The 57671-nt window shown below is 59.3% G+C and carries 52 protein-coding genes (1 of these 52 running past the window's edge); 20 read left to right on the top strand and 32 right to left on the bottom strand.

Going from position 1 to position 57671, the window contains the following annotated elements:
• Both ACTHUY_RS04385 and ACTHUY_RS04380 read right to left on the bottom strand, forming a co-directional pair.
• Positions 1-380, bottom strand: partial view of a hypothetical protein gene (locus ACTHUY_RS04385; RefSeq protein ID WP_126704291.1) — the 5' portion only. It extends 295 nt beyond the left edge of the window; the window shows 380 of its 675 coding nt (coding positions 1-380); it begins with the start codon at positions 378-380; its stop codon lies off the left edge, out of view.
• 7 nt (positions 381-387) lie between these two features.
• On the bottom strand, positions 388-1563 hold the full coding sequence (locus tag ACTHUY_RS04380; protein ID WP_441677810.1) for an NAD(P)-binding domain-containing protein: 1176 nt from the start codon (positions 1561-1563) through the stop codon (positions 388-390).
• Between the two features lie 109 nt (positions 1564-1672).
• On the opposite strand from ACTHUY_RS04380, the gene ACTHUY_RS04375 reads away from it, so the two are divergent.
• Positions 1673-2179, top strand: coding sequence for a SprT-like domain-containing protein (locus tag ACTHUY_RS04375; protein WP_441677808.1), 507 nt, complete (start codon positions 1673-1675; stop codon positions 2177-2179).
• Positions 2180-2329: 150 nt separating this feature from the next.
• Positions 2330-3640, top strand: coding sequence for an ABC transporter substrate-binding protein (locus ACTHUY_RS04370; protein ID WP_441677807.1), 1311 nt, complete (start codon positions 2330-2332; stop codon positions 3638-3640).
• A 6-nt stretch (positions 3641-3646) separates the two neighbouring features.
• Here ACTHUY_RS04370 and ACTHUY_RS04365 read toward each other — a convergent pair whose 3' ends face one another.
• A complete protein-coding gene (locus ACTHUY_RS04365) occupies positions 3647-4204 on the bottom strand; it encodes a low molecular weight protein-tyrosine-phosphatase (RefSeq protein ID WP_441677805.1) in 558 nt (185 codons plus the stop codon).
• Positions 4205-4463: 259 nt separating this feature from the next.
• On the opposite strand from ACTHUY_RS04365, the gene ACTHUY_RS04360 reads away from it, so the two are divergent.
• Positions 4464-5231, top strand: coding sequence for a hypothetical protein (locus ACTHUY_RS04360; protein ID WP_441677803.1), 768 nt, complete (start codon positions 4464-4466; stop codon positions 5229-5231).
• A gap of 121 nt (positions 5232-5352) precedes the next feature.
• Positions 5353-6072 (top strand): hypothetical protein, encoded by a 720-nt coding sequence (locus ACTHUY_RS04355; protein WP_441677802.1) that lies wholly within the window; start codon positions 5353-5355, stop codon positions 6070-6072.
• Positions 6073-6145: 73 nt separating this feature from the next.
• Here ACTHUY_RS04355 and ACTHUY_RS04350 read toward each other — a convergent pair whose 3' ends face one another.
• On the bottom strand, positions 6146-7144 hold the full coding sequence (locus tag ACTHUY_RS04350) for a winged helix DNA-binding domain-containing protein (protein ID WP_441677800.1): 999 nt from the start codon (positions 7142-7144) through the stop codon (positions 6146-6148).
• A gap of 602 nt (positions 7145-7746) precedes the next feature.
• Positions 7747-8721, bottom strand: coding sequence for a class 1b ribonucleoside-diphosphate reductase subunit beta (gene nrdF, locus ACTHUY_RS04345; protein ID WP_126704298.1), 975 nt, complete (start codon positions 8719-8721; stop codon positions 7747-7749).
• A gap of 329 nt (positions 8722-9050) precedes the next feature.
• On the opposite strand from nrdF, the gene ACTHUY_RS04340 reads away from it, so the two are divergent.
• A complete protein-coding gene (locus ACTHUY_RS04340) occupies positions 9051-9512 on the top strand; it encodes an SRPBCC domain-containing protein (RefSeq protein ID WP_126704299.1) in 462 nt (153 codons plus the stop codon).
• Between the two features lie 211 nt (positions 9513-9723).
• Here ACTHUY_RS04340 and ACTHUY_RS04335 read toward each other — a convergent pair whose 3' ends face one another.
• A complete protein-coding gene (locus tag ACTHUY_RS04335) occupies positions 9724-10554 on the bottom strand; it encodes an ABC transporter permease subunit (RefSeq protein WP_126704300.1) in 831 nt (276 codons plus the stop codon).
• Positions 10551-11465 carry an ABC transporter ATP-binding protein gene (locus tag ACTHUY_RS04330; RefSeq protein WP_126704301.1) on the bottom strand — a complete coding sequence of 305 codons (915 nt, stop codon included), beginning with the start codon at positions 11463-11465 and terminating at the stop codon, positions 10551-10553. The genes ACTHUY_RS04335 and ACTHUY_RS04330 overlap by 4 nt, the downstream gene beginning before the upstream one ends.
• Before the next feature lie 191 nt (positions 11466-11656).
• Here ACTHUY_RS04330 and ACTHUY_RS04325 point away from each other — a divergent pair, with 191 nt between their 5' ends.
• The gene (locus tag ACTHUY_RS04325) at positions 11657-12844 is read left to right on the top strand and encodes a heparan-alpha-glucosaminide N-acetyltransferase domain-containing protein (RefSeq protein WP_441677798.1); all 1188 of its coding nucleotides are present in this window, start codon (positions 11657-11659) and stop codon (positions 12842-12844) included.
• Here the strand turns inward: ACTHUY_RS04325 and ACTHUY_RS04320 are convergent.
• Both ACTHUY_RS04320 and ACTHUY_RS04315 read right to left on the bottom strand, forming a co-directional pair.
• Positions 12795-13037, bottom strand: a complete 243-nt coding sequence (locus tag ACTHUY_RS04320; RefSeq protein WP_441677796.1) for a DapH/DapD/GlmU-related protein — start codon at positions 13035-13037, stop codon at positions 12795-12797. The genes ACTHUY_RS04325 and ACTHUY_RS04320 overlap by 50 nt on opposite strands.
• A gap of 54 nt (positions 13038-13091) precedes the next feature.
• Positions 13092-13436, bottom strand: a complete 345-nt coding sequence (locus ACTHUY_RS04315) for a maltose acetyltransferase domain-containing protein (protein WP_441677794.1) — start codon at positions 13434-13436, stop codon at positions 13092-13094.
• 28 nt (positions 13437-13464) lie between these two features.
• On the opposite strand from ACTHUY_RS04315, the gene ACTHUY_RS04310 reads away from it, so the two are divergent.
• Positions 13465-13944, top strand: coding sequence for an aminoacyl-tRNA deacylase (locus tag ACTHUY_RS04310; protein WP_441677792.1), 480 nt, complete (start codon positions 13465-13467; stop codon positions 13942-13944).
• Positions 13945-14037: 93 nt separating this feature from the next.
• Here ACTHUY_RS04310 and nrdE read toward each other — a convergent pair whose 3' ends face one another.
• The 4 genes from nrdE to ACTHUY_RS04290 form a co-directional block, all read right to left on the bottom strand.
• Positions 14038-16185 (bottom strand): class 1b ribonucleoside-diphosphate reductase subunit alpha, encoded by a 2148-nt coding sequence (gene nrdE / locus ACTHUY_RS04305; RefSeq protein WP_441677790.1) that lies wholly within the window; start codon positions 16183-16185, stop codon positions 14038-14040.
• Entirely contained in the window at positions 16155-16571 is a 417-nt protein-coding gene (nrdI, locus tag ACTHUY_RS04300) for a class Ib ribonucleoside-diphosphate reductase assembly flavoprotein NrdI (RefSeq protein ID WP_126704305.1), read from the bottom strand. Before nrdI ends, nrdE begins: the two co-directional genes overlap by 31 nt.
• Before the next feature lie 63 nt (positions 16572-16634).
• The gene (nrdH, locus tag ACTHUY_RS04295; RefSeq protein ID WP_441674912.1) at positions 16635-16886 is read right to left on the bottom strand and encodes a glutaredoxin-like protein NrdH; all 252 of its coding nucleotides are present in this window, start codon (positions 16884-16886) and stop codon (positions 16635-16637) included.
• Positions 16887-17330: 444 nt separating this feature from the next.
• A complete protein-coding gene (locus ACTHUY_RS04290; protein WP_441677788.1) occupies positions 17331-17696 on the bottom strand; it encodes an SdpI family protein in 366 nt (121 codons plus the stop codon).
• 159 nt (positions 17697-17855) lie between these two features.
• Between ACTHUY_RS04290 and ACTHUY_RS04285 the strand changes: the two genes are divergently transcribed.
• The 3 genes from ACTHUY_RS04285 to ACTHUY_RS04275 all read left to right on the top strand — a co-directional run bounded on the left by ACTHUY_RS04285 (position 17856) and on the right by ACTHUY_RS04275 (position 23401).
• A complete protein-coding gene (locus ACTHUY_RS04285) occupies positions 17856-19145 on the top strand; it encodes a citrate synthase (protein WP_441677786.1) in 1290 nt (429 codons plus the stop codon).
• A gap of 385 nt (positions 19146-19530) precedes the next feature.
• Positions 19531-21846, top strand: a complete 2316-nt coding sequence (locus ACTHUY_RS04280) for a glycosyltransferase family 2 protein (protein ID WP_441677783.1) — start codon at positions 19531-19533, stop codon at positions 21844-21846.
• Positions 21847-21850: 4 nt separating this feature from the next.
• Entirely contained in the window at positions 21851-23401 is a 1551-nt protein-coding gene (locus ACTHUY_RS04275) for a chitinase (protein WP_441677781.1), read from the top strand.
• Between the two features lie 50 nt (positions 23402-23451).
• On the opposite strand, the gene ACTHUY_RS04270 is transcribed toward ACTHUY_RS04275, so the two are convergent.
• From ACTHUY_RS04270 to ACTHUY_RS04255, 4 genes are all read right to left on the bottom strand, one after another.
• Positions 23452-25794 (bottom strand): EAL domain-containing protein, encoded by a 2343-nt coding sequence (locus ACTHUY_RS04270; protein WP_441677779.1) that lies wholly within the window; start codon positions 25792-25794, stop codon positions 23452-23454.
• Positions 25795-25856: 62 nt separating this feature from the next.
• On the bottom strand, positions 25857-27314 hold the full coding sequence (locus tag ACTHUY_RS04265) for an L-serine ammonia-lyase (protein ID WP_441677777.1): 1458 nt from the start codon (positions 27312-27314) through the stop codon (positions 25857-25859).
• Positions 27315-27319: 5 nt separating this feature from the next.
• Positions 27320-27745 (bottom strand): NUDIX hydrolase, encoded by a 426-nt coding sequence (locus ACTHUY_RS04260; RefSeq protein ID WP_126704313.1) that lies wholly within the window; start codon positions 27743-27745, stop codon positions 27320-27322.
• Positions 27742-28041, bottom strand: coding sequence for an MTH1187 family thiamine-binding protein (locus ACTHUY_RS04255; RefSeq protein ID WP_126704314.1), 300 nt, complete (start codon positions 28039-28041; stop codon positions 27742-27744). The genes ACTHUY_RS04260 and ACTHUY_RS04255 overlap by 4 nt, the downstream gene beginning before the upstream one ends.
• A 118-nt stretch (positions 28042-28159) precedes the next feature.
• Between ACTHUY_RS04255 and ACTHUY_RS04250 the strand changes: the two genes are divergently transcribed.
• Positions 28160-28624: an S-ribosylhomocysteine lyase gene (locus ACTHUY_RS04250; RefSeq protein ID WP_441677775.1), complete on the top strand. Its 465-nt coding sequence runs from the start codon at positions 28160-28162 to the stop codon at positions 28622-28624.
• A 2-nt stretch (positions 28625-28626) separates the two neighbouring features.
• Entirely contained in the window at positions 28627-29946 is a 1320-nt protein-coding gene (gene mtnN / locus ACTHUY_RS04245) for a 5'-methylthioadenosine/S-adenosylhomocysteine nucleosidase (protein ID WP_441677773.1), read from the top strand.
• Between the two features lie 139 nt (positions 29947-30085).
• Here mtnN and ACTHUY_RS04240 read toward each other — a convergent pair whose 3' ends face one another.
• The 4 genes from ACTHUY_RS04240 to ACTHUY_RS04225 are packed head-to-tail and all read right to left on the bottom strand — an operon-like array spanning position 30086 to position 35268.
• A complete protein-coding gene (locus tag ACTHUY_RS04240; protein ID WP_441654020.1) occupies positions 30086-31309 on the bottom strand; it encodes a TIGR04053 family radical SAM/SPASM domain-containing protein in 1224 nt (407 codons plus the stop codon).
• A 47-nt stretch (positions 31310-31356) separates the two neighbouring features.
• Positions 31357-32406, bottom strand: a complete 1050-nt coding sequence (locus tag ACTHUY_RS04235; protein WP_441654021.1) for an LLM class flavin-dependent oxidoreductase — start codon at positions 32404-32406, stop codon at positions 31357-31359.
• A gap of 46 nt (positions 32407-32452) precedes the next feature.
• Entirely contained in the window at positions 32453-34540 is a 2088-nt protein-coding gene (locus ACTHUY_RS04230) for a S9 family peptidase (RefSeq protein WP_441677771.1), read from the bottom strand.
• A 32-nt stretch (positions 34541-34572) separates the two neighbouring features.
• Entirely contained in the window at positions 34573-35268 is a 696-nt protein-coding gene (locus ACTHUY_RS04225) for a DUF3152 domain-containing protein (protein ID WP_441654023.1), read from the bottom strand.
• Positions 35269-35452: 184 nt separating this feature from the next.
• On the opposite strand from ACTHUY_RS04225, the gene ACTHUY_RS04220 reads away from it, so the two are divergent.
• On the top strand, positions 35453-36091 hold the full coding sequence (locus ACTHUY_RS04220; RefSeq protein WP_441677769.1) for a DsbA family oxidoreductase: 639 nt from the start codon (positions 35453-35455) through the stop codon (positions 36089-36091).
• Between the two features lie 13 nt (positions 36092-36104).
• On the opposite strand, the gene ACTHUY_RS04215 is transcribed toward ACTHUY_RS04220, so the two are convergent.
• The 9 genes from ACTHUY_RS04215 to ACTHUY_RS04175 form a co-directional block, all read right to left on the bottom strand.
• Positions 36105-37007 (bottom strand): ribonuclease H family protein, encoded by a 903-nt coding sequence (locus ACTHUY_RS04215; RefSeq protein ID WP_441677767.1) that lies wholly within the window; start codon positions 37005-37007, stop codon positions 36105-36107.
• Positions 37008-37088: 81 nt separating this feature from the next.
• A complete protein-coding gene (gene rplI / locus ACTHUY_RS04210; RefSeq protein ID WP_441654026.1) occupies positions 37089-37538 on the bottom strand; it encodes a 50S ribosomal protein L9 in 450 nt (149 codons plus the stop codon).
• Positions 37539-37550: 12 nt separating this feature from the next.
• On the bottom strand, positions 37551-37787 hold the full coding sequence (gene rpsR / locus ACTHUY_RS04205) for a 30S ribosomal protein S18 (protein ID WP_126704322.1): 237 nt from the start codon (positions 37785-37787) through the stop codon (positions 37551-37553).
• Between the two features lie 40 nt (positions 37788-37827).
• A complete protein-coding gene (locus tag ACTHUY_RS04200) occupies positions 37828-38352 on the bottom strand; it encodes a single-stranded DNA-binding protein (RefSeq protein ID WP_441677765.1) in 525 nt (174 codons plus the stop codon).
• 23 nt (positions 38353-38375) lie between these two features.
• Positions 38376-38672, bottom strand: a complete 297-nt coding sequence (gene rpsF, locus ACTHUY_RS04195) for a 30S ribosomal protein S6 (RefSeq protein ID WP_441677763.1) — start codon at positions 38670-38672, stop codon at positions 38376-38378.
• A gap of 84 nt (positions 38673-38756) precedes the next feature.
• Entirely contained in the window at positions 38757-41093 is a 2337-nt protein-coding gene (locus ACTHUY_RS04190) for a transglycosylase domain-containing protein (protein ID WP_441677761.1), read from the bottom strand.
• Between the two features lie 7 nt (positions 41094-41100).
• The gene (locus ACTHUY_RS04185; protein WP_441677759.1) at positions 41101-42450 is read right to left on the bottom strand and encodes an AI-2E family transporter; all 1350 of its coding nucleotides are present in this window, start codon (positions 42448-42450) and stop codon (positions 41101-41103) included.
• Positions 42451-42621: 171 nt separating this feature from the next.
• A complete protein-coding gene (locus ACTHUY_RS04180) occupies positions 42622-43932 on the bottom strand; it encodes an MFS transporter (RefSeq protein ID WP_441654031.1) in 1311 nt (436 codons plus the stop codon).
• Entirely contained in the window at positions 43932-45380 is a 1449-nt protein-coding gene (locus ACTHUY_RS04175) for a CCA tRNA nucleotidyltransferase (RefSeq protein WP_441674921.1), read from the bottom strand. The genes ACTHUY_RS04180 and ACTHUY_RS04175 overlap by 1 nt, the downstream gene beginning before the upstream one ends.
• 119 nt (positions 45381-45499) lie before the next feature.
• On the opposite strand from ACTHUY_RS04175, the gene ACTHUY_RS04170 reads away from it, so the two are divergent.
• Genes ACTHUY_RS04170 through ACTHUY_RS04140 form a run of 7 tightly spaced genes read left to right on the top strand, consistent with a single transcriptional unit; the run spans position 45500 to position 55054 of the window.
• Positions 45500-46036, top strand: a complete 537-nt coding sequence (locus tag ACTHUY_RS04170) for an NUDIX domain-containing protein (protein WP_407644331.1) — start codon at positions 45500-45502, stop codon at positions 46034-46036.
• Complete coding sequence (locus ACTHUY_RS04165; RefSeq protein WP_441677757.1) at positions 46033-48084, top strand: DUF6049 family protein; 2052 nt, start codon at positions 46033-46035, stop codon at positions 48082-48084. Before ACTHUY_RS04170 ends, ACTHUY_RS04165 begins: the two co-directional genes overlap by 4 nt.
• 3 nt (positions 48085-48087) lie before the next feature.
• Positions 48088-51489, top strand: a complete 3402-nt coding sequence (gene murJ / locus ACTHUY_RS04160; protein WP_441677755.1) for a murein biosynthesis integral membrane protein MurJ — start codon at positions 48088-48090, stop codon at positions 51487-51489.
• Positions 51490-51499: 10 nt separating this feature from the next.
• Complete coding sequence (trxB, locus tag ACTHUY_RS04155; RefSeq protein ID WP_441654035.1) at positions 51500-52432, top strand: thioredoxin-disulfide reductase; 933 nt, start codon at positions 51500-51502, stop codon at positions 52430-52432.
• Complete coding sequence (locus ACTHUY_RS04150; RefSeq protein WP_441654036.1) at positions 52422-52721, top strand: thioredoxin family protein; 300 nt, start codon at positions 52422-52424, stop codon at positions 52719-52721. Before trxB ends, ACTHUY_RS04150 begins: the two co-directional genes overlap by 11 nt.
• A 25-nt stretch (positions 52722-52746) precedes the next feature.
• Positions 52747-54081, top strand: a complete 1335-nt coding sequence (locus ACTHUY_RS04145; RefSeq protein ID WP_441677753.1) for an aminotransferase-like domain-containing protein — start codon at positions 52747-52749, stop codon at positions 54079-54081.
• Between the two features lie 13 nt (positions 54082-54094).
• Positions 54095-55054: a D-alanine--D-alanine ligase family protein gene (locus tag ACTHUY_RS04140; protein WP_441654038.1), complete on the top strand. Its 960-nt coding sequence runs from the start codon at positions 54095-54097 to the stop codon at positions 55052-55054.
• On the opposite strand, the gene ACTHUY_RS04135 is transcribed toward ACTHUY_RS04140, so the two are convergent.
• Entirely contained in the window at positions 55051-56145 is a 1095-nt protein-coding gene (locus tag ACTHUY_RS04135; protein ID WP_441654039.1) for a ParB/RepB/Spo0J family partition protein, read from the bottom strand. The genes ACTHUY_RS04140 and ACTHUY_RS04135 overlap by 4 nt on opposite strands.
• Positions 56145-57038, bottom strand: coding sequence for a ParA family protein (locus tag ACTHUY_RS04130; protein ID WP_441654079.1), 894 nt, complete (start codon positions 57036-57038; stop codon positions 56145-56147). Before ACTHUY_RS04130 ends, ACTHUY_RS04135 begins: the two co-directional genes overlap by 1 nt.
• Between the last annotated feature and the right edge of the window lie 633 nt (positions 57039-57671).

Genomic DNA, 57671 nt, shown 5'->3' with positions numbered 1-57671 from the left:
ACGACGGAACGGAAGTCCTCGCCTTCGAGGGGGCGCACCACGACGGGGCAGAGAATGCCGCCGGTACGGACGCTTCTCTCGGCTACCGACTCAGCGGTTCCCAGGACCTTCGCGACAACGGGCACGGATTCATCAACATCCTTACCTTTAGCCAACTTCCACAGCACAAATCCGATGATTGCGATGACAAATGCACCGATGAAAGGTACGGCGTAGCCGAGCAACGTCATATTTTCATCAAAGAACAGGATCGCGATCATCGATCCTATGAAGGAACCGAAAAACAGTCCGGAGAAGATCCTCTGCACGTGGTCCCGCGTGCGGTTAGCGGGGACGAGACCAACAGAGGTAATGCTTTTGACAACGTCAGTAGAGGCCATAATGGCCCTAGCTTATCTTGAGGATGCTCTTCAGTTCCCGCACGGCCTTCCGAGCGCCCCAGCGGGCCCCAATTGTTGAGGCCGTTGGCCCATATCCGATCAGCTGAATCGTGGGTTCACCGGCCACCGCTGTGCCCTTCATCATGATTCCACCATCTGACGTACGGAGCTTCAGGGGTGCAAGGTGGCGGAGCTCCGATCGGAAGCCCGTGGCCCACAGGATGATGTCGGCTTTCCACAGTCTCCCGTTGGCTTGCTGAACACCGTCCGGCTCGACCGCTTTGAACATGGGTTTCCGGTTAAAGACCCCGGCCTCCCGAGCTGCTCGCACCGAGTCGGTCAAGAGAAGGCCGGTCGCGGCAACAACGGAGAGGGGACGCAGGCCAGCCTCAACGCGGGCCCTCACCGCTTCCTCCACCTGCATACCGGTCTTCAGTTTCCCGCCACTATCAATCCAGTTGGGTTCACGCCTCGTGTACCAGGCAGTGGATTTAGCGACCGGGGCAAGTTCGGCAAGATGTTGGGTGGCGGAGATACCGCCGCCGACCACGGCAACGCGGCGCCTCGTGAACTGATTTGGGCCGCGGTAATCCTGCGTGTGGAGCTGGATACCGCGGAAAGACTGCTGCCCCGGATAGTAGGGAACGAAGGGGCGGGTCCACGTTCCCGTGCAATTAATGATTGCTCGGGCCAGCCAGGTGCCACCGGAGGTTTTCACGAGGTACTGACCCTCGTGCCGCTCAACCGAGTAGACGAAGACGGGCCGCATGATGGGGAAGTCAAAGTGTTCTTCATACCTTGTGAAGTATTTGGGGACGACATGGGAAGCCAGATCGGTCGGATTGTGTTCCCCAACTTTCAGTCCGGGCAGGTCCGCAATGTCATTAACCGTTTCCATGGTGAGCGTCGGCCAACGGTGTTGCCAGGCGCCTCCCGGGCGCACTTCAGCATCAATCACGAGATACGTGCCGGTGATATCGACGCCGTCGGCAAAGCCTCGCATTCCTGCGCGGTGAAGCTCGTGGGCGGCAGCGAGGCCAGCCTGTCCCGCACCGATAACAAGGACATCGACCCGATGCTGGATTGTGGAATCTTTCGGGCCGGTGCTGGTGGAAAGCCAGGCGGGTTGCGTGCCCCAGCCGGGCCCGGATGGACTCCAGGCACCCGGAACTAACGCGTTCATCCCTGAATCATTCGAGGTCCGCGCGATCTCACCCATCCATGTCACCCTTTAAAGGTAGTACATATCCCAGCCTCGGACGATCATGCTCAGAACGTGGTGAAATATTGGCATGGAACTTGTGCCCGCGCGCCAACTCGCTCTGGACCTCATGGCTGAGCACGGCCTGTCGTGGAACTTTGGATGGGATAGAGCAAAAAAGCGTGCCGGTCAGACTAACTTCACAACCCGCACCATCACCCTGTCCAAGCACCTCACACAGCTGTGCACGGAGGAACAGGTGAGGCACACAATCCTCCACGAGATCGCACACGCCCTTGTCGGCCATGGCCACGGGCACGGCCCCGTGTGGCAGGCAAAAGCAAAAGAACTTGGCACAAGCCCGAGAAGATGTACCGGACCCGACTTCCCGGTGGCTGACGCCCCCTGGCAGGGCACCTGCTCCGCCGGTCACGTGCACGCCAGATATCGCAGGCCAAAGCGGCCTCTGAGCTGCGGTCGTTGCTCCCGAACCTTCTCCGAAAAACACCTCCTCACCTGGAATTATGTTCCCTTGACGAAGCAGACCAAGAAGCAGGCTGCGGAAGAAACCGAGGTCCCACAAGACACGCTCTTCTAACGTTTTCCGAGCCGTCACAGCATCGCGAACTTTTCTTTTTTCGTTGAGCCCTCAATGAAATAGTGCACTCAACAGGGTTTCGGCTATCGGACATACGGTATTCTTGTGTCAGAGCGGACCGGCTGTCTGCTCACTCAAAGAGGAGGGCCGATGACGCGGAAATTCTTGGCGGCATTCACGGCCGTTGCCCTACTCATGGGTGCCTGCTCCTCAGCGCCAAACGGTGACGAAACAACCGACGCCACAACCGCACCGGACCCCGTTGAGCTGACGTTCCGGATCTGGGACATCGGGGCGGAGGACGCGTACGAAGAGTCTTTCGATGCTTTCACAGCCGAAAACCCGCACATCTCCGTCACCATCGAAACGGTGGATGAAAACCAGTACTGGGACCGGGCCGAATCCGACACTGCGGATGGCACGATGCCGGACGCATACTGGATTGATCCTTCCAACGTGGCCGCTCTTGCCGAAGACGGCACGATTGTTGAGATCACCGCAGACCGCGGCGGATGGGCGCAGTCCCTGGTTCAGATCTTCACTCTTGAAGACCAGCTTTGGGGAGTGCCCCAAATGTGGCGCTCCGTTGCCCTCTACTACAACCGCGACCTGTACGCCGACATTGAAACAAACATCGAGAATCTGACATGGTCACCCGACGAAGACGAGGACACTCTTCTCGAGGTCGCCCGGACCCTCACCGTTGACGAGGACGGCAAGAGCGCGGGCACCGAAGACTTCGACCCGAACTCGATCGCGAGATATGGGTACGCTGTCCAGCCCGACCTGACCCGCACCTTCGTTCCTTTCCTTGTTCAGGCAGGCGGGCAGTTCCAGGACGACGACGGCCATTTTGTTTTTGCGAGCGATGAAGGTGAGCAATCCACTCAGTACCTCACCGACCTCATAAACGAACACGACGTCTCCCCACCGCTGGAAGCAACTACGTCCCACGAGCATGGCGCAGCTGACCTGTTTATTGATGAGGACATCGCCCTCTATCAGGGCGACTCGGACGCCCTCCGACTGATCGCCGAAGGCGCGGACTTCACGTGGGGCGTTGCCCCGATCGTGGGCGGGCCCAACGGCAAGATCTCGGTCGTTGACGGCATAGCAGTTGCTGGCAATACCGCGTCGGAACACCCAGAGGAAACCGCACTGCTCCTCGCTTGGCTCGGTTCAGACCAGGGCCAGGATCCGTTCGCGAGCCACGGACTGGCCTTCCCCGCCTCCATCACCGGTCAAGACACGTACGTGAACTACTGGGCGAAAGAAGGCGTGGACGTCTCAGTTTTTATTGAGAGCTCAACGGATGCCACAACGATCTCGTCCCATTCACTCGATATTCTTCCCGCCCTCGAAGAGATCCAGCCAATTATTTGGGACATCATCAACGGGGAGCTTCCCGTCGACCAGGGCCTGCAGGAAGCCGAAGACACGGGCAACGCGGCGCTGAACTAAACCCGCTCAGTCGAGAGTCGCGACAATCCCTTCGGCACCGCTCTCGACAACAGCAAGGGTGTCGTAGAAGCCTTCTTGTCCGCCGTACCACGGATCGGGAACGTCCCATTCGCCATCGGACAGGTACAGGTTTGAGTGGCCTCGATCCTCAGACTTTTTGGTAGCAAGGTATCCGCCTTCCCCGAACACTCCCCCGGGCGCCACGCCGAGGCTCGAGGACGAATCGTATTCGCGCCACAGGTGAATCTTGTCGGTCGAGATTCCGTGACGTTCCGCGAGCGCACCGAGCTGTTTGGCGTGCCCAACTGTCATGGCCAGCACCAGGTCGGAATCCTCGAGGTCCTGCGAGGTAACCTTACGCGCGCTCCTTCTAGGCACGTCGTATCCGGCTTCACGGAGGACTCGTGCGGCTCGAGTGTCAACGCCCCGTCCATGCTCTTCGGACGATACGCCGACCGAATCGACCTCCGCGGAGATCCCGGCCTGAGCCAACTTCTCTCGCAGAACAATCTCTCCCATGGGAGACCGGCAGATATTACCCGTGCAGACAATAAGGATGCGCATGACACGATCCTATCCGACAGCGTTCCGCACGGCTTGTACCCGCCGGTTCCAGGCCATAACCATGTGAGCTAACCCGGCAGCCGGAGGCTCTCAGCACAGTGGGGACACGTTCCTACAAACCCATCACTCGGCTACTAGCTCCGCTTCGATGATTGGCTCACAGCTTTCCTTGGAGGTTGGTGGGAGTATTCGCGCTCGGAGTGTGATTCACATCCATGTGCACACCTCACGGCCTTGGACCTACCGTAGTCTTGGCACCATGTCCCGCCTTACGTCAGTATCTGCCACGGCCATCGCCGCCCTTATTGTTCTCAGCGCCTGCGGCGATGAGGAAGCTTCGGTTGAAACGGCCTCAACGAACGCATCCACCGAGACGACTGCGTCCACCGATACGGCGGAGCCGACTCAGGATTCCGAGTCGATTGCTCCCGCCAGTTACGAGTGCACCGATCCGTTGGCGGGCAATCCCACAGAGGTATTAACCTACGACCTCCTGGTGTGCACGACGCTGACGCTGGCCGATTCGGAAGGGTATGCAACAACCTCGACCGTGTCCGGCAGCGGAACGAGCACCCTTAGGGTCAACACGGATCCGTTCACCGTGGAGGTCACGTATCCGGATGGTGTCACGATCATCGCGACCGAAACGAACGCTTGGGTGAACGAGGGAGACGGCGTCTGGCAGGAGGGTGATGCCACCTCCGACAACTACCTGGTCGCTCAAGCAACGCAGGTTCTGCCGACCTACCGGAATGCTCACAACCCCGCGATTACAACGGCCCAGATTCCCGAGGGCACGACCTACACGGTTGAAGGAACCGAGGTTATCGATGGCGTTGAGTACACGATCCTCAAGGGCGTGTTTGAGGATTCGGGCTATACCTCCGAGGTAACGATGTGGGTGGGGTCGGACTATCACCAGTTGAAGTCAACAACGACATCCAGCTCCGATGGTGCTGACCCGCTAACCGTGGAGACCGCGTACACCGAATGGGATGTTGCCCAGGACATCGAGATTCCCGAGTAGGAAACACAGCCGGGTCTCTTAGCCGGGACCCCGGCGGTCCATTTGGCGAGGACTCCCCGGCGAATTCCTTCGGGTTGGCTGTTTCGTCATGCCATAGTGGGGATAAATCCAAGGAGCAGTCATGGCCCCCACCAGCACCGAAGGTACGCCGGCTATCTCGAGAAGATTCGTCGCGATAAGCATCTGCGCCGTGATCCTTGTCGTGGCGCTTATTGCGGCCTTCTCACTTATACCCAGTTACCTGGATGATCGGGACGAAAAGGCATATCAGCAGGGCAGGTACGACATTGCTTACGACATGTTGGAGATCGATCTGCGCAGTGCCGAGTCCGAGCTCTTCGAAGCAACGCTCCTTGCCTCCACATGCCGTACGTTTTCCCAGGAAGTCTGGTGCGACATGCTGAACCTGTACCGGGAGTCTCTACAGGAGCACTCACTTCCCAATTACCTGACCGACGCATCGACCGAGGAGTATCGGGCAGCGGCCACCGTGCAAAGCTCAACGCTTCGTCAACTCCACGCCGACCAAGAGCGCACCAACCGCATGATCTTCCGGGTTAAGGAATGGACCGAGAACGACGAAGTCCTCAAACTCATTGACGAAACGGTCGCGATTACGCGGGATATTCGTCAAACGCTTCAGACCGCCGAGAGAGCACTCGACAATGGCGCAACCGTTCTCGAGAAGCCCTACAACGCCCTGCGCGAAGAGTACGACCGATATCTCGGCCCCTCTTACCCGACGTACACAACTGTCGAAGACCTAACCGCAGCCCGGGATCGGCTCGACGAAGCACACCGCGATCTCGAGGAATCAATTGCCGAGAACACCGTGCAGTAGCGCCAAGACCCGGCCCCGAGCGACGCCCGGTCGATGATCCCACGACGTTACAGCCCCGGTTGGGCAACGAACCCTAGGAGCCTCCCGACAGGGGCAGTTTGCGAAGCGCCTTCTGTACTCGCTTGTCGAGAGCGGTAGTGGGCTCGGCAAAGTAGGTGGTCTGAAGCCCGGTTTTCTGCCAGGTTCCGATAACTCGGCCCGCCGACATGATGGTCGGCTTAAACACTCCGTTGCCTCCCGGACAGATCGCCACAGCATGTTCGTCGGCAACGCTTGCCGACCGATCCGAGTAACCGAGAATCATCTCATCAAAACCGGGAAGCACCTGAATGCTTCGACTACTGGCCAGGCTCTCGTCCGGCTTACGCCAGTACCCATCTTTCAAGACAAACCGGCTTCCCTCGAGGGCACGGTCAACGGCGGTCACCGGGATGTTCGCCCACCAGGCAGCATCCTTGCGCGTTGTTGGGGCATGGGAAGTGACATAGCGGGTCACGATGTCGGCAATGGTGTCCTCATATGGTCTCTCGGCGCTCGGTGCAACCCACCGATCAAGGAGAACAAGGAGCTGCTCTTTCCCTCTCATCGGCCCCCAGCCGAGAAGCCCCTCAATGCTCAGATGGAAAATGAGGTGATAGACCTGTCCCGGCTGGTTAACCAGGCCCGCGCTCTCCCACGCCGCGGCAAGCTCCTTCCGCGTGATCCCATCACCTACAACATCGCGCGCAATAGTCCGAGCCTGTTCGAGAACCTGTTCATCGATACCGAGGGCCTCGCGGCGCTTCACTGTCCCAGGGAATGTGCGTTTCCGGGCAACCGCAAGAACATCCCGCACACGGTCACTGCCGACAACATGGAGGGTTCCCCTCTGCGGCCAGGTTCTTACCAGAGCACCCGAGTTGAAAGCATCGATGATATCTTGGCGTGAACGACGTTGAGTCCGAAGGGCGATCGACGTAATTACCCCGGGGAAGTCCTGCCCCTGCATAGCGCCAAAATGGGAGACAACCTCAACCGGAGAACGGCCTTCGACAAGCAACTGCGACGACAGGCGAGCAAGCGCAACGGACATCTTCAGACTCCCATGCTGATCCGATGGTTCATGATAGTCACAGCTGTCAACAACTGGTTCAGGGAGAGGGAGCACCCTGGAGCTATCTAAAGCATCCTTCTGTTCCCGCACCGTCTACCGATCCGTGCCGCAAGAACCCCCCTGACCGCACCCAGGCACCCTACGGGCCCCCTGCCAACCGTCAACTTTGTGAGCCGAGAACGGTTCTGTGGAGGTCACGCACAATTCGGGCACCTCCAGCAAAGCATGCGGGCGCAGATCTCTCTCGATGCTGCTTACGTCGCTGGCCCTCCCACCTGCGTTGCGCAAATACCGGTGAACCCGACGATCAAGCCCGATCAGCCACTGCGCCATGCCGCTACGAAGAAACCAACGACGCCTGGTGGGCATGATGCTCTGGCAGGGTAGCCTCACACCGCCGATTTGAGGCTCATGAGACTCCTCGAACCACAGGCGGATCGTTTCACCAGCATCCGGGCCCCGACTGAGCCCTAAACCTGAAGCCGATCATTGCTCAACCGGAGGCACAAGAAGGCCCCGGACCAGCGATAGCTCGCAGATCCGGGGCGCTACTTAATCTTTACGTGACCGGGGATGGACTTCTAGAAGTCCCAGTCCTCATCTTCCGTCGCCTCGGCGGTACCGATGACGTAGGAGGATCCTGAGCCGGAGAAGAAGTCGTGGTTCTCGTCGGCACCCGGGGACAGCGCCGCAAGAATCGCGGGGTTGACCGCGGTCTGATCAGACGGGAACAGAGCCTCGTAACCAAGGTTCATCAGAGCCTTGTTCGCGTTGTAGCGGAGGAACATCTTGACGTCCTCGGACAGGCCAAGATCATCGTAGAGCGACTCGGTGTAGTCCTCTTCGTTGTCGTACAGGTCCTGCAGCAGGTCGTACGTGTACTCCTTGAGCTCGTCCTGACGCTTTGCGTCTTCCTTCTGGTTGGCAACCTGGAACTTGTAGCCGATGTAGTAGCCGTGCACTGCCTCGTCACGAATAATGAGGCGGATAAGATCGGCCGTGTTCGTGAGCTTGCCGTGAGCAGACCAGTACATCGGGGCATAGAAGCCGGAGTAGAACAGGAACGACTCGAGCATGACCGAGGCGACCTTACGCTTCTGCGGATCATCACCGTGGTAGTAGTCGAGAATGATGCGGGCCTTCTTCTGAAGGTGCTCGTTTTCCTCCGACCAGCGGAAGGTCTCCTCAATCTCCTCGGACGTGTTGAGCGTCGAGAAGATGGACGAGTACGACTTCGCGTGGACCGACTCCATGAACGCGATGTTTGTGTACACGGCCTCTTCGTGCGGGGTCACAGCATCCGGGATCAGCGATACTGCGCCAACCGTTCCCTGGACCGTGTCAAGAAGCGTCAGGCCCGTGAAGACACGGGTCGTCATGAGCTGCTCAGGTCCGGTCAGGGTGTTCCACGACTGGATGTCGTTCGACAGCGGGATTTTCTCGGGTAGCCAGAAGTTAGCGGTAAGCCGATCCCAGACTTCCTCATCCTTTTCGTCGATGATCTTGTTCCAGTTGATCGCCTGAACACTGGTTACGAGAGGCAACTTTTCTGACACGTGAGCTCCTTCGTGCGTGAATTTCGTTCCCGCCCATCTTCCCACGTTCCCGCTCAAACAACGAGGATGTACACCACAGGGGCAACCCTTGCATAGGCCTATCTTCCTATGATTACGCCAGAAAACTCGGCTTTCGACTCGGTCGATATGCGCAGCTTTCCGCTATCCCGCACCACAGCTCCCTTTCCGTCACACACCCCAACCACTTCTTACACCCCTGCCCACAGCCCAATCCCTCGAGTCACTGAATAGTTCCTGGACGCGTTGGGCTCTCTTCCTCTCAGCTAAATACCTTTTATCGGGAAGCCGTTCCACGTGAGGATGAAGCTATGGCACATGACGAGAAGCAGATTACAGTTACTCGAACAATCGACCACTCGGCAAAGGACATTTTCGACACCCTGTCGCTACCGGCACGGCACCCAAACTTTGACGGCTCCGGCATGGTGCGGTCATCGGACAACACCGAACGTATTAGCGCCGTCGGGGACACGTTCCTCATGAACATGGTGGGACGTACCGGCAATGAGTACCAGACAAACAATCACGTCACGGCATTCGATGACGGCAAGATGATCGGCTGGAAGCCCGCTCTTGCCCAGGAGGCCGACAGCCCGGGCGGATGGGAATGGCTCTACACCCTCAAGCCTATTGATGCGGAAACGACCGAGGTCACGCTGACCTACAACTGGTCCGCCGTCGACAACGCAGAAATCCTTGCGCACCTTCCGGCGGTTTCCGCCGAGGAACTTGAGCAGTCCCTCAACGATCTCGCTTCAGCAATCAACTGACGACCCTCCACATACCGCCACTGTCCGGGTAACTAATCCTGTGCAACTTGGCGGCATTCACGGCGAAGTCGATAGTCGGCAAAGCGATGCTCGAAATCGTCAAGGAAACGAGAGGCCCTCCGCGCAGATAAGCGTGCGGAGGGCCTCTCTCTAGCTACAGATGCAGTGTTCGTTGCCCCAGACATGTCGTCTCACGTGGGCTACTTACTAGCTATGCATCTCTCTTCTTGAGGGATAGAGCACCGGCAGCAATGAAGAGCGCCGTGTAGATCGCGAGAACCAGTAGCGCAACATTCGCGTCGAGAGAGTTCTCTGAGACAACGAAGGTTGACAGGATGCCTTCTTCCCTCGGTACCACCGCTGCCGTCATGACGTTGATCGGGAAGTACGGACGAAGGTCATCAATGAAGTCGAGCGGAATGATCTCAAGGACAGGCAGGATCAGCACGAGACCGAACATCAAGGTAATCGTTCCGACCGTCGATCGGAGCAGGGCACCAACTCCTGCGGACATGAGCGCTCCCATGATGAGCACCAGGACGCAGCAGAAGATTGACAGCCAGAAGGCGAGATCACCCATTGGCAATGACACGCCCATACTGCCAATCGTCGCCTGAATGAGAAGGGTGGAGAGCACCATGGTCACGATGACAACCGCACCCCAGAAGAGCGCAAGAACCACGAGCTTTGAGGCGTAGAACGCCATCCGCGAGCGCGATGCTAGGAGGGACGTTTGGATCGTGTTGTGGGAGTACTCATTGGTCATGACGATCGTGCCAAACGAGATTCCGAACAGCAGCATGAACTGGAAAACGCCAGTCACCATGTAGGAGCTGCCGAGCAGTTCGGCTTCTTCGAAGCTCATGTATTCGCTGTACGACTTCATGGACTGGGCAACCATGAATGCGATCAGGAGGTACAAGACCGCCGCCACGATGGTGATGATCCACGTAGACCGCAGGCTCGTGAACTTGCGGAACTCGGACTTGAGAAGCCTGCCGAAGGTGGGACGGTAGGTCTGGGGATCCATGATGACGCTCATCGGTTTCCTCCTGCCCGGAACTCGACCGATTCACCGGTAAGTTCCATAAACACGTCCTCAAGAGAGGAGTGGATTGTGGTGAGTTCGTGGATTTCGAGCCCCGCCTGGTGCAGGGCGTGGCCCACCTGGGAGGCGGGAACACCGGAGACGAGGAGAACGTCGCGATCGTCAATGCGGTCGTGACGCGGCTGCATTTGTGCCAGGGACTCACCGATAGCTGCAAGATCGGGCCCCGCGACGCGAACGGTGGAATGACCGGCGGATTCCGTGAACTGCTTGATCGGACCGGATGCGATGAGGCGGCCGTTGCCGATAACAACAAGGTTCGTTGCCGTCATCGCCATCTCCGACATGAGGTGAGAGGAGATGAGAACCGTGCCACCGATCTGGGCATGGTTCTTCACGAGATCACGGACCCAGCGCACACCGTCCGGGTCAAGCCCGTTAACCGGTTCATCAAGGAGCAGGTATTCGGGGCTGCCAAGCAGTGCGGTGGCAATGCCGAGGCGCTGGCCCATACCGAGGGAAAAGCCCTTAACCTTCTTGTTTGCGACCTCAGCGATTCCTGTCATCTCAAGAAGCTCGTCAACTCGCTTCTTACCGAATCCGTGGGTGGCTGCCACGACGTTGAGGTGCTGGCGCGCTGTACGGGCGGGGTGGAACGCTTTCGCATCAAGCAATGCACCCACCGCCGTCATGGGACTGCGTAGCTGAGAGTACGGAACACCCTTGATAAGCGCGTGTCCTTCGGTTGGGTTGTCGAGTCCAACAATGCATCGCATAGTTGTGGACTTTCCGGAACCGTTGGGCCCGAGGAATCCGGTGACTTGGCCGGAAGGGACCGTGAACGACAGGTGGTCTGTCGCCGTTTTCTTCCCATACCTCTTCGTGAGGTTTTCTATCGTAATCATTCTTGGCCTTTCGCCGATACGCCAATACTGTAGGCGCCACTGACGGCACAGCACTACTGTACGGGCAGGGCTTGGGGGAAAGATCGGGGAAACCCCTGAGGTGGCCGCTCGGGGAGCAGTCCCCACTACTCTTCGTCCACCGCTTAACTTCCAAACATCATTCGGAGCCTTCCCCCACCTAAGGTTGATGCGTGACCCAACATCCCTCACTTCGGTACTCTGGCCGCATCGCCGCTTTCGACATTGCTCGGGGCCTCGCTGTCCTCGGCATGATCGCCGCCCACGTCGGCCCCGAACGCGAGGGCATCATGGGCTGGCTCATGGCGGTACCGGATGGTCGGTCATCCATTCTCTTTGCCATGCTTGCTGGGGTCTCACTCGCCATCATCACGGGCAGGAACGTCCCGTACACGGGCGTGGAGTTCCTGCAGGCAAAGATCCGGATCTTCACAAGGGCCGCACTCCTCCTCGTCATCTCGGGCGTCCTCGCCCTCATGAACGACATCGTGGCCCTGATCCTCGCCTACTATGCGGTGTGGTTTATTCTCGCGATCCCATTCCTGCGGTGGCGGCCGAGCCGACTCTTTATCGCCGCGGGACTCAGTTGGGTAATCGGCCCACTTATCGCCATCTACCTACCGGTCTTCTTCCAAAAGGCCGGTATGGACACCATGGGCGATGCGTCGGATTTCATTCTCGACACGATGCTGACCGGAACATATGTCGGTGTTATCTATATGGGTTTTGTCCTTGCCGGGCTTGGGATCGGGCGTCTCGACATCACGCGACGTTCTGTACCGATGACGCTCACTCCGATCGGGCTGTCGCTTGCGATCGTCGGATATGGCATGGCCTTCCTGCTGTCCGACAGCACGGAAGAGTCTTGGAAGTACATTGACGACGGCGGCTATACGGGGGCCTGGACCGATGGTTGGCAAACTGATGGCATGGGGCCCGACTGGTATCCCGACGTCACGTTCCCGCAAGTCACCGACTACCTCCATGCCGAACCTCATTCGGGAACGATCCTCGAGGCCATTGGTTCGGGAGGGACCGCCATCGCCATCATCGGAATCCTTCTACTCGGCGGCCCGTTCCTCGGGAAGCTGCTCTACCCAATTGGCGCGGTTGGTGCCATGTCGCTGACCGCCTACTCCACCCACATCGTTGCCGTCTGGGCCATCCCGGCTCTCGTGTTCCCAGAGTCAATGGCGCCGCTACTCTGGCACCTGCTGGCAACAATGATCGTGTGCAGTCTGTGGAAGTTCTTCATCGGCAGGGGCCCGCTCGAATGGCTGCTATACCGCGTCTCGCAGAAGTCCGCTCGGATCATCCCCGAGCCTTCCGGTAATCCTCAACTTTCTCCTCCCAGGCTTTGACCTCAGCGGGCTCAATCGTCCGGATAACCCGGCAGGGGTTACCGGCCGCAACCACGCCCGCGGTAATGTCCTTCGTGACCACGGAAGAGGAGCCAATGACCGCGTTGTCGCCGATCGTGACACCCGGGTTGACGACAACCTGGGCGCCAAGCCAAACGTTGTTGCCGATCGTTATCGACTTCCCATATTCCAAACCTTCGGTACGCGGGCCGGGGGCAATGGGGTGACTGGCGGTCGCCAGCGTAACTCACGATCCGAAGAAGCAGTTGCCCCCAATGGTCACAGGGACAACATCAAGAACGATGAGCCCCATGTTGGCATAGAAGTTCTCACCCACAAACGTGTTCCAGCCGTAATCGAAGCCAATTGTCGGCATCATCGTGCACGACTCTCCGCGGCTCCCAAGGAGCTCTGTGAGGATCTCATCGCTCCACCCCGGGTCTGCACAGGCATTGAATTCCCGGACCAGATCCTGGGCTTTGCCCTGGAGCGCTTCATTGTGTTCATCGAAGATATAGAGCTCTCCGTCGAGCATTCTGCGGACATTGAACGATCCCGTGTGCGATTCCATTTCCGCCTTTGCGCTCGACATTGCATCTGGTTGCGTGGACCATTGTTGCATGACCACATCAGCGATCTCGTTCCTGCAAGCATCCGGAAAGCCGTTCCGCCAGTACGAAACCGAGGTCGACGGGGTCGACTTCTCCTCCATTGATATCGGCACCTACTTCGCCGAACAAATAGGAATGCCGGGGGAACGCGTCTACAAGTCCCTCATGGCTTCTGCCCAGGGAACCCTGGTCATGGGACTGATCCCGGTCACGAGGAAGATCTCTCTCAAGAACCTTGCGAATGCCATCGATAAGAAGAAAGCAACAATGGTTCCCCCTGACCAGGCCGAAGAGTTCTCGGGTTCCGTGATTGGCGGCATTTCCCCGTTTGGCCTCAAGACTCCCATGCCGGTTGTGATCGACAAGGGCGCTTTCGCTCATGCCACCATTGCCATCTCGGGCGGTAGTCGCGAGCTCAAGGTTGAGGTGACGCCAACGGATGCCGTTGAGCTTCTTGGTGCCATCGTTGCCGACATCGCAACTGACTAGTAGTCCAAGTATTTCTCGTAGAGCAAGGCTCGGGGCCCAATCCGTTACGGACGGGCCCCGAGCCTTGCTTTGGCTATCTATCCGATTACCGGTCTAGAGCATGCAGGAGACGCAGCCCTCAACCTCGGTGCCCTCGAGGGCAGCCTGGCGGATTCGCATGTAGTAGAGGGTTTTGATGCCCTTCCTCCATGCGTAGATGTAGTTCTTGTTAACGTCACGGGTGGTTACGGTGTCCGGGTAGAACAGGGTCAACGACAGGCCCTGGTCGACGTGTTGCGTGGCGACCGCGTAGGTGTCGATGATCTTCTCGGGTCCGATCTCGTACGCGTCCTTGTAGTACTCAAGGTTGTCGTTCGTCATGTACGGAGCCGGGTAGTAGACGCGGCCGATCTTCCCTTCCTTGCGGATCTCGATCTTGGAGACGATCGGGTGGATCGACGAGGTCGCGTGGTTGATGTAGGAGATCGAACCGGTCGGGGGAACCGCCTGGAGGTTCTGGTTGTAGATACCGTGCTCCATGACGGAGGCCTTCAGAGCCTTCCAATCCTCCTGCGTGGGGATGTGGATATTACTGAAAAGCTCCTTGACCCGGTCGGTTTCCGGCACCCATTCCTTTTCGATGTACTTGTCGAAGAACTTGCCCGAAGCGTAGTCCGACTTCTCGAAGTTGTAGAACGCTTCACCGTTCTCGATTGCGAGCTTGTTCGACTCCGTGAGCGCGTGGAACAGCACCGTGTAGAAGTACATGTTCGTGAAGTCGAGGGCTTCTTCCGAACCGTAGTGGATCCGCTCACGGCCCAGGTAGCCGTGGAGGTTCATCTGGCCGAGGCCGATCGCGCGGGACAGGCGGTTACCCTTCTCGATCGACGGAACCGAGCGAATATCCGACGTCTCGGAAACCGCGGTCAGTGCACGGATCGCAGTGCCGATGGTCTTGCCAAAGTCCGGGGAGTCCATGGTCTTCGCGATGTTGAGCGAGCCGAGGTTGCAGGAAATATCCTTGCCGATCTCGTCGTAGGAGAGATCAGCGTTGTAGGTTGAGGGCTCGGAAACCTGGAGAATCTCCGAGCAGAGGTTCGACATGGAGATGCGTCCGTCAATCGGGTTCGCCTTGTTCACCGTGTCTTCGAAGACAATGTAGGGGTAGCCAGACTCGAACTGAATCTCGGCGATCGTCTGGAAGAACTGGCGGGCGTTGATCTTCGTCTTGCGGATGCGTCCGTCGTTAACCATTTCCTCGTACTTCTCCGTGACGGAGATGTCGGAGAACGGCTTGCCGTAAATGCGCTCCACGTCGTACGGGGAGAACAGGTACATCGACTCGTTTCGCTTGGCGAGCTCAAAGGTGATGTCGGGAATGACAACGCCGAGCGACAGGGTCTTGATCCTGATCTTCTCATCGGCGTTCTCGCGCTTCGTGTCGAGGAAACGCATGATGTCGGGATGGTGGGCGTTGAGGTAGACAGCGCCTGCACCCTGGCGCGCTCCGAGCTGGTTCGCGTAGGAGAAGGAGTCTTCCAGCAGCTTCATAACCGGGATAACGCCGGAGGACTGGTTCTGGATCTTCTTGATCGGGGCGCCCTGCTCGCGGAGGTTCGTGAGATTGAGTGCCACGCCGCCGCCACGCTTGGACAGCTGAAGCGAGGAGTTGATCGCGCGGGAGATCGACTCCATGTTGTCCTCGATGCGCAGGAGGAAGCAGGAGACCAGCTCGCCGCGCTGCGCCTTACCGGCATTGAGGAAGGTCGGGGTGGCCGGCTGGAAGCGGCCCGAGACGATCTCGTCGATGATCGAGTAGACGGCCCCTTCCTTGCCACGCGCGAGGAGAAGCGCAACCATGACGACGCGGTCCTCGAAGCGCTCGAGGTAACGCTTACCGTCGAAGGTCTTCAGCGTGTACGAGGTGTAGTACTTGTATGCGCCGAGGAAGGTTGAGAAGCGGAACTTCGCCGCGTAGGCGCGCTTGAAAGCGGACTTAATGAACTCGAAGTTGTACTGATCAAGCACATCCTTCTCGTAGTAACCCTCTTCGACGAGATAGTCGAGCTTTTCCTTCAGCGAATGGAAGAACACCGTGTTCTGGTTGACGTGCTGGAGGAAATACTGTCGCGCTGCCTGACGGTCAGCGTCAAACTGAATGTTGCCGTCAGCGTCGTAAAGGTTGAGCTGCGCGTTGAGCGAATGGTAATCGACCTTCGGCGAGAGCGTCTCTAGGCCCGTATCTGTGAGAGTTGTTCCCAAAACTCTTCCAATCCTTGCTTCACCTTGGCAACGTCATCAGTCGTGCCGAGGAGTTCGAACTTGTACATGTGGGGGACCTTGCACTTAGCCGAGATGATTTCCCCGGCTAGGCAGTATGCCTTCCCGAAGTTGGTGTTCCCCGCGGACACCACTCCTCTGATGAGGCTTCGGTTGTGCTCGTTGTTAAGAAACTTGATGACCTGCTTGGGGACGGCGCCGCGGTTATTACCGCCACCGTACGTCGGCACAATCAGGACGTACTCGTCATCGACGATGAGGTCCGGATCTGTCCGACGAAGCGGGATCCGCTCCGCCTCCATCCCCAACTTCTTGACGAAGCGGGCGGTGTTGTTGGTGACCGATGAGAAATAGACGATCTTTGCCACTGCTTCCTCCCCTCGATACCGCGGAGAGCGGACGGCAAAGCCGCCCGCTGCGTCCTGGTTTGGTTAGGCCGTTACCGTTGCGTCAACATTGGCAGCTGCGAGCGCCTTGATCTTGTCGGGACGGAAGCCGGCCCAGTGGTCGCCTCCTGCCATCACCACGGGGGCCTGCTGGTAACCCAGGGCCTTGACCGCCTCGAGCGCCTCCGCGTCCTCCGTAAGGTCAACGGTGTCGTAGGCCAGACCAGCCTTATTCAGAGCTCGCGTGGTCGCATTGCACTGCACGCAGGCTGGCTTCGTGTAGACGGTGATGGTCATGGTGCTCTCCCCTTTTCCCGGTAATTCGTTGTTTCAGAGCGTCCCGGCATCGACCCGGTCAAAGATCGATTCGGCGCCGTAACGCGCTTCGAACTTCGACACTACACCTTGTGCCGATTCTTTCCAGCACCACTAGATGGTGTGTTTTGTGGGAAACTTCCGGACGATTTTGTGGACGCATCGGTGGAAACCCTGTGGATCCCTGGGAACGGGCGGTGGATAACTCCACCGCGACCATTCCGGAACTGTTCATTATTTCCACCGAGAGCAAAGTCTCCGTCAGTTCGCTCCCTTGAATTCTCGCGCTCAGCCCGGACAGAAATTGATCCATTCTTCATCCACAGCCCTTATCCACAGGCGTGTGGACAAGTTTCCCCAGCCTTTATCCACAGCTGTGGATAAGTTGGCAACCCTGCCAGGATTTACGTTGTTTACATCACATTCTTACGGCGTGTTTTTGCCGTCGGCGTGTTCTGCTGCGGAGGTGGCACGGGCCACCTGAAAACCGGCAATAACGAGAATGAGTGTGACGACTGCGCCGATGGTAAACATGGCAAATGGAGAGTCCGGCGAGTAAAGAACAAATCCGATGAGCCCGCCGACAATGCAGAGGGTTCCTTGCATGTAGGAGTAGGGAGAGGCCGCAACATTCCCGGCAATCCAGGCGAGGTCGGATGCTGTTGTTGCCCTAGTCTTCGTCCCGAAGATCGAGTTTCTCGGGACCTTTCCATTACGCTGAAAATATCCGATAGCAAACAGGCCGAAACCGGTCGGCACGAGAAGGATGCATAGGATCTCGGTCCAGGTCATTTTTCCTCCGTGGTTGGTACCGTAAGTCAAACGTTACCTCAGGGATGTGGGTGAGCCGAGGCACACTTGCTATTCTGATCGTGGAGATTCCACAACTACGATCATCCGCGCCTGCGTAACCACTGGCGGTACAGCAGGAACAATTTATAAGGAGAGTTCATGAGCGAGACTGCAAAGCTCATTCTCGACGGCAAGGAATACGACCTTCCAGTCATTACCGGATCGATGGGCGAAAAGGGCATTGACATCAGCTCCCTGCGATCCACCACCGGGCACATCACCCTCGACGACGGCTACGGAAACACCGGTTCCTGCCAGTCGGACGTTACCTTTATCGATGGCGAGCAGGGCATCCTCCGCTATCGCGGATACCCGATCGAGCAGATCGCCGAGAATTCCAGCTTCATCGAAGCCGCCTATCTCGTGATCTTCGGCAAGTTGCCCAAGCAGGACGAGCGTGACAACTACGCCCAAGCACTCGCCGACAATGCTCCCTTGCACCAGTCGATGATGAAGCACTTCGACGGCTACGGCTCCAACGGCCAGCCGATGGCGGTCCTCTCCGCCATGGTGAACTCGCTGACCGCATACGACCCGCACGTCATGCACCCGGCCGATGAGAGCGACGTCTTTAACGCTGCCGCCACTCTCATGTCGAAGGTCCGCACGATTGCCGCCGCGTCGTACAAGACAACTGTTGGCGAACCGATCGTTTACCCGCGCCCCGACCTCAAGTACGTCGAGAACTTCCTCCACATGATGTTCTCCACTCCCTACCACGACTACGAGCCCACCCCCGAGGTGGTTCGTGCGCTCAACATGTTCCTGGTGCTCCACGCAGACCACGAGCAGAACTGCTCAACCTCCACGGTCCGCATGGTTGCGTCCTCGAAGGCAAACCTGTTCGCTTCGGCTTCCGCCGGCATCTCCGCCCTCTGGGGCCCGCTACACGGCGGCGCAAACGTTGCCGTGATCGAGATGCTCCAGAAAATCTACGACGAGGGTCTCGACCCGGCTGTCTTCATGGACGAGGTCAAGGACAAGGAGACCGGCCGTAAGCTCATGGGCTTCGGTCACCGCGTCTACAAGAACTTCGACCCCCGAGCCACGATCCTCAAGGGTGCCGCCTTCGACATGCTCGAGAAGATGAACATCGACGACCCGCTTCTCGATGTTGCTCTCAAGCTCGAAGAGGTTGCTCTCACGGACGACTACTTCGTGGAGCGCAAGCTCTACCCGAACGTCGACTTCTACTCCGGCATCATCCTGCGCGCCATCGGCATCCCGCTGGACATGTTTACCGTTATGTTTGCCATCGGCCGCATGCCCGGCTGGATTGCGAACTGGAAGGAAGTCCACGAGGATCCCAAGTCCCGTATCTACCGTCCCCGCCAGATCTACACGGGCGACGTCGAGAACACCTGGATCCCGCGCAACGAGCGTTCCTAATTCATACAACCATCCGGAGGCCTCTTCTTGCGAAGGGGCCTCCACTCATTTCCACGACAACTCCCGGGGCCTGCAGAAATGCGACAATCGGCGACCAACAATCTCATGGCGCGCTTATTCATGCCAAAAGGCCCTCATTATTGCAGTGGGTCAAGAGAACGTTCCGGTCGAGCAAGATGAGCCTGTTGGTGGAAACAGGAGAGCAGAATACTCCTCATCTGGCCCGCTGTCAGAAGTTTTTACAATTAGTTGCATGTGGTAAAAATAACCCTCTTCTTCTGGCGTTTACTGTGTTATCTTATCGTTGGCTTCCCTGCGGTTGTCTTGGTCACCGCTGGTGAACGGAGCGTCTTCTTTCGTGCAGGGCACTTAGTCAGGTGGAGTTATGGCCGACAAGACAGCAAAGAATCCGAAACGGCAATGGGGCGCCGAACGTGCGACGGCGCCCATGTCAATCAAGCATCCGGTCCCATCCCTGCGGAAGATTGTTGTCGGGCGAATCGCCATTATCGTCACCATTTTTGCCTGGTTCATGTACGTCATCACGACGATTATGAGGGAGTTTATCGAGGGCGATCCCGGGTCGCTCCGCTACGTTCTCGAAGCGGTCTCCTACGTTGCTGTTGTCACCGCACTGACCTTCTCGGCGCTGATGTATCTCCTCGCACGGCAGGGCGCCCTCTATCGCTTTCGGGACCACATCCGGACACCACGCGGCCCCCTAGACCAACATTACGACGGGGCCGACGGCCACGACATCACGGTCCTCATTCCTTCCTACAAGGAGGAACTAGACGTTATTGCCAAGACTGTATGGTCGGCTGCGCTCCAGGAGTTCCCAAGCAAGCGGATTGTTTTACTCATTGACGACCCACCGAATCCCACAAACCCTGACGATATTGCCCAGCTCAACGCGGCCAGGGACCTGCCGGCACGGATCGCAGCCGCACTGGACGAGCCCCGGAGCCGGCTCGAACACACTTCCGCCGTCGTTCACGACGAACTCGAGGGTGCCGAGACCGCACCTCGCGACATTCTGTCCCTGGTTGCCGCGGACTACGGCTACGCCTCCGAATGGCTGGAAACCATGGCGTGTGAGCATCCGCTTGTTGACCACACCGATGCGTTCTTTGTTGAGCGGGTCCTACGCGGGCTCGCTGGCGACCTGAAGCTCACGAAAATCGCGCTGGATGGTGCGCTGGATCAACAGCAGTCTCCCACTCCGACCAGGCTCCTTCAGTTGCACAACCGCCTGGTGCGGATCTTCTCAGCCGAAATCATGGTATTCGAACGGAAGGCCTACGATTCCCTCTCGCACGAGGTGAACAAGGCAATGAACCTCAACTCCTATATCGGGATCATGGGAAAACGGTGGCGGATTGAGAAAACACCTAGCGGTCAGGTCCTTACCGAGGTCGGTGCCCACTCAGAATGCGATCTTGATATTCCGTGGACCAAATACCTGCTGACGCTCGACGCCGACTCCATGCTGCTCCGGGACTACTGCGTGCGTCTCGTTCACGTCCTGGAGGAGCCCGGCAACGAACGCATTGCCGTTATCCAAACCCCGTACTCTTCGTACCGTGGCGCGCCGTCCCGCATTGAGCGCATGGCGGGGGCGACAACAGACTTGCAACACAACCTTCACCAGGGCATGAGCTACTACAACGCCACGTTCTGGGTGGGTGCGAATGCGGTGATCCGACGGGATGCTCTCGAGGACATTGTCGAGAAGCAGACCGTGGGTGGCTTCGAGATCCGCACCTATGTTCAGGACCGCACGGTTATTGAGGACACCGAGTCAAGTATTGACCTCGGCACTCACGGGTGGACTCTGTTGAACTATCCGGAGCGGCTCAGCTACTCGGCGACGCCACCCGATTTCGGTTCCCTTATCGTTCAGCGCAGGCGCTGGGCCAACGGCGGCCTTCTCATCCTCCCCAAGTTTGCACGGCAGTTGCGCGAACGCCGATACCGGCGCGACCGGGTCCTGCACCGAGAGATCTGGCTCCGCATCAACTACATGGCATCGATCGCGTGGGCCAGCGCCGGTCTCGTGTTCCTCCTGGGCTACCCGTACGACAGCAGGTTGCTCAGCCCCTGGGTGATCCTTGCCGCCGCACCCTACTTCCTGTGCATGGCGTCCGACCTGAAGTATTCCGGACACAGACGTACCGACATTTTCCGGATCTACGGCTTCAACCTGGTGCTTCTCGCGGTCAACATCGCCGGTGTCGTGAAATCAATCCAGCAGGCACTGACAAACACGAAGATCCCGTTCGCGCGTACTCCGAAGGTGCAGGACCGCACTGCCGCCCCTGGAATCTATGTTTTCATTCCCTACGTCATCGTCGGCTTCTCCGTCCTCACCTTTATTCGCGACTATCAGGCCGAGAACTGGGGAAACGCAATCTTTGCCGCAACGAACGCGATCCTATGTACATACGCGATCATCGCCTACATTGGCATCCGCGCTTCCCTTGTCGACATGGTTCTCGGTGTCGTGAACTGGCTCTACGTCCCGGACGTTCCCTCCCGCCGGCAGCTGAAGAAGAAGGAAGAAGAGGAGCGGGCGGCCCGCCGCGCCAAAGGCGCTTCAGAGCCCGTCGAGTGGGAACGGATTCTTTACGACGGTGACCGCAGGTTGGGCCCAGACGTGAAGCGTAAGAACGACCTGCGCCGCAGGATCACCCCGAGGTAGGACCATGTCGAAGCGTTTTCCCGGGCGCAAGCTCTCCCTCGCTCGTCTCGCCTTTCTGATTGTCGTCCTCGTTGCCGTCGGGGTTGGCGGCATCACGGGCTTCAACTCCTGGCAGGATTCCCGTACCGCAAGCGATAGCGAACCGTGGTTCGCTACCTACGTTGACGTCACAGCATCGCCGTCCTACGCGTTTGAGCAACCTGTCTCCGACCATGAACAGGATGTCATTCTCAGCTTTATCGTGGCGGCGGATGAGGCGACGTGCGAGGCAAGCTGGGGTGGCTACTACTCGCTCGAAGAAGCCCACAGGTCCCTCGATCTTGATCGCCGCATTGCCCGCCTCCAGCAGGGCGGCGGCTCCATCGTCATCTCACTGGGCGGGGAAGCCAACTCGGAACTTGCCCTTGCCTGCGAGGACACCGACGATCTCGTCGACCAGTACCGGGCCATTATCGACCGTTACGAACCGGCCGCTCTCGATCTGGATATCGAAGGTCCGGCCCTCACCGATACTGTCTCCCGCGAGCGCCGTGTGGAAGCTATCGCCACCCTTCAAGAGGAGTACGGGGAGGAGTGGATGCCGGTATGGCTCACCCTGCCGGTAGGCCCGGAGGGTCTGACCGCCGACGGCGTCGCCGTTGTGAAGGAGTTCCTCCACGCAGGGGTGGATATCGCGGGCGTCAACGCCATGACGATGAACTACTCTTCGGAGCTGTCCGCCCAGGACATGGGCCAGCAGGTCATCGATTCCTTGGAAGCCACCCACCGACAGGTCATGGCAATCTACGCCGACGATGGGCAACCCCTCGGCACTCACACAGCATGGCGGAAGATTGGGGCAACCCCAATGATCGGACAAAACAATGTTGCCTCCGACATTTTCACGCTCGATGATGCTCGCGTGCTTCGCAATTTTGCTGGCGATGTGGGGCTGGGCCGGATGTCGCTGTGGTCAGCGAACCGGGACCGTACGTGCGCCGATGCCTACGCCGATGGTCACATCATGTCCGACTCCTGCAGCGGCATCGACCAGGGCGCCAAGACCTTCGCAGGGATTCTCGGGAATGGCTTCACGGGTTCACCGGCAAGCACAGTTGCGGAGGACACGGATAGCCTGCGTCCCGAAGATATCGTTGACGATCCGGAGACCAGTCCGTACCCGATATGGAGTGCCACGTCCTCCTACCCGGCTGAGTCACGGGTGGTATGGCGGCAGAACGTTTACGTGTCGCAGTGGTGGAACTCGGCGATCCAACCCGACGATCCGGCTCTCAGTGCCGCCGATAATCCATGGCAGCTCATTGGCCCCGTTCTCCCTGGCGAGTCGCCCCTTCCGTTGCTTGAGCTTCCCGAGGGTCATTACGCGACATGGGATCCAGAGCTGGAGTACCGCCGGGGTGACCGCGTCATCTTCGATACTGTCGCCTACGAGGCACAGTGGTGGACTGTCGGGGAGAACCCGGCTTCCGGCCAGGCAGATCCCGGATCCTCACCGTGGCGGGCACTTAGCCAGGACGAAATTGAACAGATCCTCGAGGAAGAATACGAGGAGTAGCAATCAGGCGCCGGCCGGATAGGGCTTTGGGGAGCCGCGGTTGGCCGCGGTCACTTACTGGCTTCACTGACGGGTTCGTCAACCACGGCATCCAGCCCGTGCTTCACGAACCTGTCAACAAGTTCATCAGCCAACAGTGGCTTGGCGAACCTGTACCCCTGCATGAACCGCACCCCGCTACCCCGCAAATACTTGTAGACATCATCGTTCTCCACGCCTTCAAAGATCACCGCGGCACCGGTTGCTTGGCCGAGCTCAACAATCATGTCGATGACGATGTCGCTCTTGTTCGTGCCCAGGTCGGCGGATATTGAGCGATCAATTTTCAGGATATCGAAGGGGAAGTGAATAACGGATTCGAGGGTGCACCCGGACGTTCCAAAGTCGTCTAGTGCGACGTGGAGGAAGGGCGTTTCAATCATGCGTTGCAGCCGGGTTGTCACCCGGTCGTAACGTTTGCCAAGCGAGTTCTCAACGAGTTCCAGCGTGAGTTCAATACCGGCGCCTTCCCATTCGCTCTGGAGTGCCCCAATGAACTCGTCATCGGCAATCTGCTCCACATCGATGTTGATGTGAAGACTATTGAGTTCGGGAACGACCTGCTGGAACCGCCTCATATCGGCCAGGGATGTTCTCAGGAGGTAGATACTGAGTTCGGTTAACTGCCCTTCGAACCGTGCACGTTCGGCAATCTGTTCGGCTGTGCTCCCTGCCAGCTCGGAGACACCCGGGCGAATCAGGGCCTCAAGGCTGACAATCTTTCCCGTTTCAGCATCGATGATCGGCTGGTACGCAAATGGCAGGCTCGCCTGCTTAATCACTTGCCTAATCGCGCCTATTTCCATCAGTTCCGAACGATCATTCCCGTTTCTACGGCCCTTCCTTCCCTCGTACATTCGGTAGTCTGCTTCTTCAATAAGGTGACGGGCTTCCGTGGTTCCTGGAAGGGAGAAAGACAGACCGTAAGAAAGCCTCACCGGGATCCACAGAGATCCAACCTTGACGTGATCTGCGACCGCGGGGAGGATTACTTTCATTCGTTCGTGGCCCGCCTGCTTATCCTTAAGCCGCAGGAGGATGAGGCCGAACTCATCGCCACCGAGCCGCGCAACAAACTCATCTGCTTCTAACTGGTTGCGGAGCCTCTCACCGACCGTCTTGAGGAAGATATTGCCGGCCTCGTGCCCATACCGGTCATTCACTTTCTTGAAGCCATCAAGGTCGATATAGACAACCGCAAAACCCCGTGTTGCTTCCTGCGCGGTTATTTCCAGGCCGTTCATGAATGCTCGATAGTTTGGAAGTTTCGTAATCGTGTCGGTGCGTGCCTGCCGGTACAACTTTTCGTGATCGCTCCGCACGGTCACCATCGTGTCGCCAATATGGGCGATCGAGTCGAGAACCAGCTGATCCGCTTCCAGCAACGGTGCCTGGTTATTGCCGCGGCGGGCAATGAGGTGACCGTTGGCCATGGGAGATGAAATCTCGTTAATGTTCCTGCCAGCTTCGTCACGGAACTCAATCTCGTAGTTGGGCAGTGCCCTTTTCACGTACTGGAGCGCCGAATCCGAAATCGGCCTATCTTCGAACCAGGGCAGGCTGATCGCGGCATCGTGAACACCCGTGAGTTGGTTATTGATAACCCTAATTGTCCACATCGTGGCGAGAACGAAGGCGATAAGGCCCGTGGCGAGCGTGACGTATGTTCCCGCCCAGTAGGGACCGAAGGCATTGCTTCGCTCCGCAATATAAACCTGGAGATAGCGACTGACCACGGCAAGGAGCGGAATACCAAAAATGGTCAGGGCAAGACGAATCGGTATGAGTGCTGCCAGTCCCTGCCGCACGGTAATCGGGGTGACCACGCTCAACCGAACCGTCGAGATTATTAATCGGGTGACAAGGTAGATGACGAGCGCTACCGCCGTGTAGTACTCGCGCCACCCGTACTCACCAGCAAGCCATTCCACGGCCGAAAGAGCGACAAAGGCACTGCCAAGCTGGTAGCACAGATACTCCATAACGTCCCAGATGAGGCGGACCCGCACAAAGAGGGCGGCAACGTTGGCAATTCCCCACAGCGCTATTGCCGTTCCCAGGTCCGTTCCCATGTAGAGCACGATGAGACTGGCAGGAGAGATGCTGAAGATCAGCGTCGCATCGAGCCTAGAAACCGCCCCACCCAGGGTGGCGGACAGGGCTATGCCGGTGACGGTGACAACAATCCACAGCGGGTCCCACCTCATGTCGCCGAAACTCCAGGCGACGCCAATAGTCGCGACGGCGACAATCGTCCAAATGATTCCCCAGATGAGGGTTGCGCGATCGCTTAGCTTCCGCGGAACCGGCGCATGATGCACGTGATTGCCGTGGAAAAAAGACGCAGAAGTCATGGTATTAACGTATCGACTACCCGTCCCAAATCACACGATTTGGGACACAATTACGTCACAAATCAGCACTCGACGACGTTGACCGCGAGACCACCCTCAGATGTTTCCTTATACTTCGAATGCATGTCAGCGCCCGTTTGCCTCATCGTTTCTATAACGGTGTCAAACGAAACGGTGTGCTGACCATCACCCCACAGGGCAAGCCGCGCGGCATTAATTGCTTTCACGGCACCGATGGCGTTGCGTTCAATGCAGGGGATCTGGACAAGCCCTCCCACCGGATCGCACGTGAGCCCCAGGTTGTGCTCCATGGCGATCTCAGCGGCATTCTCCACCTGCTCGGGAGTGCCGCCCAGGGCTTCCGCCAGTCCGGCCGCCGCCATGGCGCTCGCCGACCCAACTTCGCCCTGGCAGCCAACCTCGGCACCGGCAATCGACGCATTGGTTTTGATCAGGGCCCCGATAGCGGTGGCGGCAAGAAAGTAGCGGCGCTGCCCCTCCTCACTCGCATCTTCCACCTCCTGGCAGTAGTACGTGAAAACCGCAGGTACGATCCCTGCCGCACCGTTTGTGGGAGCCGTGACAACCCGATGGCCGGAGGCGTTCTCTTCATTAACCGCGAGCGCCCACAGGTTCACCCAGTCAATTCCCGACATGGAGTCCGCCTTGGTCGTTTCGGACAGCTCCCGATAAAGGCTGGGCGCTCTCCTGCGCACACCGAGCCCGCCCGGTAGCGTGCCTTCGGTGGAGACACCTGCCTTGATGCAGTCCGCCATGGCGGCAGCAATGTCGGAGATGTACTGGAGAACATCGCCCTCCGATCGGGCAGCGATCTCGTTTTCCCAGACAATGTCAGAGATTCTTTTCCCGTTTTCCCTGCATAGGACGAGCAGTTCGTCGGCTGTGGAAAACGTGTGTGGGGCGGGGCGGGAGTGGGCTGCCTGGGATTCACTGGATGCCATGGCCCGAACATCGGGAGAATTCGCGGGATCATCGGACAGGTCCTCCATGATGAACCCGCCACCGATCGAATAGTACGTGCGCGAGTAGCTGTCGCTACCGGCGTGCACGGTAATTTCCAGGGCGTTCACGTGGTAGGGCCGTCGGATCCGCGGGGAGTAGATCATGTCGGCCTCAAGATCGTAGGGAACACTTCCTACTTCCCCGAGCTGAATCCGTCCCGTTTCTGTCACGGTATCCATGATTGCGTCGACCACTTCAATCCCTACGGCATCCGGTCGATATCCGGCAAGGCCCAGGAGGACCGCCCGATCCGTCCAGTGGCCGCGGCCGGTAGCGCCAAGCGAACCGAACAGTTCAACGGTTACGCGCTCAGCAGGCTTGTCTCCCAACCAGTCGCGCGCGACTGTCGCGAAGGCGTGCCCCGCCTTCATGGGTCCCACCGTGTGCGATGAGGAGGGCCCAATTCCGATCCGGAACATGTCGAAGACCGATAGCGGTCTCGTGGCCTGTTCAGCTTTGATCTGGCCGGCAACGATGGCGGCTGGGGACGAACGCATGATTTCTACCCTTCGATATCGATGGTCAATCGTTTTCGTAGTGCGGGAACGACATGCTTGGCGAGGAGTGGTGCCAGGCTTGCCGGGATATTATCCGAGAGGTCCAGCCACTTGAGTTCAGCTATCTCTGCTCGGGCAGTGAGGCCTGCGGCTTCGCGCTCGGTGAGAGGCTCGGCCAAGAATACGGTCGACGATACCCTCCATCCGGGTTCGTTCGCCGCATCTTCGTCGAACTCGCCAAGGAGCTCCAGCTGGTCTTCAGTTCTCATGAGATCAACTTCTTCGAGAATTTCTCGGGAGGCGGCCTGGACCGGGGTTTCTCCCGGCTCCAGCTTTCCGCCAACCAGCATGTACTTACTCGTGTTTTTCTTTCGGACGGTCAGGAGTTTCCCGTCGGACACGAAGCAGACACCGGTGATTGTGAGAATCATGAAAGGAGCTCGTTGACGCGGTCCACCTTGGCGGTGAGCTGGCCCGTGAAACCGGGACGAATATCGGCTTTCATGACGAGCGAAACTCGCGGCGACACTGCTGCCACCGCCTCGGTAGCTCGCTTCACGACTTCCATAACCTCATCCCAGGCACCCTCAATCGTCGTAAACATCGAGGTAGTTTCGTGTGGCAGGCCGGATTCTCGGACTATGCGGATCGCGGAGGCGACAGCCTCGGAGACCGATCCGTCTTCGGTTTGGGCGGTTGTGGGGGCAACAGAGAAGGCAAGTAACATGTTCTCACGGTAGTTCACTAACCTGGGCGAAATCTAAGAAGGAAAGAGCCCTTAACCCTCTCAAAGCAGATCGTTTCCCGCTACAGTGGAATGAAGCCACCAGACGGAGGAAGTACTTATGCCAACTATGAACGTCGAGTCATTTAACCTGGATCACCGCATGGTTGATGCCCCGTACATTCGCGTTGCCGATGTGAAGCACCTCCCTCACGGGGATGTGCTGACGAAATACGATGTGCGGTTCTGCCAGCCGAACGTTGATCACTTGGAAATGGACACCATTCATTCTATTGAGCACACGTTTGCTGAGCTCTCGCGTAACCATTCGGACCACGTCATCGACTTTTCCCCCATGGGGTGCCAGACCGGCTTCTACCTGCTCATGTCGGGTGAGCCCGCCGAAGAGGAGATCCGGAACCTTGTCGCCCGTACCCTCACCGACCTCATTGATGCCGACGAAGTTCCCGCAGCCAACGAAGTTCAGTGCGGATGGGGGGCCAACCACAGCCTCACGGGCGCAAAGCAGGCCGCTAAGGCCATGCTCGATGAGCGCGATTCGTGGGCAAACGTGATGAAAGACTGATCATGCGCACTGCTGCAGCCATTATTCTGACCGCTATGCCCGAAGAGGCAGCCCCCTTCCTTGAGAAGGCAGGCGAGAACCATCGGGTTGGGGAACTCAATACACCCTCAACCTTCAAGGCCTGGTTCCTTGATCTCGCATCCCCCCGTGTCCTCCTCGTCCAGACCGGAATCGGTCAGACCGCTGCCGCCAGTGCCCTCACATGGGCCCTCGGTCAGGTCTCCACCCGGGATGTTTTCATCTCCGGAACCGCCGGCGGCCTCCACACCACCATTAATGTCGGCGACGTCGTCATCGGCTCCGAGTATCGGTACGGCATGGCCGATGCAACCGCATTCGGATACGAGTTCGGCCAGGTCCCAGGCCAGCCACCAGCCTTTGAAGGCTCCTCCCGGGTTGCCGAAGTTCTTGAGACCCTCGAGGTCAACAAGGACCGTATTCGGCAGGGCCTCATGCTGTCCTCCGATAGCTTTGTCACCGCGAAGAACGTCGACGCAGTCCGCGAAGCCTTCCCCGAAGCTCTGTCGACCGACATGGAATCCACGCCCCTCGCGCAGATCTGCCAGGCCTACGGAACCAGCTTCACCGCCGTTCGGGCCATTTCTGACCTGTGCGGCCCGGCTGCCGACCAGGATTTCCACATGGAAGTCGATAAGGCCGCGGCCCTCGCCGCCGAAACAACAACCGCCATCATTTCCCTCCTCCGCGGGGGCAGCAAGCCGGATCGTCGCCGCCGACAGTTCGGTCTCGATGCTCTCTACGCGGCTCTGTACACGATGATTGCCGTCAACAAGGAGCTTGAACCGGCTGATGCCACCGGGCTCGACCTTGACCTGTCCGACCTGTCCCGGGATTTGTACGAGGAGCAGGTGACAGGCTTTGCCGGTCTTGTTGCCGCAGGCAAAGAATATGTTGCCGCACACCCGGACAGCCGGATCACCTCCCAGCGTTACGACGCCCTGAGAGCCGAAATACTGAAGGACCTGAACCTCACGGGTGGCCGGGGCAGGCAGACATGGCCACCGACGTCCCAGACCATCATGAAGCGCTTCGACGGCTACTGGAATAACGCAATGACGGCGATTGGGCTGAAGGGTGCCAGCGGCCGCCGCCGCGGCGGCCTGCGTTACTCGGATGAGGACTACCGCGAAGCAATCCGGCTCTACCACCAGGGGGTTAGCGAGCAGCGGAAACACCCCTCCTACTCCGGATATCAGACGTGGCTCTCAACGCAGGACAAGACATACCCCTCCGGTGCGTCTATCCGACAGCATTTCGGTACCTGGGCCGATGCGATCCTCAGCCTGTACGAGGAAAACTAACCCAGTATCCCAAGCGTCTACGAAAGAATTTGCCAGGCACTTCAAACCATCATTGGGGAGTGCCGGGCAGATCTTTGCCAGTAACTCTCCGCGTTACTGGGAATCCTTGTAAATCTAGATTCTCAATAATTCTCGATTCTCAGCGCTGGTGGGGCGCGTTAGCCCTGAATAGGGCCGACACCTCGTCCGCCAGCGGGAATGTTCCCGGCTCGTAGACGCACAGTGGCTCTTCGGCATAAATGTTGCCGGTCGAATTGTAGGCCCGGGAACGCGAACCGCCGCAAACTGTGTTGTACTCGCAGCGGCCACACTTACCTTCGAGGAAGTCGGGGCGGCGGATCCCGGTGAACAACTCCGAGTTCCGGTAGATATCAACGATCGAGGAGTCGCGAACGTTTCCTGCCGGGACCTCGAGGAACCCGGACGGAGTTACCTGACCGACATGGTTAATGAAAACGAAGCCGTTACCGGAGGATACGTTGATCGGGGGCCTGCGGCGCCTGCCACCATCAAGCAGGCCAAGGGACTCACTCTTCTCGCGCAATGCCTGGTAGAGCGGACCGAGTTTCATTGCTTCGACAGGGTCGATCCCTGCCTCTGCAAGAACGTGACGCTGGATTGACACCCGACGGAAGTGGTGGCCCTCGGTTGTTTTGACCGGAATCGTTTCTCCCATGTCGTAGAAGACGTTCAGAACATCCTCGCATTCCTGGGCATTGAGAGCACCCAGGTCCACGCCGCGGCCGGTGGGCACCAGGAGGAAACCGGACCAGGTCATGACCCCAAGATCCTTGACCAGTTTCGCAATGTCAGGAAGCTCCATGACGTTATGGCGGGCAACAACCGAGTTCAGCTGCACCTTCATGCCGAGCTCCCGGGCCGCCTCCCATCCACCAATCGTGTTCTCGTACGTTCCGGGGATCTGACGGAAGCCGTCATGGCTCTCAATCGTTGCACCATCCAGCGATAGCGAAATGACGTTGACACCCGCGTCCTGAAGGCGCTTCAGCGACTCCCTGTTGAGTTTCTTTGTGCCCGACGGGGACACGGCAACATGGAGTCCCATATCGACTCCGCGCTTCGCGATCTCGAACAGGTCGTCCCGCTCAAAGCAGTCACCACCGGAAATGATGAAAATCGGGGCGGGCTTACCAAAGGAGAGGACCTCCTTCATGAGGTTCGTTGCCTCATCCGTTGTCAGCTCGAAAGGATTACGCCCCGGGGCCGCCTCGGCCCGGCAGTGCCGACAGGCTAGCTGGCATGCCCGTGTTGCCTCCCAGATGACAATCATGGGTTGCATCGCGGGATCGTGTCGGCGGACGCGGACGGGACGCTGGGTTCGCGAAGAGGGTGCAAGGGTCATAAAACCATAATGACCGGAAGAAATCGGAGTAGGAGGGCCGAACGTCCCTAGTTATTCCATTCCTTGGCAAGATCGGTGAGAGCCTTCTCGCGAACCGCGGGGTCAAAGGCGTAGCAGCTCACGATGACCTCATCGAGGGAGAAAGCCTCAACAAACTCATTGATCTTCTGGGCAACCGTGTCGGGAGTGCCAATGATATGGGTGGGGTCAATGCCCGGATTGCTCCAGGTTTCCACCCTGTCCCAGGTTGGCTCCTGGAGTGGGCCCGTGGCACCAAAGCGTAGTTGCTCCTGCATCTTCTTATGCGTCGTTGCCTGATACTGGGCTTCCCGCTCAGTTTCGGCAACCATGATGTTCACTCCCGCCATGACGGTAGGCTTCTCCACCTGGGCGGTGTCTGCACCGGCCTTGAACCGGCTGCGGTAGGTCTGGAGGGCTGCCGACATCTGCTGCGGCGCAAAGTGGGAGGCAAAGGAGAAAGGAAGCCCGAGCTCTGCCGCGACCTGGGCGCCTCCCGTGGACGATCCCAGCATCCACAGTGGCACGTTTGTGCCCTCGCCGGGAATGGCACGAACGGTGCGGTGGAAGCGGGATGGGCTCACGGATAGGCCAAGAACGGTTGCCTGTGCACCGGACACTCCTTCATCAACCCCAACGGAGTCGGAACCGGAGAAGAAGTTCGTAAGTTTAAGGACATCGGCCGCGAAATCGTTGAGATCGGAGCCGCCCCTGCGCAATTCAGCTGCCGTCACCGGGTCCGTTCCCGGGGCTCTGCCCAGGCCAAGGTCGACCCGGTCGCCGTAGATCGTTGCGAGAGTGCCGTAATATTCGGCCACCATAAGCGGAGCATGGTTGGGGAGCATGACTCCACCGGACCCCACCCTGATTGTCGAGGTGTGCTCTGCGGCCCTGCCGAGGAGCAGCGCCGTTGCGGAGGACATGAACGTCGCTGAGCCGTGGTGCTCCGCCATCCAATATCTGTTGTATCCGGACTGCTCCACAGTCTGCGCAAGCCTCAGGGAATCATCGAGAGCCTGCTTCCTTGTACGGCCAGTCGACGTAGGAGCGAGGTCAAGGACATTTAAGGGAACAGTCATAACCCTTACTCTCCTCGGCCCCGCACCTGTCGGCAAGTTCCTGATGCTACTGGCGAACCCCGAGCTGGTCGAGCACGAAGGCTCTGCGCAGGGCCTGGTCCTCCCAAAGGTTGTAGCGCCCCGAACGTCCTCCGTGGCCCGCCACCATCTCAGTCTTGAGGAGGATCGGCCGCTCCTCACCGTTCGTAGCCGTTTCCTGAAGCTTTGCAATCCACTTCGCGGGCTCAACGTAGAAGACCCGGGTGTCGTTCAGCGACGTGGTCGCAAGGATAGCCGGGTACTCCTTCTCCTCGACGTTCTCATACGGGGAATAGCCCTTCATGTACTCGTATACCTGCGCATCGTGGTACGGGTCGCCCCACTCTTCCCATTCGCCCACCGTTAGCGGCAGCGAGGGATCGAGGATTGTTGTCAGCGCATCAACGAATGGGACAACGGCAAGGATGGCACGGAAACGGTCCCCTCCCATGTTCGCCACGGCACCGACGAGGAGGCCACCAGCGCTCCCGCCCTCACCGGCAAGCCGGTCCTTATCGACCCATCCGGAGTCGCGCAGAAAGTCAGCGCAGGCAATGAAGTCCGTGAACGTGTTCTTCTTGTTCAGCATCTTGCCCTCGTCGTACCAGGCCCGCCCCATATCGCCGCCGCCACGAATGTGGGCAATGGCGTAGACAACGCCGCGATCAAGGAGGGAAATAATCGACGGCCCGAACCCAGGGTCGCTCGAGATCTCGTACGATCCGTACCCGTACAACAGGCCGGGGTTCGTTCCATCAGGCTCGACACCCTTCCGGTAGGCAAGGGTCAGGGGAATCCGTGTTCCGTCCTCTGCCCGCGCCCATTCCCTTCTTGTCTCGTACCGGGACCGATCATAGTTCGGAACTTCCTTCTCCTTGAGCAGCGTGGTCGTTCCATCCACCACAGAGTAGGAGTAAACGGAGGGTGGCTGAATGAGAGAGGTCAGGCTGTAGTCGAAGGAATCGGCCTCATACTCCGCGTTATTCGCCAGTTCGATCGTCGACAGCTCAGCACCCGGGAGCACATATGCCCCACTCCATGCGCCGTCGTTGCGGGGAATGATCCGCAACTGGGTTTGCCCACCGGAACGCATCGATACCACCGCATAAGATGCGAAGGCAGAGATGCCTTCGACTCTTTCACCAGGTTCGGCCACAAGGAGAGGCTGCCAGCTTTCGGGCTCGGAAGTCCCGATCGGTGCTGTGGCAACCTCGAAGTCTTGACGGTGCAGGTTGTGGACGATCAGGAGCTCGTCACCAGCAGGTTCAACCGAGTAGTCCAGGCCCTCGCGCCTAGTTGAGACAAGAATCTGTTCGGCACCAGCCTCGGCTTTCATGATCCGCACCTCGGAAGTGAGGCGCGACTGCGAGTGGAGGATCAGCCATTCGCCATCCCGCGAAATTTCGGGGTAGACCGTGTACTTCTCATCCTCTTCCTCAAAAATGAGGACATCGGTGGCCGGGTCCGCCCCGAGCTCATGGGACCACACCTGGTAGGCACGCCAGGCTTCGTCCACTCGGCCGTAGAACAGGTGGGTCGAGTCCTTCGACCACTCCATGCCGTACCCGGCGCCAACAACGCTCTCATCGACAACTTCACCGGTCGCAATATTGGAAATACGGAGGGTGAACCGTTCGTCACCGGAGACATCGATACCAAGGGCAACGTACTGACCATCGGGTGACACCGCATAGCCGGCCGCGGAGAAGAATTCCTTCCCTTCGGCAAGCTCGTTCTGATCAAAGAGGAGCTGTTCGCCGTCGGTTACGTGATCCGGGTTGGGGCGGGTTTCGCTCGCCACGCGGTGATAGGAACTGTAGGCCTTGCCTTCGTAGGTGCGGGCAAAGTACCACCAGCCATCCTTCGCATAGGGAACCGAGGTATCGGTTTCCTTCGTGCGGGACTTGATCTCCGAAACAATGTCTTTCTGGAGTTGCTCGGTGGGTCGGAGGATCGCCTCCGTGTAGGCGTTCTGCGCGTGGAGGTAGTCGAGAACCTCCTGGTCTTCCTTATCCCTCATCCACTCGTAGGGATCCGTGAAAGTATCCCCGTGAAATGTGCGATGTACAGGCACCTTCTTGGGTGCGGGTGGCTGGGCTGCTAGTGGCGTAGTCATACCCCCTAGGTTAAGCGATCGGGGCCCCTTACTTACGCACCAGCGGGCCATCCATTCGGCTCGCACTGACGCAAATCAAGGGTCTGTTGCATCATGACCGGAGCAGTGCCATCAGGGTTACATTCTTCGACGTGCCCGCGGCCAAGAAAATGGCCCACTTCATGGTTAACGAGGTAGGTGCGGTATTCCTCGAGACTACCGCCAGCCTCGAGGAAATCCTCCGTCGCCTCGGCCCAGCGGTCGACGTTCAGAACAACATCCGAGCCGGTGCGGCACGAGGTGTACCCCATCGTGTTCAGCGGGGCGCACAGCTCATCGACAGTATCCGGTGTCGCCAAGCGAATGGTGACCTCCGCATCGTCCGGTTCAACTAGCTCAAAGGCAACAGAACCGTCCGCTCCCCACCCGCGATCGTCGTTGAGGGTGTTGACGACGATTCCGGCAAACAGCTCCGTATCAACGGAAATATCGGACTCGGTAACAACGGCAACGCTCACGGTACGATCCGCCTCGGGGATCTCGTCATCGACTCGATCTCCACTCGCAACCGTGAACTCACCGGAGCCGCTGTCCGGCTGGTCAACCGAGTCCAGCCCGCCGAGGCTCTCGCCGACTTTGGAGGCAGCACCGATCTCGGACTCGGCGCCGAGAGCAACTCCGGGCGCGAGAATGATCCCGGCGGCGAGAACACCCGCCCCGAGTTTTATTACAGTTTGGTAACGGTGCACGGTTCGATACTACCTAGTTGCCATCCCCCTCGGTCAAGGGCTGCGTTCACAAAACCCAGTGTTTACCCAGGGCTGGCGTGAGCCAGCAGTCAAACACATGCCGTATAGTCGCTGCCCCGTCAGCTCCAGAGTGCAACGAAACCCGGACACCGGGGGTCCAAGCCTCGGGTGATATAAGAGCTGTATGAGTTCACGCGTCGTCGTCCACGTCTGGACAACCCTGTCATCGCCCCAGTCACTCCTTGGGCTCCTCAATTTGCGTGAGGCAGCAGCCGGGAAGAATGTGGCCATTGAACATCACGCTTTTATCCCAAAAACACCTGACGAAACCGATCCGGAAGCTATTAAGGCCTTGGAGGAACACGGTCTGACAGTCAGCGGAGCGCCAGTGGACGATACTGGCCACGCCCAAGAAATGGTTTATGCGGCAAAGGAACAGGGCTCCACGCCCGAGGAGGCCGCTGAGCTTGGGTTAGCTATGGCAGAGAGGTTGCACCGGGCCGCCCTTGAGGACGGGAAGGACATTTCCGCCACCGATGTTCTCATCACAATTGCCCAGGAATCTGGGCTCGATCCCGAGAATGTTCGTGCGGGCTTAGATGAGGGTCGCTGGACCAAGCTGGTTGAGAATGACTGCAAGGATGGGGAGCGCATAAGGATGGAGAAAGCTCCGTTCCTCATTGCCGCCGGCATGTTCCTTCTCGAAGGACCCCAGGAGGCTCAGGCGATGTCGTCCGTCCTGAAACGAGCAGGTGCTGAACTGACCGACCGGGTGAAGGCAGCCGCGGAAGAGGCGCAAGAGCTCTTCGGATATCAGGGCTAAGCCCCGGGCCTACCTACTGGTGGTCACGTTCCTTAACAGCGAGGCGGTCCGCTTCTTCATTGCCAGCATCCCCGTCGTGCCCGCGCACCCAGTCGATCCGGGTCTTGGCCTCGCGGGCTTCATAGGCTTCGAGGAGCTTCGCAACAAGTTCCTGGTTGGCGACGGGCTTACCATCGGCCTTCTTCCAGCCCTTCCTCCGCCATCCCGGCGCCCACTTCGTCACGACATTGATGACGTACTGGGAGTCGGCGCGGAGCAGGAGTGTCCTCTTCGGGTCCGCGTGGCGGAGGGCTTCGAGCATAGCGGTGAGCTCCATAATGTTGTTCGTTGTGCGCTTCGCACCACCGGAGCCACTTTCTCCCATGATCTCGTCAACCCACGCCCATCCGCCCGGCCCCGGATTCCCGGAACACGCACCGTCGGTTGCGATAACCTGGTCGAAGCCGTACTTGTCGGCTCCCGGCACGTAGGGTGTTGACGCATGATCCCGGTCTGCACCATTCCCGTGCTTGCCTGCGTCGGGAGTCTGCCCCGGGGCAGGATCTGCCGGTGCAGAGCCTTCGGCTATTCCTCGGACCTGTGCGCGGGCGCGTGCCCGGTCGATAGCGGATACGGGTTCTGCCGCAGAATCGGCCTCGTCTTCGCCGAAGAGCATCTCTGATGGAATCCGAGGTTCGGCCGGAGCTTTTTCCAGGCCGGTTGCAGCTAGCAGGGTGATGACGTCCGGATGCCAGAGGATGCCGCTCGTAGAGTAGTCGTTCGACTCCATAGCGAGGTCGTGCCGCAGTGCCATTTCGGAAGCTTCTGCGCCAACCCCGATAAGGCCCAGCTGGTCAAGGTGTCGGACCACGGTCTGCGGGTCCGTTCCGCACATCATTGCGATATCTGAGGCAGCGAGCCATTCCATCCGTGTCATGTCTTCAAGGCTACCGGGAAAGTCTGCCGCAAAACGCACAGCACCCGCCGGTTGGGCGGGTGCTGATGCGTGATGTTTCGCTTATTCAGAGACGACCGAAACGGGGACGGTGACGGTAACGTCCGAGTGTAGACGGATGTCCACGCGGTAGTCGCCGACCGACTTGATCGGGTTCTGAACGAGGACCTTGCGGCGGTCAATGTTCTCGCCGGTTGCCTCCTGGGCAGCCTGTGCGATGTCTGCAGCGGTGACGGCACCAAAGAGACGGCCGGACTTGCCGGCGCGGACCGTGAGGGTCAGCGAGGTCTCTTCCAGCTTGTCGCGCAGGGTCTGGGCCTCTTCGACGGTAGCGATGTCGCGCTTGCGGCGAGCCTGCTCCATCTGGTCGATCTGCTTCTGAGCGCCCTTGGTCCAACGGGTTGCGTAGCCGCGGGGCAGAAGGTAGTTGCGGGCGTACCCGTCCTTCACCTCGACGACATCGCCCGGAACGCCGAGGCGGTCGACCTCATGGGTCAGAATGAGCTTAGCCATGATGGTGCCTCCTTAGCGGCCGGAGCCGGTGTACGGGAGCAGAGCCATCTCGCGGGCGTTCTTGATGGCCCGAGCGATCTGACGCTGCTGCTGGACGGAAACGCCGGTTACACGACGGGCGCGGATCTTGCCGCGGTCCGAAATGAACTTGCGCAGGGTTGCGGTGTCCTTGTAGTCGATGTTGTCGACCTTCGTCACCTTAACTGGGCCGATCTTCTTTTTCGGCTTGCGAAGGTTTGGCTTCGCCATGATTGATCTCCTCGATTATGCGCTGACGCGCGGAAAGTTGTTAGAACGGAGGGGCGTCGTCGAAGGACGATCCCGACGGGCCGCTTGCCCAGGGGTCGTTCTGCGATCCGCCCGACGGGCCGTCGTACGCGACATTGCCGCCACGGGAGTTGCCTCCACCGTAGCCGCCGCCACCACCGAAGTTACCGCCGCCACCGCCGGAACGCTGGGTCTTCTGGACCTGCGCCGTTGCGTAACGGAGGGACGGGCCGATCTCGTCGACCTGCATCTCGATGGAGGTGCGCCTCTGGCCCTCGTGTTCGTAAGAGCGGACCTGCAGTCGCCCCGTGACGACCACGCGGGTGCCCTTCGTAAGCGAGTTGGCGACGTTTTCGCCGTGCTCACGCCACACCGAGCAGCGTACGAACATGGCTTCGCCATCTTCCCACTGCTGGGTCTGCTTGTTGAGGGTACGCGGGGTTGAAGCCACCGTTAAGCTCGCTACCGGGATACCCGAGCTGACGTATCGCAGCTCCGGATCGGCGGTGAGGTTGCCAACGATGGTGATTATCGGTTCGCCTGCCATGATTTCGCTCCCTTGAAGCTAGCTCAGTGCTCGCCCTTGCGCAGCAGCTTGGTGCGCATAATGGACTCGTTCAGACCCAGCTGACGATCGAGCTCCTGTGCGGTTGCACTGGTTGTGGTCATGTCGATAACGACGTAGACGCCCTCGGTCTTCTTCTGGATCTCGTAGGCAAGACGACGCTTGCCCCAGATATCCACGTTCTCGATTGAGCCGCCGTCGTCAATGACGACCTTGAGCAGCTTTTCCAGTGCGGGCTCAAGGTTGCGCTCGTCAACTTCCGGATCGAGGATGATCATCAGTTCATACTGACGCTTATCCATACCCACCTCCTCTGGTCTCAACGGCCACGGTCTCTCCGTGGCAGGAGGGTATATGTGCCTAGAAGGCACCCAACTACTTTAACGTCAATTGCTTAAAAGCGTTAGGCCTCGTCCGGAACGTACTGTGTGCAGTTCGGCACCTGGCCGGCTGGGGACAACGGCGGCCCCTTCGTTCTGGTCTTCCGGCGGCCCGGGGTTGGCCGGGGGTCCCGGATTGTCCGGAGGACCTGGCTCTGTTGGATCAACCGTCGGGTCCGGTGTCGGGTCAACGGTGGGTTCCACCGTCGGTGTCGGATCCTCGGTGGTCGGTTCCTCGGCCGGTGTCGGATCCTCCGTGGTTGGCTCCTCCGTGGGCTCTTCCGTGGTGGGTTCTTCCGTCGTCGGTTCTTCCGTGGTGGGTTCTTCCGTCGTCGGTTCCTCGGTCGTGGGTTCCGGTTCGGGGACAAAGGTGGGGATCGGGGCCCGCGTGGTCGGTTCGCTGGCGGGTTCGGGGAAGTCTTCAACTTCCATGTCCCGCGTCGCTTCCATCATGAAATCAAGCCAGATCTGGGCCGGGAAGTTACCGCCCTGGATTGCCCACTGGCCACCGAATGGGGTCAGGGATTCCTCTTCGCCATTGGGTCCGATCTGGTACATGTCGACGACCGTGGCGAGCTGCGGAACATATCCTGCGAACCATGCTGATACGAGGAAAGAGGATGTGCCGGTCTTGCCTGCAACGGGACGGCCGAGTGCGGAGATCTGGGAGGCGGTGCCCCCGGGGCTGACCACCGATTCCAGCGCGTACGTCAGGTTCGCGATGTCATCGGCTTCGAAGACCCGCTCTCCGGATGTGTCACCCGTGTAGATGACGTCGCCATCGCGGTTGCGAATTTCCCGCACAATGTGCGGGTTCGTGCGAATACCCTGGGCGGCGAAGGTCGAGTAGGCGTTAGCCATTTCCTTAGCCGTGGGAGAAGCCGATCCGAGAACGTTCGAAAGTGTGTCATCAAGGCCGGGGGTGGATTCCGGCAGGCCCGCCCTGACGGCAACGTCCCGTGTCGCCTGGGGACCAACTTCTTCGTTCAGCCTGATGTAGACCGTGTTGACGGAGTTGGCGGTGGCCTCGAGAAGTGTGATGTTTCCAAGTCCGCGGAGCTGGAAGTTCTCAAACTCCTGCCCACCCACTTCGTACGGGGATGAGGAGTTGTAGCGGTCGGTGAGGCTCACGCCCGCTTCGATGCCTGCGAGCAGGCCGAACGGCTTGAAGGTGGAGCCTGCCTGGGCGCGGTCCTGGGTGGCCGTGTTTCGGGCCCTCGTCAGGTAGTCCTCGCCGCCGTACATTGCCATGATTTCGCCGTTCTCGGGATTCATGGAGATAAGACCAACATAGTTGTTATCGGGGCGGTCTTCCGGCAAGTTCTCAACGGCCTGGACCGCATAACCTTGCATGTCTTCATCGATTGTCGTGACGATGTCGAGGCCCATGGTGTCGAGCTCGTCCTCGGTGTAGGCACCGGAGTTCACGAGTTCCCTGCGTACCTCGGCAAGGATGTATCCGTCGGTTCCGGAGTACTGGTTTTGTGCGGCCGGTTCGATGGTGTCGGGGAAGCGGGCCGCTTCGGCTTCTTCCACGGTAATCCACTCGTCCTCCGCCATGCGCCGAAGTACCCTCTCCCACCGGGCCATGGCCTGGTCGGGGTTAACGGCGGGATCCCAGTTCGACGGCGAGGGGATGATGGCAACGAGCAGAGCTGCCTGGTCGAGCGTCAGGTCGGCTGCATCGATACCGAAGTAGGACTCGGCGGCTTCTTGAATGCCGTAAGAGCCGCGACCAAAGTAGATCGTGTTGAGGTAGTTCTCGAGGATCTCGTCTTTCGACTGCGACTGGTCAATTTTGAGAGCAAGAATGGCTTCGCGGAGCTTGCCCGGGATGGACGTCGTTGTCCCCATGTAGTACCGCTCGACATACTGCTGGGTCAGGGTCGAGCCACCCTGGATGGGCTTACCTTGAAGGTTATTGATCGCGGCTCGGATCGTTCCCCGAATGTCGATTCCCGCGTTTTCGTAGAACCGTTGATCCTCGGAGGCCACAACCGCATGCGGCACGTAGTCGGGTAGTGAGTCGAGGGGGACGGAGGTGCGCCGAACGTTAGCGAATGTCCCGATCTTTGTCTCACCGTCGGCGTAGTACACGTCGGTGGACTGGGCGAGCGCGAAGTCGTCAGGCTCGGGGACCTCGGTTGTCATGTAGAGATAGGCAAAAGCGCCGACACCGGTCGCGGCCACCAGCAGGAAGGATCCCACAATGAAGCGCCACGACGGGAGCCAGCGCCGGATACGACCCTTGCCCCGCCGGGGATAGTTCCACAGCGATTTCTTCTTGGTCGGCTTAGCGGACTTCTTGCCCCGCTTCGTCGAGCCTTGACGATTGCTTGCCATGGCCCGATTATTCCCTACGCTTGCGCCTCCTGCGCAACTTCTTGGCCTGTCTCACGCCCTTCGGTCTCTCCGTGGCGGGCCTCCGAAGGCCCTTTGCGGCGCGTGTTGCCACGGTCTGGAAGCCTCCCCAAGCATCCGGTGGCTCGTACGTCACGTCGTACTTACCGGCCCCCTGTTTTCGTTTCGCGTCATGCTCGGACGTCATAAACGCATCAAGCCATCGCGTGGACTTCGACGAGTCGATCAGAACCGCCTTGAAGAACAAGGTGAGGGGCACCGCAAGAAGAGCACCGAGGGGGCCAATAACGATGGCCCAAACCATGAGGGACAGGAACGTGACCGTTGCGGAGAGCCCAACGGCATCGGCCGTAAACTTGGGTTGGAGGAGCGACTGGATGATGAAGTTGATCAGCGAGTAGGCGACAATCACCCACACCATGAGCTGCCATCCGCCCTCGAGCAGACCGAAGAGCGCCGGTGGAACGAGGCCCAGGATAAAGCCGATGTTGGGAATATAGTTCGTAATGAACGAGACGAGCGCCCACGCGAGGGCAAGCGGTATTCCCATTGCCTGAAGAGCCACCCAGTCGAGGACTGCGACAATCGCACCGAAGATTGATGAGACGAGCCAGTACTGGCGGACCCTGCCTTCGAAGCCCGAGAGTGCTTCGTGGAGCTCCGGGTTGGCACGCTCAACGATTTCCGACCGAGTATCCAGCGACAGCGTGTCAATCACGATGAAGAAAATCGACAGGGCGATAACGGCCAAGAGTGCACCCATGGATGACACCTGGTCGATCAGGGCGCGGGCGGCCGTCATGATCGTGTTGAGATCCAGCTGGTTCAGCAGATTGTTGATGCTTGAGACGTCGTAGCCCTGCTCGACAAGGAACTCGCTGTCCTCAAAGGCGGTCGAGATATTGTTGACGATCTCCTGGAAGCTGTCCTGGTAGGACAGGATGACTTCCGGCAAGGGCAGGAAAGCCAGGACCGTCAGGCCAATGATGGAGGAGAGAACAATGACGAGAACCAGGATCGATGCGATAGCCGAAATCCACTTCGGCACGCCCTTCCGAATCATCCATCGGTGAATGGGCCGGATCGTCAAAACAAGCGTGAGCCCGAGGAAGGCGGGGGCGAGGATCGACGCGAAGCGCGACAGTCCCCAGAGCGCTATCGAGGCGAGTGCACCCGCGATAAGGATCCACATCCCCGTCGGGATTGTTTCCCGGGGCCTGCTCTTCCTACCGACTACAACAATGTCTCCAGAATCAACACTTTGATTGTCTGGATAGCTTTCCGGTGTCGTAGAGCTTTCCTCACTCACGGCACTCGGATTCGGTTCGTCTTGTTTCACGGCACCACCTTCCCATCAAAGAGCGTACCGCCCGCGGGCCGCGCCGTCCCTGCCAACAGGAAAAACATCTATCCTCAGTGGGTCAAACGGGGCACCCACCCGAATCGGGTTCTCAGATTGGGCACGGTGTCGGACCAACCCGGCAGTAGCCGGTCTAGCTCCCAGCTCCGGTTACGGCCTTGCCTGCTCGGGAACGGTACGGGGTTCCCCGCCCAGGCTCTTGTTCCGCAATCCGTACCAGGTGGCCAGAAGCAGGTAGAGAACAACGAGTCCGGTAAAGCCAGCTCTCGACCATCCCGTGTCGGGAAGGATTGCTGCCGCGAGCGCGGCAGCACCGACAAAAGCGGCGTTGTACATCATGTCGTAAAGCGCGAAGGCACGTCCGCGATAGGCGTCGATGACGTCGCGTTGCACGATCGTATCGACAGCAATCTTCGCGCCCTGGACGCCGAGGCCCATGAGGACGGCGGCGATCCCGATCCAGGGAAGGGATGGGGTGGCGATAAGGACGAGCTGGGACAGTGTGGAGATTCCCAGGCAGGCAACGATCCACTGCCACGGGCTGAGCTTCTCGTGCGCAATCGGGGTCAGGACAATCGCGGAACCGTTGCCCGCAAGCGAGATCCCGGATAGGAGCGCAAACATGGCAAGCCCAGCATCGGCGTCCGCGGGGTCCGTGAGGAGGTTGCGGGAGATAAGGAGTAGCGCAATGAAGTTCACGCCGTAGAGGAACCGGTGCACCGCCATAACAATCAGGGCGTGTCCGGGGGTTCCGCGCTTCGCGAGGTAGCTGGCGCCAAGCCAGAGATCGTGGAAGACCTCCGCGATCTGTGACGACAGCGGCACCTTCATCTGGTTATCCGGACCGAGTTCTCGCTTGCCGATGGTGGAGGCGGCCCACACGGCGCCAACGAGGAGAAGGGCCGCGATCGCGAGGCAGGAGGCATCTCGGATCGGGCCCTCGGGTGTCAGCCGGTTGACGACGAGTCCGATGACGGCACCGACGACGGTGGCGACGGCACCCAGGGTGGGAACGAGGGAGTTCGCCATGATGAGCTGCCTGCGGGGCACGACGTGCGGTAGTCCAGCGGAGAGCGCCGATAGAAGGAATCTATTAATGCCGAGGGTGATAAGAGCAAGAACGGAGATGATGCCGAGGCCGGCACCCAGGTACATGAGCACTGCCAACAGCAGACACAGGATGGCGCGGACAGTGTTGCCCCAAAAGAGCACACCCTGCCTGCTCCATCTGTCGAGGAGCGGGCCCACGAATGGACCGATGATCGTGAAGGGCAGGAGGAGCACGGTGAATGCTGCGGCCACGCCCGCCGCGGTCGTCATGTTTGTTGGGTTAAAGAAGTAGAGGGTAGCGAGGCCGACCTGGAACATTCCGTCTCCGCATTGGGAGATAAGGCGTACGCGGAAGAGTCGTTTGAAACCGTCGTGAACGAGGAGGGTCTTGAGGTCGGCGAGAACTGCCACTAGAGATTCTCCTTAGCCCAGGCTCTGAGCTTTTCGACAGCCGTCTCCTGATCGAGCGGTCCGTGTTCCATTCGTAGGTCAAGAAGATACTTGCGTGCCCTACCAACCGTGGGGCCGGGTTCGATTCCGAGGATCTCCATAATTTGGCTTCCGTCGAGGTCGGGGCGGACCGCGGCGAGCTCTTCTTGTTCGGCGAGCTCGTCGATCCGCTTCTCCAGATCATCGTACGCAGCCTGGAGTCTCATGGCCTTCTTCCGGTTCCTCGTCGTGCAGTCCGCGCGAGTCAGACGGTGGAGCCGCTCCAGGAGCGGCCCAGCATCCGTGACATAGCGGCGGACGGCCGAATCGGACCAGACGGCTTCGCCGTATCCGTGGAACCGCTGGTGCAACTCGACAAGGCGGGACACATCCTTCGTGGTCTGCTTGTCGAACCGTAGCTCCCTCATGCGCTTGCGCGTCATTTTTGCGCCCACGATGTCGTGCTGGTGGAACGTGACCTTCCCGCCTGGCCCAAACTGGCGGGTCGCCGGTTTACCGACGTCGTGCATGAGAGCAGCGAACCGGAGGACAAAGTCCGGGGCGGGCACCGGGCCCTCCTCATCAGTTTCCAGTTCGATTGCCTGGTCAACGACGGTGAGCGTGTGCTCGTAGACATCCTTGTGCCGGCCGTGCTCATCAACCGTCGACTTGAGCGCGGCAACCTCGGGAAGAACGCGTTCGGCCACCCCGGTGTATTCCATAATCTCGATACCGCGGCGCGGATATGGGGAGATCATGAGCCGTTCCAGTTCGGCACGGATCCTTTCGGCAGAAACAATATCGAGGCGCTCGGCAAGTTCGGACATGGCGGACATGGTTCCAAGGTCCACGTCGAAGCCGAGCTGCGCCGTAAAACGGGCTGCACGCATGATCCGCAGCGGGTCATCAGAGAACGAGATGATTGGGTCGATCGGGGTCCGCAGGATCCCATCGACAATGTCGGAGAGCCCGCCGCACGGGTCCACTAGTTCCATGGCGGGTAGTCGCACCGCCATGGCGTTCACCGTGAAGTCACGCCGCGTCAGGTCGCCTTCGAGGGTATCGCCGAACGCCACCTGTGGTTTGCGGGAGGACGGATCGTATTCATCGGACCGGTAGGTCGTCACCTCAACGGTGAGCCCGTGCAGAGAGGCACCGATCGTGCCAAACTCTTTTCCGATGTCCCACGTCGTCTCACCCCAGCGATCTAGGATTTTCTGCGTTTCGTCGGGGCGTGCCGACGTGGTGAAATCCATGTCGTGGGCGGGAATGCCGAGGCAGGCATCGCGCACCGGGCCGCCTACGAGAGCGAACTCGTGCCCGGCCTCGTCGAACAAGGTGGCCAGCTTCATAACCGCTGCTGGGAGCTGCTGGAGCGCAGCCTGCGCAGCGGCGAGATAGCGTGCCTTTACCTGGGAGTCGGGAGCCAACTGTCACGTCCTTCGATGGGGGGTGGGCCACGCCGAGATGACCCTGCTTTAATAGAGCGGGCCACGCCGAAGCGAGCCTGCTGGGATAGACTTGCGCGAACATTATTACAGTTAAGAGTATGCCGATGCCGGGACCGAAACCTCGACCCCGCGGCCCACAGTCGTGGCGCCGTGGCGTTTCAGCGACCCGAATTGGCTCCCGACGCTCCTACCTTCCCGTTGTAAACGAGACCTCCGCCGGCGGCATTATCGTGAAGCCGGTCGACGGAATCGCCTGGGTTGCAGTGATTGCGCGCCGTAACCGCGGTGGCCGTCTCGAATGGTGCCTGCCCAAGGGCCACTTGGAAGGGGAAGAGACTGCCGAGGAGGCGGCGATCCGGGAAGTCTCGGAAGAGACCGGGATCTATGGCCAAATCCTCACTCACCTGGCAACGATCGACTACTGGTTTTCTGGCACGGACCGGCGTGTCCACAAGGTTGTTCACCATTTTCTTCTCGAAGCTCTCTCCGGGGAGCTCACCACCGAAAATGACCCCGATCAGGAGGCCGAGGACGTGGCCTGGATCCGGCTTGATGACGTCCCGGGCCGGCTCGCCTATCCGAACGAGCGGCGGATCGCAACGCTGGCCCGGGACGTGCTGACAGGTAACCGGTGAAGCGGATCTTCGCGGCAGCCACGGCCACTGCCCTGCTCTTTGTCGCCCCGCTCCCGGCCTCTTCCAAGCCGGCGAGCGAGGAAACCGGAATAGAGATCGAGATCACGGAACTCACGCCCGTCCACAGCCCCGGCGAGGCACTGCCCCTCACAATCGAAGTGACGAACCCGGGCCCAGCGATAGCGGAGGCCTCTCTGCACATCACTGCGCAGGCCTCGGTCCCGTCCTTTCGAAACACGATGACGTCGTGGCTTGCCGATACAAATGTCGAAACAACCATGATGACTCTCGAGGCGCAGACCGTCGAGGTTCCTTCCGGAACAACGGAGATCGAGTTTGAGATCCCGGCCGAAATCTTCACGTGGGGCAATACGCTGGCAACGTGGGGGCCGCGCGGTATTGAAGCCTCCCTTGAGTTTGAAGGCGCGCGCACAGTTGACCGCAGCATTCTTGTCACCGAGCCCTCTTACGAGCAGGAGGCCATGCCCTTCACCGCGCTCGTTCCCATCACCGTCGGTGGCGACGACCTCGCCGCAGTTCCCACGACCGCAGAGCGTTACGAAGATTCACTCCTCGCCCTGGAATCGGGCGAACTGGGCGACAACGAGGAACTTCCCGATCCCGTCATCGAAGCGGTGCAGGGCTCAACCGACCGGGTAATCAGCGATATTGAGGCCCTGACCAGCCCCGGCATTACCCTCGCCCTCGACTCGTCCCTTGCCGCCCTCGAGTACGGCACACTCGACCTCACAGAGGAAGCGCTCACCGACTTCGCTGACGCCGACCACCACGAACTCGTCCTGCTTCCTGCCCTCGACACGGATGTGGCCGCGTGGGCGCAAACCGGCTACGACCAATATTTCGCCACCCACGCTGACCAAATGCAGAGGTCCACCGAGGCACTCAATCAACGTGATATTGCGGCCCGTACCGACCTGCTGTTCACGCCAGTATCACCCTCGCTGGCGACAGCCGCTCTTGGCCTCGAAAACGGCGCGGACACGGTTGTTATCGACAGTTCCGCAATCCCGTCGAGCGAGGACCTGTACTGGACCCCGTCCGCCCATACTCGTCTTGAACTCGGCCAAGAATCCGATGTTCTTCTCGTTGACAACGAACTATCGGCACTGTTGCTCAATGCTGAAATGTCGGATGTCGATAAGCGGCAGGCGTTGCTTGCCCTCACCGCCATTCACTATCGCGAGCGCCCCAACGACTCCCGTCCTCTCGTTCTTGCCCTTCCTCGGGCCGACCGGCGGGATGTTGACCTTGCGGACATCAACGAGCTCATTGGCCTGCTCGATGAGACGGCGTGGCTTGACGGGGCCACCGCATCGGATATCGAGGAAACCCCCATTGTTCACGTGGCTCGCGGCGAGCTGACCGCACCCGAAGAAGGCGAAAACTCCGTCACCGCCCGCCACCTTGAGGAACTCACCGAAGCCAGCGAAGCAATCTTCTCCATCGGGGACCTAACAACGAGCCCCTACATTTTCCGGGACGCCGTCGAAGCAACGTATTCGGTCATTGGATCCTGGTCGCTGTCCACCGTGCCCGGTGAGATCGACAGCCGCGTGGAGTCTGTCGAGGACATGCGGGAGGAGCTGGCCGGCTCCGTGAGCGTCCAGGAGTCGTCAACGATTAACCTGATTTCCCAGGCCTCTGAACTGCCCGTGCACGTCACCTCAACCCTGCCATTCCCGATTACCGTCGACATTGACGTGCAGAGCGAGGACCGCAGGCTCCGGTTCACGGAACGAACCGCCCGCCTACAACCCGACACGACAACGACGGTGGGTGTGCCAGTACGCGCCATTGGTTCCGGCGACGTGACCATCACCGTTGAGGTGCAGAGCTCCGAGGGCCACACCATCGGGGCCGGAACAGATATCAAGATCCGCGTGAGGGCCGACTGGGAGAATCTCGGTACGGCCATCATCGCCGGTATCTTTCTCATCATCCTCATCATCGGCATCGTCCGGTCCGCACGTCGCGGCAAACGATCTGCGCCGGTGTCCGAGGCTGACACGATTGATCTGGAGGAATAGGCCGTGGCTGGCGGTATTGCACGCAACTCTGCAGTGATGTTCGCGGGGACCCTAACATCCCGGGTTCTCGGGCTCGTCCGCTCCCCGCTCCTCTTCGGCATTGCCGTCGGACTTAACTATCCGGCAGGCAATGCCTTCGACGTTGCTAACAAGCTCCCCACCCTCATCTACATGCTGGTGGCCGGAGGCGTCGTCAACGCCGTCCTCGTGCCCGCAATCGTCCGTGCCTCCAAGCAACACGATGATGGTGGCACCGCCTACATCAACAAGATGGTGACCCTCGGCGCCCTCGTGCTCGGCGTCATCACTACCATCCTCACCCTGGCCTCCCCACTGCTCGTCTCTCTTTTCGCGTCGGGGTTGGAAGGTCCCTGGTACAACCTGGCCGTCGCGTTCGCCTTCTGGTGCGTTCCCCAGGTGTTCTTCTACGGCATGTACACGCTACTGGGGCAGATTCTTAACGCCCGAGAGAACTTCGGGCCGTTCATGTGGGCACCGGTTCTCAACAACGTTGTCGCCATTGCCGGTCTTCTTCTCATGATGGGAATCTACGGGAGCGCCACCCCGGAGAATGCCCTCGACGCATCCCTGTGGGACGGTCAGCGCATTGCGATCCTCGGCGGTAGCGCCACTCTCGGAATCGTCACCCAGGCCGCGATCCTCCTCATCCCGCTGTACCGCATGGGAATCAAGCTACGCCCCGACTTCCAGTTCCGGGGTGCCGGGCTCAGCTCCGTAGCCAAGTCGGGCGGCTGGGTTTTGGCCTCCATGGGTGCCGGAATGATCCCTACCCTCCTCATCTCCAACGTCGCCTCCGTGGCCTCCCAGCGGGCCGTGGGCATGTCGCCAGCCGACGCCCTAGGCGTACCCGGCAACGCCGCCTACACGACCGCGTACAGCCTCTATTCGCTTCCCACGTCCCTCGTTGTCGTCTCCATCGTCACCGCGATCTTCACTCGCATGTCCGCCAAGGCCGCGACAAATGACATGGAAGGGGTCAAGCTTGACACATCCCGGGCGCTGCGAATCGTTGCCGTCTTCACCTTTATCGCCACGGCCCTCATCGTTGTCCTGGCGGTGCCCGCCGTACGCATCATCAGTCCCGGCTCTTCCTGGGCAGAGGTCTCGTCAATTGGCACCGTTCTACTCACCATGTCCCTCGGGCTTGTCGGGGTTGGCTCCTTCACCGTCCTGCAACGCGTCTACTACGCCCTCGAAGACGCACGGGGTCTCTTCTTCGTGCAGGTCCCCTTCTTCGTCCTCCACGCGGTACTGATCCTTTCGACCGTGGTCCTGCCCGCACGATTCATCGTCGCTGGCGTCGGCGTGTCCATGGCGATCACCAACAGCGTCACCTGCGTAGCAGCCCTCATCCAACTCCGCCGCAGGCTCGGCGGTATCGACGGAGCCACGCTCCTGCGCTGTTTCACCCAGCTTGCGGTTGCCGCAGCGGTCTCCACAGGCGTCGGATTCGCGGTTCTTCGCCTGTTTGGGCCATTCAGCGAAGAGTTCACGTTCTTCTCCGCCATTATTCGGATCATCATCGTCGCCATCCCCATGGTGATCGTCTACCTGGCAATCATGCGCCTGTGGCGCATGCCGGAGCTCAACGCCCTCATACGCCCACTGAATGGCCTGCTAGCACGGCTACGTAAGCGGGGCACACCGCGAGCTACTACACTGAACACAACTGAAACATCTCAACCCAACGGAGTCATCGTGTCCTTGAACCTGGAAGCCGGACGCCGGCTGCGCGACCGCTACGAACTCGTGGAGCCACTCGTCCAATCCGACGAAAAGTCCGAGTGGCGTGGCACTGACACCGTCCTCGGAGCCGATGTTCGCCTCATCATCATCCCCACCGAGAACCCGGCATGCGAAGCGACGGTTGACGCTGCCAGGCGCGGCGTCCTCGTCGACGACGTCAGGCTCATCAAACTCCTGTCGATCTTCGACATGTCGGGGGGATCGGTCATTGTGACCGAGATGCCGCGCGGAGTGACTCTTGCCGAGATCATCGAAGGCGGCTCCGTCCCCGAAGACCAGGTCCGCACAATCGTAGGCGAAACCGCCGGAGCCATTGATGCTGGTGCCCGCCGCGGTGTCCGCCACCTGAACCTCCGTCCCGAACTTGTCCGAGTGGACTCTGAAGGCTCGGTCCTCGTCGACGGACTCGGCATTGACGCCGCGTTCTCAGGTGACCATTCAGCCGATCTCTCCAGCCCGGTTCTGGACCGCCGGGATGCTCGGAACCTTGCCCTGCTCGCCGCGGGCCTCGTCCTCGGTGAGGAAGCACCCGCCGAGGACGACCAGCAGGACTTCCTTCGCCGGGCCGCTGACAAGGTTGGCGAAACGGAGCTCCGCCCCGTCTTCACGGAGATCGCCGACGGTCAGGGACCGCAGTCAACAAGCGAATTCATTCGCGCAGTCGCGCCCTGGGGTGCCATCCACCTCAACCGCCTACCCCGGCCCATCAAGGACCCGGAGAAGACGCAGGCCATGCCTGCAATCCCGGATCCGTTCGAGGATCCCCAGCCGACGAAGAAGGAATCCATTGCTCCTCTCGCGGCCGGTGGAGCTGCCGCAACCCCGGTCGTAGCGGCAAACTGGCCGAAGAGAAGCCCCGAGGAAACGTTCACGGCAACCTCCGCAACGACAGCCTCAGCCGGCCCGGAACCGGAGCCGTGGGAGGGCCTGTCGGGAGACGATGACGAGGACCGTCCCGCACGTTCCGTCAACACGTCCGCAATCGTCCTGGTCATCATCGCAATCCTCGTGATCATCGCCGGCTACTTCGCCGTGAACCACCTGCTGAGTGACACGAACCCCGTGACGATCGACCCGACCGACGATGCGGCAACCGAAGAAGTTGTCGAGCCAACTGAGGACGACACCGCGGATCCCACGGAGGAGCCGACCGAGGAAGAGGAAACGGAAGAACCGGTCGAATATCCGGAACCGGTCATTGAGGACGTAGCCCTTCTCAACCCCCAGGCCGCAGACCTCGATCCTTCGACAGTTGCGACCCAGGACAACCCCGGCTCCATCCCGAACATTATCGACGGCAACCCCGCAACTTCCTGGTCTTCCTGGTGGTACTCCGATCAGGGCTTCTGGATGAAGGAAGGTATCGGACTGGAGATTACGCTCGCTGAGGAAACAGAAATATCTGAGGTGACTCTCACCGTTGACGGTAATGGTGGCTTGGTCCAGTGGCGGGATACTGTTAACGCGGCACCCAACTCCGGCCAGGTCATCGCGGAAGGGCCCATGTCGTCCAGCACCGTCCTGACATCCGAGGAGCCCGTCGTCACCCAGACGATTATCCTCTGGTTCGAGGACCTGCCGGTTGCGAACTCCGACGGCCAGTTCCGCATCGACCTTTCCGAAATCACCGTTCAATAGAAAGCTTTCCATGACTGAGATTCGCGACGTTGTCATCGTCGGCTCCGGCCCCGCCGGTTACACCGCTGCCATCTACACGGCCCGGGCAGGTCTCAAGCCCCTGATCCTCGCAGGCGTCCTCGACGCCGGTGGCGCGCTCATGACGACCACGGAGGTTGAAAACTTCCCCGGCTTCCCCGAGGGCATCCAGGGGCCCGAGCTCATGGAGAACATGAGGGAGCAGGCCGAGAGGTTCGGTGCGCAGGTCGAATACGAGGACGCCGTCGAGCTGAAGCTTGAAGGTGACATCAAGGAAATCAAGACGGACTCCGAAACGTACTACGCCAAGTCCGTCATCCTCGCCCTCGGCAGCGAGTACCGCAAACTCGGTCTCGAAGGCGAATCGGTTTACTCCGGCAAGGGTGTTTCCTGGTGTGCCACCTGCGACGGGTTCTTCTTCAAGGGCCAGGAAATCGCGGTTGTGGGCGGCGGCGACTCCGCCGTCACCGAAGCACTGTTCCTCACGAAGTTCGCTTCCAAGGTCACCGTCATTCACCGCCGCGACGAGCTCCGCGCCTCGAAGGTCATGGCCGATCGCCTGCTCGCCAACGAGAAGATCGAAATGGCATGGAACTCCGCCGTCACAAAGATCAACGGCTCCGCCGACGGTCGCCTCAAATCGATCACCGTGACGGACACAAACACCGGTGATCAGCGGGACATGCCGGTGGGTGGTCTCTTTATCGCGATCGGACACGACCCCCGCACCAGCATCGTGGATGGCCAGGTTGACCTCGACGTCAACGGCTACATCACCGTCGACTCCCCAACGACCGCCACCTCGATCCCCGGCGTCTTCGCCTGCGGCGACGTTGTCGACCACCGCTACCGTCAGGCCATCACCGCCGCGGGAACGGGCTGTGCAGCGGCGCTTGATGCCGAGCACTACCTCAATGACATGTGAGGTCCTGTTCTTCACCGCACCGTGGTGCGATCCGTGCCGGCAAGCAGCCCCGATCTTTTCTGAGGTCGTTGCCGAACTCGGTGTGACTGCCCGGTTCGTTGACGTTGATCTCGACCCCGACCTCGCCGATAGGGTCGGGGTCGACATGCTACCTACCGTGGCTATTCGCACAGACGGCACGGTCAGCGGTACTCTGACAGGGTCCAGGCCGAAGGCCGAGCTCCGCTCTTTCATCCAGGACTCCCTGCCAAAGGTCTCAAAGACCGGCGGGAGTGACGTGGCAAAATAGAGCGGGACACACGTAAGGAGTACATATGGCAGCACATTCCGACGACACTCGTTCGAATTCGGCACGTGCCTCCGCCGGCAACAGGCTCGATCCCTGGTATTCCTCCTACGCCGACCGGTCACTCGGCATGAGAGCCTCCGAAGTCCGTTCTCTTTTCGCCGTCGCTAACCGCCCCGAAGTCGTCTCACTCGCCGGCGGCATGCCCAACATTGCGGGCCTGCCGCTCGACTTTCTAGCAGAAATGTCGGCCAAGCTTATCCGCGATCGCGGAGCCAAGTTCCTCCAGTACGGCGGAGGCCAAGGCGAAGAAGAGATCCGCACCCAGATCGTCGAAGTCATGCGCTACGACGGCATCCACGCACACCCCGATGACGTGATCGTGACAACCGGGTCCCAGCAGGCCCTGGACCTCATGACCCAGATCTTCATCAACCCGGGTGACGCCATCATCGCCGAAGCACCCTCCTACGTTGGTGCCCTCGGGGTTTTCCGGGCCTATCAGGCCGAAGTCATTCACTCCCCGATGGATGACAAGGGGCTGATCCCCGAAGCCCTCGAAGAGACCCTGAAGCGCGCTGAAGCCCTCGGCAAGAACGTGAAGTTCCTGTACACCGTTCCGAACTTCCACAACCCTGCCGGCGTCACCATGTCGCTCGAGCGCAGGCCTCAGATCGTCGAGATCTGCAAGCGCCACAACGTCATCATTCTCGAAGACAATCCGTACGGGCTCCTCGGCTTTGACTCCGAGCCGCTCCCTGCCCTCCAAAGCTTCGACCCCGATGCGGTTGTGTACCTTGGCTCATTTTCGAAGATCTTCGCACCCGGATATCGGGTGGGATGGGCATTGGCGCCGCACGCGGTCACGCAGCGGCTCATCCTTGCCGCCGAATCCGCGATTCTCTCCCCAAACATGGTTGGGCAACTCTCCATCGCCGAATACCTAAAGACCTACGACTGGTTCCAGCAGGTTAAGGAATACCGGGGCATGTACCGCGAACGTCGCGATGCCATGCTTGAATCGCTCACTGAATACCTACCGAGCTCCACCTGGACGGTGCCGGACGGCGGCTTCTACACGTGGGTGACCCTCCCGGAAGGCCTTGACGCACACGCGATGTTGCCCCGCGCCGTCACCCACCGCGTCGCCTACGTGTCGGGAACGGCCTTCTACGCCGATGGCCAGGGCCGTGACCACATGAGACTCTCCTTCTGCTATCCCACGCCGGAAGACATCCGCGAGGGTGTGCGACGCCTCGGAACCGTTATCGAGGCCGAGAAGGAACTTGTGACCATGTTCGGAGCACAGGAGCGTCACGAACACGGACCCGTTATCGAAAACCCATCCACAGAGACCCACTGAAGGCGGAGAAGCCATGACATCACCACAGACCGTTGCCATTCTCGCCGGGGGGCTTAACCACGAGCGGGACGTATCGATCCACTCGGGCAGGCGAGTAGCTGGAGCGCTCCAGGAAGCCGGCTACCAGGTCAAGGTTCTCGATGTGGATTCGAACCTCCTTCAGAGACTCTCGGCAATCGAGCCGGATGTCGTATGGCCTCTTATTCACGGCTCCACGGGCGAGGACGGCTCCATTCAAGACCTTCTCGAGCTCATCGGATTACCCTACGTTGGCAGTAAGGCACACGGGAGCCGACTAGCGTTTAACAAGCCCGTCGCAAACTCTATCCTCGTCAACGCTGGCATTGCGGTACCGGAATCCACCTCCCTTCCGCAGTCACTCTTCCGCGAGGTCGGAGCAACCGCGATCCTCGACCTCGTTGCCGCGAAGTACGGTTTTCCTGTCGTTATTAAGCCAGCTGCGGGCGGTAGTGCCCTGGGTGTCAGCATCGTGACCGAAGCCAAGGCCCTGCCGGGCGCCATGGTCGACAGCTTTGCCTACTCAGACCGTGTTCTCATCGAGAAGCATGTCGAGGGCCACGAGGTGGCCGTCTCCGTTATTGAAACCGCGGAAGGCAAGCCGTTTGCCCTGCCCCCGGTAGAGATTGTCACAAACGGCCTCTACGACTACGACGCTCGCTACAACGCCGGTCGCTCAGAGTACTTTGTTCCGGCACGCTTCGAAGATGATCTGCTCACGAAGTGCATGGACGTGGCGATCACCGCGCACCAGCAACTCAACCTCAGACACATTTCGCGCTCGGATCTTGTCGTCGACAACAACGGCACGCCCTGGTTTATCGATGCGAACTCTGCACCGGGAATGACCCAAACATCACTGCTCCCGCAGGCAGCTGTCCGCTATGCAGAAGACAACGAAATGGCCCCCAGCGAACTCTATTCACAGATCGTGGAGGCCGCTCTCGTCTTTTAGCTATCCGGATTATTCTCGTCCGGGTTCGGCACTCGTTCCACTGGGATAGACAGGACGTCGAGTATTCGGTTCAGGTCATCGATCGAACCGAAATCCACCGTCATGGTGCCCTTTCGAGCACCAAGCTTTACCTTCACCCGGGTGTCCAACCGATCAGAAAGATCAACCGACAGACGCTGAAGTTCCGGCGATGCAGCAGCGGATGCTCCGCGCGACGTCGACCTGGCTCGAGGTTCGTCCCCAAGTGCCACAATCTCTTCAACCGCCCTAACCGAAAGACCTTCGGCAACGATCCGTTGCGCAAGCCTCTCCATCGCAGCCGGATCGGTCAGACCGAGTAATGCTCGAGCATGACCGGCAGAAAGCACACCGGCGGCAACCCTCCGCTGAACAAGCGGAGGTAGCTTAAGAAGCCTCAGCGTATTTGAGATCTGGGGACGGGAACGTGCAATCCTCCGAGACAGCTCTTCCTGCGTACAACCAAAGTCATCAAGAAGCTGCTGGTATGCCGATGCCTCTTCGAGCGGATTGAGCTCAACTCGATGGAGGTTCTCGAGGAGTGCGTCGCGCAGAAGATCGTCGTCCTCAGTGTCACGAACGATCGCCGGGATTGTCGTTAATCCTGCCTGCGCAGACGCTCGCCAACGACGCTCGCCCATGATGAGTTCATATCCATCACCATCGGGTGAGTTGCGAACAACAATAGGCTGGAGGAGGCCAACCTCCTTAATGGAAGCGGAGAGCTCCGAAAGCTCGTCCTCATCAAAGATCGTTCGGGGCTGGCGTGTGTTCGCCACAATCTCCCCAATGGGGATCTCAACAAAGGTAGCTCCGGGAACCGGCACGAGCTCAACTTCGCTCTCGCGCCGTTCTGGCTTCTCCACGGAATCGGACGTAACCTGTTCGACTGCTTCAAGAGCGGTCGGTTCAGGGATCGGCTCCGAAGCCGCTTGGCCTGTGGTCTCAACTTCGTCGCTACCGAAGAAAACATCTATGGCATGGCTCGACTTGGGCACCTCAATGCTCTCAGCGTCCTTGGTTGGAAACAACGCATCTAGGCCTCGGCCTAGGCTACGACGTCGCTGCGCCATTAGTTTGCTCCTCGCTTCGTAATCTCCAGGGCAGCCTGCTCATATGCAATCGCACCCGTGGAGGATGAATCATAGGTAATAACGGTCTGCTGGAAGCTCGGGGCTTCAGAGATGCGAACCGACCGGGGAATTTTGGTATTTAGGGTTGCGTCAGGGAAGTGGCTCCGGACCTCTTGAGCTACCTCATTAGCAAGGTTTGTGCGCCGGTCGAACATTGTCAGAAGTATAGTTGAAATTTCAATTTCTCTATTGAGGGAGTTTTGCACCAGCTGAATATTGTTTAACAACTGGGATAAGCCTTCGAGTGCATAGTATTCGCACTGAATCGGAATAAAGGCTTCGGTCGCTGCAACCATAGCGTTAATCGTCAACAGACCTAGACTCGGTGGACAGTCGATCAGAACATAGTCCAGACGTGTTTCTTTATCGGTGTTGACTGACGTTAAATAGACTTCGAGCGCTTCCTTCAACTTTGATTCGCGTTGGTCGATATTAACGAGCTCAATCTCCGCACCTGAGAGGTGAATTGTTGCTGGCACGACCTTCAGGCTGGGCCCCTCCGGGCTATCCTGAACTACCTCGGCAACTGTCATGTCCCCAATGAGGACATCGTAAATAGAGGCCGTTTCAGATCCGTGCTCAACTCCGAGTGCTGTAGAAGCATTGCCCTGTGGATCCGAATCAATAACCAACACATTAAGACCATGCTTGGCAAGTGCCGCAGCTATATTCGCGGTGGTCGTGGTTTTACCGACACCGCCCTTTTGGTTCGTGACCGTCATGATTCTTGTTTTTGCTGGACGCTCAAAAACCGCCTTATTGAGTCGCTGCCGTGCAGATCGTGCCGTAGCGAGCTCATTTGCGATCGGCGATCCACCGGAAGTTGTCGCCATATTGTCGTAGAATCCATCCTTCTCTGAATTTTGAGATGAGGGCTTCTTCTTTCGGGGATCTGCCATCTGAACCGCTCCTTTGAGTCGCTGCTTATTCATTCTACGCAGTTAATTCTGGGAGAGCGCGACGTGCAGAGAGTGTTTCACGTGAAACAAGGGCCGGCGCGGTTTCCGTTGATGAACTCGCAACCATACCTATCGCACAAATCTTTCATGTGCCCTCGATATGGATATTGGTCGCAAAAGTAGGCAGCGCACATTGTCGAAGTGAAGAAGGTCCACTCACTACACCCTCATTTCGAAGTGCGAGCGAGATCTTATTCGCCTCGTTGTAACTCGCCATGTTTCACGTGAAACAAGCTTCCGATTCCAATTTCGGTTGAGTTCGGGAGATGCGCAATCATTAGTGTATGCGGCTCCTGCACCCGTTTCACGTGAAACACTTTGCTCCGATTTGGACCTTCCGCTCGGTCTTGCGGAGTTCTACTGGGAACACGGGAAATACCCCCAAGTTCGACATCTGATTGACGGGTAGAAGCGGTAGTTACAAAGCTTTAAGGAATGACAATGCGGAACAGGGTTTCACGTGGAACAGAATTGCTTCCAAGATTGCCTAGAGCCACATGACTGCCT

It is taken from the genome of Flaviflexus sp., from assembly GCF_052087705.1.
Lineage (GTDB): Bacteria > Actinomycetota > Actinomycetes > Actinomycetales > Actinomycetaceae > Flaviflexus > Flaviflexus ciconiae.
Note: the sequence above shows the minus strand (reverse complement) of the source record. Positions and strands in the feature narration are given on the sequence as shown.

Coding starts and splice junctions, on each gene's coding strand:
- ACTHUY_RS04380 (WP_441677810.1), bottom strand. CDS start 1,563: ATGAACGCGTTAGTTCCGGGTGCCTGGAGTCCATCCGGGCCCGGCTGG.
- ACTHUY_RS04375 (WP_441677808.1), top strand. CDS start 1,673: ATGGAACTTGTGCCCGCGCGCCAACTCGCTCTGGACCTCATGGCTGAG.
- ACTHUY_RS04370 (WP_441677807.1), top strand. CDS start 2,330: ATGACGCGGAAATTCTTGGCGGCATTCACGGCCGTTGCCCTACTCATG.
- ACTHUY_RS04365 (WP_441677805.1), bottom strand. CDS start 4,204: ATGCGCATCCTTATTGTCTGCACGGGTAATATCTGCCGGTCTCCCATG.
- ACTHUY_RS04360 (WP_441677803.1), top strand. CDS start 4,464: ATGTCCCGCCTTACGTCAGTATCTGCCACGGCCATCGCCGCCCTTATT.
- ACTHUY_RS04355 (WP_441677802.1), top strand. CDS start 5,353: ATGGCCCCCACCAGCACCGAAGGTACGCCGGCTATCTCGAGAAGATTC.
- ACTHUY_RS04350 (WP_441677800.1), bottom strand. CDS start 7,144: ATGTCCGTTGCGCTTGCTCGCCTGTCGTCGCAGTTGCTTGTCGAAGGC.
- ACTHUY_RS04340 (WP_126704299.1), top strand. CDS start 9,051: ATGGCACATGACGAGAAGCAGATTACAGTTACTCGAACAATCGACCAC.
- ACTHUY_RS04335 (WP_126704300.1), bottom strand. CDS start 10,554: ATGAGCGTCATCATGGATCCCCAGACCTACCGTCCCACCTTCGGCAGG.
- ACTHUY_RS04330 (WP_126704301.1), bottom strand. CDS start 11,465: ATGATTACGATAGAAAACCTCACGAAGAGGTATGGGAAGAAAACGGCG.
- ACTHUY_RS04315 (WP_441677794.1), bottom strand. CDS start 13,436: ATGTCGAGCGCAAAGGCGGAAATGGAATCGCACACGGGATCGTTCAAT.
- ACTHUY_RS04310 (WP_441677792.1), top strand. CDS start 13,465: ATGACCACATCAGCGATCTCGTTCCTGCAAGCATCCGGAAAGCCGTTC.
- nrdH (WP_441674912.1), bottom strand. CDS start 16,886: ATGACCATCACCGTCTACACGAAGCCAGCCTGCGTGCAGTGCAATGCG.
- ACTHUY_RS04290 (WP_441677788.1), bottom strand. CDS start 17,696: ATGACCTGGACCGAGATCCTATGCATCCTTCTCGTGCCGACCGGTTTC.
- ACTHUY_RS04285 (WP_441677786.1), top strand. CDS start 17,856: ATGAGCGAGACTGCAAAGCTCATTCTCGACGGCAAGGAATACGACCTT.
- ACTHUY_RS04280 (WP_441677783.1), top strand. CDS start 19,531: ATGGCCGACAAGACAGCAAAGAATCCGAAACGGCAATGGGGCGCCGAA.
- ACTHUY_RS04275 (WP_441677781.1), top strand. CDS start 21,851: ATGTCGAAGCGTTTTCCCGGGCGCAAGCTCTCCCTCGCTCGTCTCGCC.
- ACTHUY_RS04270 (WP_441677779.1), bottom strand. CDS start 25,794: ATGACTTCTGCGTCTTTTTTCCACGGCAATCACGTGCATCATGCGCCG.
- ACTHUY_RS04265 (WP_441677777.1), bottom strand. CDS start 27,314: ATGCGTTCGTCCCCAGCCGCCATCGTTGCCGGCCAGATCAAAGCTGAA.
- ACTHUY_RS04260 (WP_126704313.1), bottom strand. CDS start 27,745: ATGATTCTCACAATCACCGGTGTCTGCTTCGTGTCCGACGGGAAACTC.
- ACTHUY_RS04255 (WP_126704314.1), bottom strand. CDS start 28,041: ATGTTACTTGCCTTCTCTGTTGCCCCCACAACCGCCCAAACCGAAGAC.
- ACTHUY_RS04250 (WP_441677775.1), top strand. CDS start 28,160: ATGCCAACTATGAACGTCGAGTCATTTAACCTGGATCACCGCATGGTT.
- mtnN (WP_441677773.1), top strand. CDS start 28,627: ATGCGCACTGCTGCAGCCATTATTCTGACCGCTATGCCCGAAGAGGCA.
- ACTHUY_RS04240 (WP_441654020.1), bottom strand. CDS start 31,309: ATGACCCTTGCACCCTCTTCGCGAACCCAGCGTCCCGTCCGCGTCCGC.
- ACTHUY_RS04235 (WP_441654021.1), bottom strand. CDS start 32,406: ATGACTGTTCCCTTAAATGTCCTTGACCTCGCTCCTACGTCGACTGGC.
- ACTHUY_RS04230 (WP_441677771.1), bottom strand. CDS start 34,540: ATGACTACGCCACTAGCAGCCCAGCCACCCGCACCCAAGAAGGTGCCT.
- ACTHUY_RS04220 (WP_441677769.1), top strand. CDS start 35,453: ATGAGTTCACGCGTCGTCGTCCACGTCTGGACAACCCTGTCATCGCCC.
- ACTHUY_RS04215 (WP_441677767.1), bottom strand. CDS start 37,007: ATGACACGGATGGAATGGCTCGCTGCCTCAGATATCGCAATGATGTGC.
- rplI (WP_441654026.1), bottom strand. CDS start 37,538: ATGGCTAAGCTCATTCTGACCCATGAGGTCGACCGCCTCGGCGTTCCG.
- rpsR (WP_126704322.1), bottom strand. CDS start 37,787: ATGGCGAAGCCAAACCTTCGCAAGCCGAAAAAGAAGATCGGCCCAGTT.
- ACTHUY_RS04200 (WP_441677765.1), bottom strand. CDS start 38,352: ATGGCAGGCGAACCGATAATCACCATCGTTGGCAACCTCACCGCCGAT.
- rpsF (WP_441677763.1), bottom strand. CDS start 38,672: ATGGATAAGCGTCAGTATGAACTGATGATCATCCTCGATCCGGAAGTT.
- ACTHUY_RS04190 (WP_441677761.1), bottom strand. CDS start 41,093: ATGGCAAGCAATCGTCAAGGCTCGACGAAGCGGGGCAAGAAGTCCGCT.
- ACTHUY_RS04170 (WP_407644331.1), top strand. CDS start 45,500: ATGCCGATGCCGGGACCGAAACCTCGACCCCGCGGCCCACAGTCGTGG.
- trxB (WP_441654035.1), top strand. CDS start 51,500: ATGACTGAGATTCGCGACGTTGTCATCGTCGGCTCCGGCCCCGCCGGT.
- ACTHUY_RS04150 (WP_441654036.1), top strand. CDS start 52,422: ATGACATGTGAGGTCCTGTTCTTCACCGCACCGTGGTGCGATCCGTGC.
- ACTHUY_RS04145 (WP_441677753.1), top strand. CDS start 52,747: ATGGCAGCACATTCCGACGACACTCGTTCGAATTCGGCACGTGCCTCC.
- ACTHUY_RS04140 (WP_441654038.1), top strand. CDS start 54,095: ATGACATCACCACAGACCGTTGCCATTCTCGCCGGGGGGCTTAACCAC.
- ACTHUY_RS04135 (WP_441654039.1), bottom strand. CDS start 56,145: ATGGCGCAGCGACGTCGTAGCCTAGGCCGAGGCCTAGATGCGTTGTTT.
- ACTHUY_RS04130 (WP_441654079.1), bottom strand. CDS start 57,038: ATGGCGACAACTTCCGGTGGATCGCCGATCGCAAATGAGCTCGCTACG.